Origin of the sequence: Patulibacter sp. NPDC049589 (genome assembly GCF_040675535.1) — a bacterium.
In the GTDB taxonomy this organism is placed as follows: domain Bacteria; phylum Actinomycetota; class Thermoleophilia; order Solirubrobacterales; family Solirubrobacteraceae; genus Patulibacter.
This window is the reverse complement of record NZ_JBFAPC010000035.1, coordinates 1-40,505: the sequence shown is the minus strand read 5'-3', so window position 1 is coordinate 40,505 and position 40,505 is coordinate 1. Positions and strand designations below refer to the sequence as shown.

Genomic DNA, 40,505 nt, shown 5'->3' with positions numbered 1-40,505 from the left:
CTGCGGGGAAGCGCCGTTGTCGGTCACGTTCTGGAACTGGTCGACCGTGCGGCCGGCACCGTCGCGGACGTAGTGCACGGCGTAGTCGCTCTTCGCGCGTGGCACGACCGGTTCACCCGGTTCCAGCCGACGAGCGAGCTGTCCCGCCTGAACGCCGACCCGTCCCCGACGGTGCGGGTCAGCCGGACGATGGGCCTGCTGCTCCGGGCCGTCGGGCACGCCGGCCGGGCCTCGGGCGGTCTCGTCGACGCAACGTTGCTGGACGATCTGCGGGAGGCGGGGTACACCGACCACCACGACGGACGCGGCGTCCCGCTGCGCGACGCGCTCGCGGCCGCGCCGACGCGGGTTCCCGCGACCCCACGGCCCGGGGGGTGCTGGGACGAGGTGCGCTACGACGCCTGGCGCGGGTGGGCCACGCGCCCGCCCGGACTGGGCATCGACGGCGGCGGGCTCGTCAAGGGCCTCGCCGCCGACGTGCTCGCCGCGCGCCTGGTGGACTACGACCGGTTCGTCGTGAACTGCTGCGGCGACCTCCGCATCGGCGGCCGGTCCGGTGACCGCCGGCCGGTCCGCATCGAGAGCCCGTTCGACGGTCGCGAGATCCACCGCTTCGACATCACGGACGACGCGGTCGCCACCAGCGGGATCGGTCGCAGGAGCTGGACGGACGTGGAAGGCCGGCCGGCGCACCACCTGCTCGACCCCGGGACGGGCCGCCCGGCGTTCACCGGTGTCGTGCAGGCCAGCGCGCTGGCTCCGACCGCGCTGGAGGCCGAGTGGCGCAGCAAGGCCGCCCTGCTCAGCGGACCCGAGGGCGGGCCCCGGTGGCTCGCGCACGGGGGACTCCTGGTGCTCGACGACGGCACGCCGGTCGTCGCGACCGCCGACCGCACCCGATCGGAGCCGGCGTGCCGATGAGCGGCGTCCGCGGCCGCCCTTTGCCGTTTCTTGTCGATTCGTTCGACGGCGCTTGGCCGCCCGACCGCGAAGGTGGCGGGCGGGCCACCTCGCGTGCCACGTGCCCCTGGGGGGCGAGGCACCGACGGCTCTCGCACGCGGGGTGCTCGATCCCCCCGCCGCGCCCCATCCCACCTGGACCGGAGTCCCTCCATGCCGCTTGCCGACCTCCTCAACAACGTCAACGGGCTCCCGACCCATGCGTTGATGGTGCACTTCACCGTCGTCGTGGCCACCGGGGGCACGATCGGCGGGCTGGCCTACGCGCTGGTGCCGCCGTTCCGGCGCTGGCTGAGCTGGCCGCTCCTGGTGACCGGCGTGCTGAGCATCGTCCTCGGCCTCGTCACGCCCTCGACGGGTGAGAAGCTCGAGGCGCGGACGGAGCCCAGCGCCCTCCTCGAGAAGCACACCAATCTCGGCGACCAGATGGGCACGATCATGATCGCCTACGGCGTGATCCTGATCCTCGCGATGCTCGCCGTCCGCTACCGCCGCCGTGGCGAGGCGGTGGCCGCCGGCACGGTGGCCACGCCGACCGCGGTGGACCGGATCGGGGGGCTCCCCGGCGAGGCCCCGCGGGCGTTCCCGGGGCAGCCGCAGGTCGCCGCCGCCATGACCCTCCTGGTCCTCGTCTTCGCGGTGATCTCCGGGATCTGGATCTACCGCACCGGCGAGGCCGGCGCCCGCTCGGTCTGGCACGACACGCCGGCCACCGCGGCCCCCGGGCACGGGGACGGCGACGAGGGACGATGACCTCGGACCGCCGGGCGCTCCCGGCAGGCCGTACCTTGTGCGCATGAGCTTCGGCGCGGTCGCAGAGGCCGAGGACCATCTCAGCCACCGCGCCGGGTGGCTGCGCGCGGCGGTGCTGGGGGCCAACGACGGGATCGTCTCGACGTCGAGCCTCGTCCTCGGCGTCGCCGGGTCGGGCGCGTCGAGCAGCGCCGTCGTGACCGCCGGTGTCGCCGGGCTCGTCGGCGGGGCGCTCTCGATGGCCGCCGGCGAGTACGTGTCCGTCAGCTCGCAGCGCGACACCGAGAACGCCGACGTCCGCCTCGAGCAGCACGAGCTCGCGACCGACCCGGAGGGGGAGCTGCAGGAGCTGGTCGCGATCTACGAGGACCGCGGCCTGTCACCGGCGCTCGCCGTCGAGGTCGCCGAGGCCCTCACGGCGCGCGATGCCCTGGCGGCGCACGTCCGCGACGAGCTCGGCCTGGAGGACGAGCGCCGGGCCCGTCCGCTGCAGGCCGCCTGGTCCTCGGCCGCGTCCTTCTCCGTCGGCGCGGCCCTCCCGCTCCTGGCGGCGGCGGCCGGCGGCGGCGCCCGCGCGGCGGCGGTCGTCGTCGTGACGCTGCTGGCGCTCGCCGCGCTGGGCACCGCGGGGGCGCGCCTCGGCGGCGCTCCGGTGCGCCCGGCGACCGTGCGCGTGCTGAGTTGGGGCGTCGCCGCGATGGCGGTCACCTACGGCATCGGCGCCGTCGTCGGGACCGCGGTCTGAGCGGCGCGCCGCGAGCGACGGCCGGTCCGGTGTCCGGGCCCGCGGCGTCGGCGGAACCGGCCGACGCGGAAGCGCGCGACCGTCAGCCGGCGGTGCCGCCGTTCGTGCGCAGCCGGTAGCCGGCGCCGCGGACGGTCTCGATCGACGTGACGCCGAACGGCCGGTCGATCTTCTCCCGCAGGTACCGCACGTAGACCTCGACGACGTTGGAGCGGTGCTCGTAGTCGTAGTCCCACGCGTGCTCGAGCAGCGCGTAGCGGTCGAGGACCCGGCCCGGCCGGCGCATGAACGTCTCCAGCAGCGCGAACTCCTTCGTGGAGAGCGCGATCTCCGTGCCGCCCCGGTGGACGGTGCGGGTGGCGGGATCGAGCTGGAGGTCCCCGACGATCAGCGTCGTGGGGCGCTCGATCGGCCCGCGCCGGACGAGGGCCCGGAGCCGGGCGGACAGCTCGACGAAGGAGAACGGCTTCGTCAGGTAGTCGTCGGCCCCGGTGTCGAGGCCCCGGACGCGGTCGTCGACGGCGTCGCGGGCCGTGAGCATCAGGACCGGCGCCCAGATCCCGTCCTCGCGCAGCGCACGGCAGACCTCGAAGCCGTCGCGTCCGGGAAGCATCACGTCGAGGACGATGGCGTCGTACGCGGTGGAGCCGGCGAGCAGCAGGCCGCGCTCGCCGTCGGCCGCGACATCGACGACCAGGCCGTCGGCGGTCAGTCCCCGCTTGAGCAGGCTCCCCATCTTCACGTCGTCCTCGACGACCAGCACGCGCATCGTCAGCCGATCATGACCGCGGCGGATGAGTCCCGGATGAGAGCGGCCGGTCCGGTAGGCGGATCCAGACGTCGGCGCCGCCCGCAGGACGGTTCGCGGCGCCCGCGGTGCCACCGTGGGCCTCGGCGACGGAGCGGACGATCGCCAGGCCGAGCCCCGTCCCGCCGCGTGCCCGCGCGTCGTCCGCGCGTGCGAACCGCTCGAACGCGCGGGGCAGGAACGGCTCCGCGAATCCGGACCCGTCGTCCAGGACGTGCAGCTCGGCGGTCCCGTCCGCCACGCGCGCGTCGACGGTGACCCGGGTCGCCCCGGCGTCGGCGGCGTTGCGGACGAGGTTGCCCACGACGCGCACGAGGCGGCGCTCGTCGCCGTGGACGACGACGTCCTCCGCCCCGTCCGCGAGTCGCACCTCGACCCGCGGCGGCTCGTCCGCCTCGGCCGGTGTCCCTGGGCGGCCGGCGGCGACGACCGTCTCGCGAACGAGATCGACGAGCTCCGCGACGTGGATCGGCGTGGTCGCGAGCACGGGCCCGTCGTCGGTGCGCGCGAGGACGAGCAGGTCCTCGGCCAGGCGCACGAGCCGGTCGTTCTCCTCGGCCGCGGAGGCGATCGCCGCGCGCAGCTCGTCGACGGTCGCTCCCGTGCGCATCGCCAGCTCGAGCTCGCCCTTGACCAGCGCCAGCGGCGTGCGCATCTCGTGGCTGGCGTCGTCGACGAAGGCGCGCTCCCGCCGCGAGGCCTCGTCGAGCCGCGCGAGCATGTCGTTGAGCGTGGCGGCGAGCCGGGCGACCTCGTCGCCGGCCGGCGGGACCTCGAGGCGCAGCCCGGAGCGCACCGTGCGGATGGTGGCCGCGTCGCGCCGCATCCGCTCCATCGGCCGGAGCGCACCCGTCGCGGCCCCGTACCCGGCGACCGACGCGAGCAGGAGGAGCACGGGGCCCCCGACGAGGAGGAGCTTGGCGAGCCGGTGCTGGGCGGTCTCGACCGGCTCGAGCGATGCGCCGACGACGACGATCAGGCGCTGCCCGTCGGAGGTGACCGGCCGCGCGAGCAGGCGGGTCACGTCGTCGTCGTCCACCGGGCGGATCGCGGGGCGCCGCGCGTACGTGTCTCCCCGGGCGGCGGCGCCGAGCTGCGAGCGGGTCAGGAGCGGCGTGCTCCGCATGGTGGGGGAGGCGTCGACGATCCGGCCGGCGGGGGTGAGGATCTGCGCGACGCTCTCGCCGCGCTCCGTGAGCGGGCTCGTGTCCGACCGCCCGTCGGTCACCTCGCTCGCGATCGCCGCGACGTCCGCGGCGCGGGTCCGCAGCGCGTCGTCGATCCCCGACCGCAGCGTCGCGCCGAGGGCCACGTAGAGCCCGGCGCCGGCGAGGGCGAGCAGGGTCGCCATGACCAGCGCGAACGTGGCGGCGACGCGGAGCCGGATCGGGAGCCGGGCGAAGAAGGCGGCCGGGCGCATGCGCACCCGCACTGTACGGGGCCGACGACCGGCGGCAGGGGGTCACGATCCGCGGGAACGCGTCGCTGCGCGCTGCGATCCACGCCCCGCGGTCGCACGTCTCGATGGTGGGCAACGCCCAGGGGATCGGCGGCGTCGCGGCCCGCGCGGTGACGATGGACGGCAACGGCTTCGTCGGGGGACGACCGGGCGGGGACGCTCCCGACCGGGAGCGCCGGCAGCCAGCACCGGCACCGCGTGGCGGGAGTGCCCGTCCGCGGCGGACGGGGTCTGCTGAGGCGCCGTGCGCCGGTCAGGCCGCGGTGCCGTCCGCCTCGCGCGCGGCCCGCCTCGCGCGCCGCTGGGGCCCCTTGACCTGGACCTCGCGGGCGACGACGTAGGAGCCCACGACCGCGCCGACGGCGACGGTCTGGCCGATCACGGTCTCCCAGTTGCCGAAAATCGAGAACCAGGTGCCCAGCCAGCCGGGGGCGTCCCAGAACGTCGAGGTGCCGATCCAGCCGGCGAGCTGCATCTCGTTGACCTGCTCGCCGACCATGACGAAGAGGACGAGCACCAGCAGCGCGAAGGTGATGATCAGGAGCCGCTTGTACGGCAGCTTGCGGTGCAGCACGAAGGTCACGATCCCGGCGGCCGCGGTGAAGATCAGGCCGAGGGTGACGCCTTCCAGCACGACCGAGGAGCCGTAGCCGACCCGCAGGGACTGGAGGAAGAGGACGATCTCGAAGCCCTCGCGGTAGACGGCGCTGAAGCCGAGCAGCCCGAGCCCCAGGAGGAGCCGCCGGCTGCCGGCGTCGGCGTGCAGCAGGCCCTTCTTCTTCCGGTTGTGGCGCTTGATCCAGCCCGTCCAGTAGGTGTCGTGGAAGAACCAGTTCATGATCACCAGCAGGACCAGGATCGCCGGGATCCCGGTGGCGGCCTGCACGTTGACGCCGGTGCTCCCGAACGCGCCGATGATCCACACCGCGGCGAACCAGGTGATCACGGAGAGCGCGAGCGCGGCGGCACCGCCGATCGCGATCGGACGCCGCTGACCGGCGGCCGGCCCGCGCAGACCGGCGGTGATCGCGGCGAGGACGAGCACGCACTCGAGACCCTCGCGCAGGACGAGGACGGCGCTGTTGACCACGACGGTCGTCCGGCTCAGCGTCCGGCCGGCGTCGGTCGGGTCGACGGTGCCGCCCGCGGCGTTCCACCCGGCGATCACGACGAGCGTGAGCAGGCCGAGCACCGCCACGAGCCACGCGGAGAACCAGCGGGACTCGCTGCGGTTCGCGGGGTGCGCCGCGGGGGCGCCGGAGAGGGAGGAGGCAGACATCGAACGTCCTTAGGAGGCCCTAGGTAGGCCCACCGTACTCCCGGCGGAGATGAGGGCGAGATGAGTGGCGCCCTGCCGCTCGTGCCCCTGCCGCGTCCGTTCAGGTGGGCGAGATCGCGCCGGCCCCGACGAGGACCAGGACGACCGCGCCGAGGGCGACGCGGTAGCGGATGAAGACGCCGAGGCCGTGGTGGGCGACGAACTTCAGCAGCCAGGCGACGGCGGCGTAGCCGACGACGAACGAGACGACGGTCGCCAGGAGCGTCGGTCCCCAGCCGACGCCGTGGGCGATGTCGGAGGCCTTCGACGCGACCTCGAGCAGCGTCGCCCCGAGGAGGGCCGGGATCGCCAGGAAGAACGAGAGCTTCGTGACGGCGACGCGGTCGATGCCCAGGACCAGGCCGGCCGACATCGTGGCGCCGGAGCGGGAGACGCCCGGGATCAGGGCGATGCACTGCGCCAGACCGACGGTGATCGTGTCGCGGAGCGTGATGTCGTCCTCGTGCCGCTCCTGCGTGCCGACGCGGTCGGCCCACCACATGACGCCGGAGAAGAGGATCAGCGCGATGCCCACGAACCAGAGGGATCTCAGGGTCGTCTCGATCTGGTCCTTGAACGCGACGCCGATGACGCCGATCGGGATCGAGCCGGCGAGGATGAACAGCGCGAAGCGGAAGTCGCGGGTGCGGCGCTCCGCCGGCGACGCGACGCCCCGGAGGACGGCGGTCACGAGCCGGATGAGGTCCGTGCGCAGGAAGATGACGGCCGCGAGGACGGCGCCGGCCTGGATGATCGCCGTGAAGGCGGTGAGCCCCGCGTCGTCGAGCTTGAAGCCCATGAGCTTCTCGACGATCGTCAGGTGCCCCGTCGAGGACACGGGCAGGAACTCGGTGAGGCCCTCGACGCCGCCGAGGATCACGGCCTCCCAGAGGTGCATCGTGGTGCTCACGGGCGGGCCCCGCCCGTGCTGACTCGTGTCGGTGGAGCGGCGGGCGCCGTCGTCGGGCGGGTCGTACGCATCGGGCCACCCTGGCGCGTGCGGATGAGGCCGAGATGAGAGCCGCGGCGGGCACGGGGGCCGACGGCCAGGACGACGGCGTGGGCAGCGCGCCGCGCCGGTCGCTCCGGCTCATGGCCGTCTCATCGACGCCCGGCACGGTGGGGCCATGACGACGACCACCACCGCCCGCCCGGGAACGGCGACGGCATCGCGAGGGCGCGCGATGCTGAACAAGGTCCCCGAGGTCACTCTTCGCCGTGATCCTGGCGCTGGTGTTCGCGGCCTGGTTCGCGAGCGAGCGCACGCTCTCGATCCACAGCATCGTGACGTCCAAGCGCGAGGGCTTCTACTGGCTGACGATCCTCTTCACCTTCGCGCTGGGCACCGCCGCCGGCGACCTCGTCGCCGAGAAGGCGGCCCTCGGCTACACCGTGTCGGTCCTGATCTTCGCCGGCGTGATCGCCCTGATCACGGTCGCGCACCTCGTGTTCAAGCTGAACGCCGTCCTCGCGTTCTGGCTCGCGTACATCATGACCCGGCCGCTGGGCGCGTCGATCGGCGACCTCATGTCGCAGACCAAGCACGACGGCGGGCTCGGGCTCGGCACGACCGGGACGAGCTACATCTTCCTGGCCATCATCCTCGTGCTCGTCGTCTTCCTCAGCGTGACCAAGCGCGACGTCATCGAGGTCCGCCGCGGTGAGCTGGACCCCGACGCCGCCTGAGCGCGTGGGGGCGGGCGGGGGTCCCTCGGCCGACCGGGGGACCCGCGACCTGCGAGCCGGAGAGCGCCGCGGCGCTCTCATCTCTGCCTCACGAACGGCACCTAACGTGCTGCGTCGCCGTCGCCTGCACCTCCTTGACGGGCGGCGGCCCCGTCGCCCGTCGACCGCGCTCTCGGCCCGAAGGATCCTGATGCCCGACACCACCCGCACCCGCCTGCCCCGCCTCGAACCCGCGGCGGCGAAGGTCCCCGCGATCATCGCCCTCTTCTGGGCCCTGAAGCTCCTGACGACCGGGATGGGGGAGGCGATCTCCGACTTCATGGGGCAGACGAGCATCCCGGCGGCGGCGCTGATCGGCGTCGGCGGGTTCGTCGTCGCGATGCGGATGCAGCTGAACGCCCGCGAGTACCGGGCCCCCGTCTACTGGTTCGCCGTGATGATGGTCGCCGTCTGCGGGACGATGGTCGCGGACGGCATCAAGGACGGCGCCGGCCTCTCCTACGCCGTCACCACGCCGTTCTTCGCCCTCTGCGTCGCCGGCGTGTTCTGGGCCTGGCACCGCAGCGAGGGCACGCTCTCGATCCACAGCATCACGACCCGGCGTCGTGAGCGGTACTACTGGACCGCCGTGCTGGCGACGTTCGCGCTCGGCACCGCCGCCGGGGACCTGACCGCGATGAACCTGCACCTCGGCTACTTCGGGTCGGCGATCCTCTTCGCCGCGCTGATGGCGGTCCCGGCGCTGCTCTGGTGGCGCGGGCTCCTGAACCCGATCGCCGCGTTCTGGATCGCCTACGTCCTCACCCGCCCGCTCGGTGCCTCGTTCGCGGACGGCTTCAGCAAGTCGAACGACGGGGGCCTGGGCCTCGGCGACGGGCCGATCAGCGCCATCCTGCTGATCGTCTTCGTCGCCCTGGTGGCCTACGCGGCGAAGGCCCGGATCGACATCCAGGCTCCCGGTGAGCACGCCGGGCCGACGCTCCACCATCACCTCGCCGACCTCGAGCTCGAGGGCCATCGGGCGCGAGCCGCGGCGCGCTCGTAGGCGTCGGTCTCCGGAGGACGCGCCCCTTCGCCGCCCGAGAGGATGCGGCGCGCGATCCGCGGCTGGTCGGGCGCGGAGGGCGCGGCGGCCCGCGCGAAGGAGGCGGAGCGCAAGAAGCGGCAGGCCGCGGCGCGCGCCAAGGCCCGTCGCGAGCCGGCGGCGAAGGGCAAGCGGGAGCGAGGCGCAGGTCGCCGAGGTCGCCGCGCAGCGCCGCGAGGCGTCCGAGAAGGCCGCCGCCGCCGAGAAGGCCGAGGCCGACGAGCGGGCGCGCGCCGAGGAGCTCGAGGCGCTGAAGGCCGAGGAGCAGGCGCTGGATCGCAAGGACGAGGCGCTCACGACGGCCGAGCAGGCCGAGGCGCTCGAGGACGCCGCCGGCGAGGCAAGGGCCGCGCGCAGGGTCGACTGACCGGGCCGCGCCCAGCGGCGCGGCGCGACGCGGCGACGCGACGCGCCCTCTGTGTCAGACGCTGACCAGCAGCCCGGTGCCGAACATCAGCACGAGGCCGGCGAGCATCCCGCCGACCGCGACGGGGTGCAGCGACCGGCCGTCGTCGTCGCGGAGCGTGGGGGCGAGCTGCACGATCACCTGGACGATGGCGCCGGCGCCGAAGCCGAAGAGGAACGCGGCGACGCTCGAGTTGAACGCCGCGGCACCGATCCACGCGCCGAGGACCGCCGGGGCGCCGGCGATCACGCCCAGGAGGGCGAGCCGGCGCAGCCGCGGCTGCTCGTTCGCGACCGGCGCGACGACGGCGAGCCCCTCGGTCGTGTTGTGCAGCGCGAACCCGACGACGAGGAAGGCGCCGAGCGCCAGCGCCCCGGTGGCGTAGGCCGCGCCGATCGCGACGCCCTCGCCGAGGTTGTGCAGGCCGATCCCGATGGCGACGAGCATCGCGAGCGTGCCACCGGGCGCGCCGGCCGACGCCGCCCGCCTGCCCCGCCGCTTGACGACCTCCGAGACCCCGGTCAGCAGCAGGAACGACGCGACGGCGCCGATCAGCACGAGCGCCTGCCCGCCGAAGGCCTGGGAGCCCTCGGCGGCCAGCTCGAAGCCCTCGAGCGTGGCGTCGATCGCCAGGAACACCAGCAGGCCGATCGTCAGGGCCATCAGCCCCCGCATCCAGGCGGGCGGGACCCGCCGCAGCCACGGCAGCCAGAGCATGCCGAGCGCGACGGGGATGACGCCGACGTAGATCCCCAGGAGCGCCATCAGCCCGAAGAACGACGTGTCGGTCTCCGGGGTCGGGACGGCGGCGGCGATCTCGTGCGCGACCGTCGCGCCGGTCGACGTCAGGAGGACGACGGAGTACGCCTCGCCCTCCACCCACGGCTGCTGCAGCCGGACGGTCGCGGTGCCCAGCCGGCCGATCGGCGTCTCCGCGCCGGTGAACTGCACGAACGCGTCGTTGACCTGGGCCTGCGCGATGGTCACGGCGTCCGGGCCGTCGTTGCGGACGGTCACCGCGATCGACCCGGGCTTCAGCGTCGTCCTCTCGACGGCGAGCTCCTCCACGGGCGGCCCGGTGCGGTCGGCGAGGCCCGGACCGTCGAGCGCGAGGAACGCGCCGAGCGCGAGCACGATCAGGACCAGCGGGACGACGCCGAGGAGCCAGGCGGGGACGTTGCGCGCGGGATCGCTCCCGGGCGTCGGGGAGGGGGCGGCGGGGGCGCTCATCAGGCGACCTCGAAGAAGCCCTGCCAGCCGAGCTCCGTGAACTCGGACTGGTGGGCGTGGAACATGTACTTGCCGGGATTCGGGAATCGCCACTCCGCGATCCCGCGCTGGCCCTGGCAGAGCATCACGGTGTCGGTCAGCTCCGACGGCGTCCGGCTCGTCCCGGTCGGGAAGTACTCGAAGAGGTTGCCGTGCAGGTGGAAGCTGTTGATCAGGTCGTACTCGAGGATGTTCACCAGGTACAGCCGGACGAGCCGGTCGCGCTCGATCCGGATCGGCCGGTTCATGTACGCGAACGGGATCGTGTTCGCGGCGTAGAGCTCGTTGGCACGGTCGAAGTTCGTGTCGAACCCGTTCATCACCATCACGAGCTCGTCGGCCTCCTCGCGCGGCTCCTTCGGGTCGACGATGAACGTGCCGTAGAGCCCCTTGGCGATGTGCTCCGCGAGCGGCCGGACGTGGCAGTGGTAGAGGTGCAGCCCGGCGGGCAGCGCGTCGAACTCGTAGACCGTCTGGCCGCCCGGCTGGATCTCGCCGGCGCCCTGCCCGGCGACCCCGTCCATCGTCGCGGGGTGGAGGCCGTGGAAGTGGATCGTGTGCGGGTGCGCGGAGGCGTTGACGAACGTGATCCGCAGCCGCTCGCCCTCGGTGCAGCGCAGCGTGGGGCCGGGGATCCGGCCGTTGTAGGACCACGACGCGAAGCGGATCCCCGGCGCGATCTCGATCTCGCGGTCCCCGGCCACCAGCGTCCACTCGCGGAGCACCCGGCCCGACGGCAGCCGGCGGGTCCTGCCGCGGTCGAAGTCCCGCAGGATCTCGTGGGGGTCGAAGCCGTTGCTCCGGTGGTCGACGGTCCGGCCGTCGCGGAAGTTCGCGTGCCCGCCGTGGGCGCTCCCCATGTCGGCCGGGCCGGCGGCCGCGGCCCCCGAGGCGCCGTGCATCGCGTGGTCCATCGCGGCGGCGGCCGGTTCCGCCCCGCCGCGGGTGAGCAGCGCCGCGCCCCCGATCACGGGGACGGCCCCGGCCAGCAGTGAACGACGATTTACACGTGCCATGTGCAGAAGTATGGCATGGCTCAAAATACTTTCAGGTCGATCACGCGCGGAGCCGCAGCTCGACGGCGAGGGCCAGGCCGAACGTCCCGACGGGGAGCGCCGCCCAGGGACCTGCGCCGGCGCGGCGCCCGCGCCGGGCGGTCAGCCGGGGCTCCAGCAGCAGGGCGAGCGATCCCGCCGGCGCTCCCGACCAGGCCCGCGAGCACCCCGGCGGCGGCGAGCAGGACGGCGTCGAGCGCCGAGATCACGCGGGAGCCTCCACGAGCGCCAGGATCACGCGGCGCACGTAGGGACCGCCGCGTCGCGCGTCGAGATCACGAGGGTGACGGGAACGACCGGCGACCCGTGCGCCGCGGTCGCCGGCGTGTCACCGTTGCCCGATGGCCACCGACCCGCCGCTGCCCGCGATCACGATCCGGCAGTACGCGCCGGGGGACGCCGACCGCGTCTGGGCGATCCTGCACGAGGTCTTCGCGGCCGGAGAGACCTACGCCTACCCGGTCGACGTCGGGCGGGAGGACGCACTGGCCGGCTGGACCGACGCGCCCGCTCAGGCGTACGTGGCCGAGCGCGACGGCGCGATCGTCGGGACCTCGCGGGTCATGCCCAACCAGCCCGGGCACGGGTCGCACGTCGCCAACGGCTCGTTCGTCGTGGCCCCGGACGCCGCCGGCGGGGGGATCGGGCGGGCGCTGGGCGCGCACGCGCTCGGCGCGGCGGCCGCGCTCGGCTACCGCGCGATGCAGTTCAACCTCGTGGTCAGCACGAACCACCGGGCGATCGCGCTCTGGGAGTCGCTGGGCTTCCACACCGTCGGCCGGCTCCCGGGCGCATTCGTTCTGCACGGCGAGGAGGTCGACGCCCTCGTCATGTACCAGCGCCTGGACCACCTCGCGGCGGACCCGGCAGGCTGATCGCCGCGGCGCCCACGGCCGGGAGCGCCGGGCCCGGGACGTCCACCGCCGGACTCGCGGGACCAGCCGTCGCCACCGGGAGCCCGGCGTTCACGGTCGCGACCGCGCCCGGCCGGGCCGGCCCCTGCGCGGCCGCCGCGATCGCGTTGACGGCGACGATCACCGCGATGCCGACCGCCTGGTGCACGCGCGGGATCTCGCCGAGGACGATCACGCCGGCGAGGGTCGCCAGGACCGGGTTGACGCTCATGAAGAGCCCGAACCGGTGGGGGTGGATCAGCCGCAGGGCGATGAGGTCGGCGGCGTAGGGGACGACCGAGCTCAGCAGCCCGGCGGTGGCCGCGAGGGCGAGCGCGGTCGGGTCGACGCCGCGGGTCGCGAGGATGACGACCGCGACGGGCAGGTAGGCGAGGGCCGAGAGCGTGGTGGCGGCCGCCGGCGCGCCGAGGCCCGGGATCCGGGCGCCCGCGATCCGGTTCAACAGGATGTAGGCGGCCCAGCAGGCCGCGGCGACGAGCCCGAGCCCGATGCCGAGCCAGTCGCTGGACGCGCCGGGCAGCACGAGCACGTAGACCCCCGCGGCCGCCGCGACGGCCAGGACCCGGTCGCGCGCCGTGAGGGACGTGCCCAGCGCGATCGCGAGTGGACCGAGGAACTCGAGCGTGACGGCCAGCCCGATGCCGATCCGGTCGATCGCGGTGTAGAGGCTGAGGTTCATGACCGCGAACACCGCGGCGAGCGCGGTCACCGGCCACCACTGCTCGCGCGTGAAGGTCCGGAACGACGGACGCGCGGTCGGCAGCAGGACGGCCACCGCGATCAGCTGGCGGACCGCGACGACGCCGGCCGGCCCGATCGCGGGGAACGCGCCCGCCCCGATCGCCGCGCCCGCCTGGTTGCTCGTCCCGCTCGCGAGCATGGTGAGCATCCCGGCGGTGAGGCCGCTGCGGCGCCCGCGCCCGGGGGCCGCCGCGGACGCGAGGCGAAGCGTGCGCTCCGCGACGGTCGACTCCATGGGCCGAGCGTGCTCCTCCGCGCGGATCCCCGCGTGACGGAAGCGGAACGATCTATACGCTGAGCGTATGAGCGTGAAGCTCGAGCACCTGCGCGCCTTCGTCGCGGTCGTCGACGCGGGGTCGTTCACGGACGCCGCGACCGAGCTGCACGTCTCGCAGGCCGCGGTCTCGCGGGGCGTCGCCGCGCTCGAGGTCTCCGTCGGCGGCCGCGTCCTGGAGCGCTCGACGCGCCGGGTGCGACCCACCGCGCTGGGCGACCGCGTCCTGCCCGCGGCGCGTCGGGCGCTCGACGCGGTCCGCGACGTCGAGCGCCTCGCGGCCGCCGATCGCCGCGAGCTGCGGGTCGGCTACGCGTGGTCGGCGCTGGGCCGGCACACGGTCGAGGTGCAGCGGCGCTGGGCCGCGGCCGACCCGTCCCTCCGAATCGTGTTCGTCCAGGAGAACAGCCCCACCGGCGGCCTCGACGAGGGCGTGGTCGACGTCGCCGTCGTGCGTCATCCGGTCGACCCGGCGCGCTTCGACTCGGCGCTGGTCGGGACCGAGCGGCGGTACGCGGTGCTGGCCGCCGACCATCCGCTGACCCGGCGGCGCGGCGTCCGGCTGCGCGACTTCGCCGGCGAGACCGTCGCCGTCGACGACCGGACCGGCACGACCACCCGGGACCTGTGGGACCCGCTCGGCGTCGACGTGCGCTTCCAGTCGATCCGCGGCGTCGACGACCTGCTGACCCTGGTCGCCGGCGGGCAGGCGGTCGGGATCACGCCGGCGGCGACCGTGGCCCAGCACCGGCGGGCCGGCGTCGTCTACCGGCCGGTTCTGGACGCGGAGCCCGTGTCCGTCCGGATCGGCTGGCGGCGCGACCGGCCCGGCGCGCGTCCGGACGCCCTGATCCGCCTGGTCTCCGAGGCCTACGCGAACGCCTGAGCCGGGGGCCGCCGGGGGCCGTCGCCCGTCGCCTCCGCGCGCCGCCGGGGCGTCCGTCGCCGGGGCCACTTCCCGCGGATCGGCCCCTGGACCCTGGTCTATCGTTGGCCGCCGTGCCCGACGACCGGCCATCGATCGGGATCGCGGCCGATTCCGGCGCGACGCCCGGCGCCGACGGCCTTCCCCGGGCCGGCCCGGCCTCGCCCGGCGCCGACGGTCGTCCCGGGGCCGGGCCGGCCCTGCCCGACGCCGGCGGTCCTCCCGGGGCCCGGCCCGTCCCGCCCGGCCGCGACGGTCATCCCGGCTCCCGCCCGATCCCCGCGGGCGTCGTCGGCGCCCTGGTCGGGTTCGTCGGCTCGTCGACGGTCGTCCTGACCGGCCTGCACGCCGTCGGCGCGAGCGACCGGCAGGCGGCGTCCGGGCTCCTGGCGCTCTGCGTCGCGATCGCCGTCACCGGCGCGGGACTGTCGCTCCGGACGCGGCTGCCGATGGCCGTCGCGTGGTCGACGCCGGGCGCCGCGCTGCTGATCTCCGCCGGGCGCCCCGACGGGGGCTTCGCCGCGGCCGTCGGCGCGTTCCTCGTCTGCGGCGCGCTCCTGGCGGTCTCGGGCCTGTGGGGCACGCTCGTCCGGCTCGTGTCCTCGATCCCGATCCCGCTGGCGGGGGCCCTGACGGCGAGCATCGTGCTGCCCGTGTGTTTCGGCCCGGCGCGCGCCATCGCCGACGTCCCGGAGCAGGCGCTGCCCGTCGTCCTGGCCTGGGGCGTGCTGATGCTCGTCGCGCGCCGCCTCGCCGTGCCCGGCGCGCTGCTGGCGCTGGTGATCGTCGTAGCGGTCTCCGGCGACCTGCACCTGGGCCCCGCGAGCGAGCTGTGGCCTCGCCCCGAGCTCACCGCCCCGACGTTCGACGCCGGCGCGCTCATCGGGATCGCGCTGCCCCTCTACGTCGTGACGATGGTCTCCCAGAACGTCGCCGGCGTCGGCGTGCTCGCGAGCTTCGGCTACCGCGCCCCGGTCCGGCCGGCGCTCCTGAGCACGGGCCTCGGCAGCGTGCTGGCCGCGCCCTTCGGCGGGCACGCGATCAGCCTCGCCGCGCTCTCCGCCGCCCTCGTCTCCGGTCCCGACGCCGGCCCGCACGAGCGTCGGTGGGTGGCGGGCGTCGCCAACGGCGCCTCCTACGTCGTGCTGGCCCTCCTCGCCGGCCTCGCCGTCGCGTTCGTGGCCGCGACGCCGCCGGTCCTCGTCCAGGCGGTCGCCGGCCTCGCCCTCGTCGCGGCGCTGGAGCCCGCGCTCGCCACGGCGTTCACGGACCCGGAGCACCGTCCCGCGGCCGTCGCCACGATCGTCGTCGGCGCGTCGGGCGTCACGATCCTGGGGATCGGCGGTGCCTTCTGGGGCCTCGTCGCCGGGCTGATCGTCCACGTGGCCCGGACCCGCCGGGCACCTCGGACGGCGTAGCCGGCGGGCGCCCGGCCGGTGGGCGCGGCCGGGCGACGGCGCGCTCGACCGGCGGGAAGCCCGGTGAGGACGCGCGTACGACGCTCCTCCAGTCGGCGTTTGAACGCCCGTCCGACCGAGCACCGTCGCTGCGACGTCGGCCGGCCGGTCAGGCGACCGATCGGATCTCTTCATGCGCAACATCGCCGCCTGGTGCTACCGGCGCCGACGGGCCGTCATCGCGATCTGGGTCGCGGCGCTCGTCGCCCTGACCGTGATCCACGCGGGCGCCGGGAGCGACTTCCGCGACTCGTTCAAGCTCAGCGGCACCGACAGCGCCGACGCGCTCGCGCTGCTGCAGAAGAGCGCCCCGAAGGCGTCGGGCGACACCGACCGCATCGTCTTCAGGACGACCGACGGCAGCGTCAACACGGCGGCGACGAAGCGGCGCGTGAGCGCGATGCTCGCGAAGATCGAGAAGCTGCCGCACGTCGACGGCGTGCAGTCGCCGTACACCGGCACCGGGAAGGCCCAGGTCTCGAAGGACCGCACGATCGCCTACGCGACCGTCACCTTCGACGACCAGGCCAACGAGCTGCCGAAGGACGCCATCACGAAGGTCGTCGACACCGCGCACGACGCCGCGGGCAAGACCCTCCAGGTCGAGCTCGGCGGCCAGGCGATCCAGGCCGCCAACCAGCAGGGCCCGGGCGGGACCGGCATCGGCATCCTCGCGGCGCTCGTCGTGCTGCTCATCGTCTTCGGCTCGCTGCTGGCCGCGGTGCTGCCGATCCTCGTGGCCGGCGTCTCGCTCGGCACCGGCGTCGCGATCATCGGCCTGCTCTCCAACGCGATCCAGATGGCGTCGTTCAGCCAGGAACTCGCGCTCCTGATCGGGCTGGGGGTCGGCGTCGACTACGCGCTGTTCATCGTCACGCGCTTCCGCCAGGAGCTGATGCGCGGCAAGACCGTCGAGGAGTCCGCCGTCCGCGCGCTCGACACCTCGGGGCGCGCCGTCGTCTTCGCCGGCATCACGGTCTGCATCGCGCTGCTCGGCATGTTCACCCTCGGCGTGAGCTTCCTCTACGGCGTCGCGATCGCCACCTGCGTCGTGGTCGCGTGCACCGTGGTCGCGGCCCTGACGCTGCTGCCCGCGCTGCTGGGCTTCTTCGGGACGAAGCTGCTGACCAAGAAGCAGCGCCGCGCGCTGGAGGCCGGCGAGCTCACCACCGGCGACGAGTCGGCCGGCTGGTTCCGCTGGGGCACCGTGCTCGGCCGGCGCCCGGCCCTGACCGCGGTGGCGGCGATCGTCGTGATGCTCGCGGTCGCCTCCCCGTTCCTCGACATCCGCCTCGGCTCCTCCGACCAGGGCAACGACCCGTCCGACACGACGACCCGCAAGGCGTACGACTTGCTCGCCACGGGCTTCGGCCCCGGCTTCAACGGCCCGCTCCAGCTCGTCGCCGCGACCCCGGACGCCACGGCGAAGAAGGACTTCACGTCGGTCCTCGCGGCGGTCAAGAAGGACCGCGACGTCATCGCGATCCAGGGGCCGATCCCGGTGGGCAAGGGCGTCCTGACCGCGCAGGTCGTCCCGCGCGGCTCGCCTCAGGACGAGTCGACGTCGAAGCTCGTCGACCGCCTGCGCGACACGACGATCCCGGCGAAGACCGGCGACACGAAGGTCCTGGTCGGCGGCCCGACGGCGATCTTCGCGGACTTCTCGTCGGTGCTCTCGTCCAAGCTCGGGCTCTTCATCGGCGTCGTCGTGGCGTTGAGCTTCCTGCTCCTGATGGCGGTCTTCCGCAGCCTCCTGATCCCCGCGATGGCGGCGCTGATGAACCTCCTCTCCGTCGGCGCGGCCTTCGGCGTGGTCGTCGCGGTCTTCCAGTGGGGCTGGGGCGCGGGGCTCATCGGCGTGGACCGGACCGGGCCGATCGAGGCGTTCCTCCCGGTCATGGTCTTCGCGATCCTCTTCGGGCTCTCGATGGACTACGAGGTCTTCCTCATGAGCCGCATCTACGAGGAGTGGCACAAGCGGGGGGACAACCGCCAGGCGGTGATCCACGGCCTGGCGGCGACCGGCCGCACGATCACCGCGGCGGCCGCGATCATGGTGCTCGTCTTCGCGGCCTTCGTCCTCGGCGGCGAGCGGGTGATCAAGCTCTTCGGCATCGGCCTGGCGAGCGCCGTCCTGCTGGACGCGCTCGTGGTCCGGTCGGTGATCATCCCCGGGCTGCTCCTGATGTTCGGCAAAGCCAACTGGTTCCTCCCCGCGTGGCTGGACCGGTTCCTGCCGAGCCTCAACGTGGAGGGCGCACCGGAGGCCGGCCCGGAGGACGCGGACGGCGACGTGGCGGTCGCGCCCTCGGCGTAGGGGCGCGGTTCCGGGTCGGGGCGGGCCGGGGGAGGTCCCGCCTCGGCGGGCCGAGGTTCGCCCCTCGATAGCGTCGCCGCATGCCCGCCGTCACCGTGCCGTCCTTCGGCGATCCCGACGTCCTGACCGTCGCGGAGCGCCCGATCCGCGAGCCCGGACCGGGGGAGGTCCGGATCGCCGTCGCCGCGGCCGCCGTCAACCCGACCGACCTCGGCCTGCGCGCCGGAGCGGGGTCGAGCACCGGCGAGGTGACCGAGCCGCTGGTCCCGGGCATGGACGCCGCCGGCACGGTCGAGGCCATCGGCCCGGACGTGACCCGGCTGCGCGTGGGCGACCGGGTGATCGCGGCGGTCTCGCCGCGGCGTCCCGACGGCGGGGCGCAGCAGACGCCGCTCGTCGTCCCGGCCGCGTCGGTCGTCGCCGTCCCCGAGGGCGCGACGCTGCAGCAGGCCGCGACGCTGCCGATGAACGGACTGACCGCGATCGAGGCGCTCGACCTGCTCGACCTGCCGCGCGGCGCGACCCTGCTGATCACAGGCGGCGCGGGCTGGCTCGCCACGCTCGCCATCCCGCTGGCCCGCGAGCGCGGGCTGCGCGTGATCGCCGACGCCCGCCCCGACGAGCACGACCTCGTCCGGGCCCACGGCGCCGACGAGGTCGTCGACCGCGGCGACGGGCTCGCCGAGCGCGTCCGCGCGCTCGTCCCGGACGGCGTCGACGGGGTGCTCGACACCGCCCTGGTCGGCCCGCCGCTGTTCCCGGCGATCCGCGACGGCGGCGGCTGGGCGGTCGTCCGCGGGCAGGACGACGAGACCGAGCGCGGGATCGTCCGGCACGCCGTCTGGGTGCGGACCCGCCTGGAGGACACCGCGGCGCTCGAGCACCTGCGCGACCTGGCCGCGGCCGGGACGCTGCCGCTGATCGTCGACGAGACGTTCCCGCCGGAGCGCGCCGCCGACGCGCACCGCCGGCAGGCGGCCGGCGGCGTCCGCGGGCGGCTCGTCATCGTGTTCGGCGGAGACGACGCGTGACCCCGGACGTCGGGTGCCCCGACGGTGGGGCCGGCGCGTGAGCCGGGACGCCGGGCTCGTCGCGGTCAGGGCCGACGCGTGAGCCGGGTCCTCGTCACGGGCTCCGCCGACGGCCTCGGGCACGCGGCCGCCACGACGCTGCTGCAGGACGGCCACGAGGTCGTCGTCCACGTCCGCGGCGCGCAGCGCCTGCCGGCGGTGCAGGATCTGGTGGACCGGGGCGCGACCGCGCTCGTCGCCGATCTCTCGGACGCCGACCAGACGCGCGACCTCGCGGAGCAGGTCCGCCGCCTGGGCCGGATGGACGTGGTGATCCACAACGCCGGGGTCTCCACCGGGCCGGCGATCCTGCCCGTCAACGTCGTCGCGCCCTACCTGCTGACGGCGCTGATCGAGCGCCCGGACCGGCTGGTCTACCTGAGCAGCGGCATGCACCGTGGCGGTCGCGCGCGCCTCGACGGGTTGGACTGGGCCGGCCGCCGGGCGACCGGCTCGTACTCGGACTCGAAGCTGCTCGTGACCGCGCTCGCCCTGGCGGTCGCGCGCCGGTGGCCGGACGTCGCCGTCAACGCCGTCGACCCGGGCTGGGTGCCGACGAAGATGGGCGGCCCCGGCGCCCCCGACGACCTCCGGCTGGGGCACCGGACCCAGGAGTGGCTCGCCACGAGCGACGAGCCCGAGGCCCGTACCACGGGTGGCTACTGGTTCCACCAGGCCCGCCAGGATCCGGATCCGGCGACGCGCGACGAACGGTTCCAGGACGCGCTGCTGGACGACCTGGCGCGGGTCACCGGGACGACGCTCGGCGGTCCGTGACCGCGGGCCGCGTCCGTGCGGCCCGGCCACGTCGCGGCCGGCGTGCGGCCGTCCTCCCGCCCGCGGCGGCCCGGTGCCCTCTGTCAGCATGCCCGCCATGAGCGCGTCACCCGAGCCGCTGGCGGACTTCCGCACCAGGACCCTCGTGCTCGCGGCCGGGCGGCGCGCCACGCTGCTGGACCTCGGGCCGTCCGGGCCCCCGAGCGGCGTCGCGATCCTCTACGTCCACGGGTTCTCGGACTACTTCTTCCAGGAGCACGTGGCGCGGCACTTCGCCGACGCCGGCACCGCCTTCTACGCGGTCGACCTCCGCGCCTACGGGCGCTCGCTGCAGGACGGCGAGCTCCCGGCCTACGTGACGGACCTGGCCGAGCACCACGAGGAGCTCGACCGCGCCGTCGAGACGATCCTCGCCGACGGCCACGAGCGCGTCGTCCTGCTCGCCCACTCCACGGGCGGCCTGATCGTGCCGCTCTGGCTCGCCGACCGGCAGGGGACCCGGGTGGCCGACGCGGTCCGGGCCGTGGTGCTGAACAGCCCGTGGTTCGACCTCCCCGGGTCCGACGCCTTCCGCCGCAAGGTCGACCTCGCCACCGCCACCGTCGGCCGCCTGCGCCCGAAGACGATCCTCAATCAGGGGCTCGGGACCTACGGCGACAGCGTCCACCTGAGCCGCAACGGCGACTGGGAGTTCGACCTGCGGTGGAAGCCGCTCATGGGCTTCCCGGTCCGGGCCGGCTGGCTGCGCGCCGTCCGCCGCGGCCACCGCCGCCTGCAGCGGGGCCTCGGCCTCCCGGTCCCGATCCTCGTGCTGCGGTCCGCCCGCAGCGTGCTGGGGCTGCGGCAGTTCGGCCCCGAGGCGATGACGGCCGACACGGTCCTCGACGTCGAGCACATGACGCGCTGGGCGCCGGCCCTCGGCCCCGACGTCACGGTCCGCGCGATCGACGACGGGATGCACGACCTGCTCCTCTCGGCGGCCCCGGTCCGCGAGCGCGTCCTGATCGAGATCGACGACTGGCTGCGGCCGGTGCTCGCGGGCGAGCCGTCGGCCGGCGCCGGGAACGTCGACGCCGCGACGTAGTCCGGACGTTCCCCCCGGCCGTGGGGCAGGTGGTCGGTGTCCCGGTGTCGCCGACGAGCGCGGCCACCGCCGCTCCTTGAGACCTTCGTGAAGATGGGCTGTCCGGGGCCGGCGGCCACACCTAGGCTCGGGCGACCCGTGTCCTCGTTCGCCAGCGCCCTCCGCACCCGCAACCCTCGCGTCCTCGGCGGCGGTGTCGTCCTGCTCGTGGTGCTCGTCCTGCTCGCCGTCGTCGTGGCGGGCCGCGGCGAGGGCGACGACGAGCTCCGGATCGTCCGCGGCGCCCCCGCGACGGGGTTCCCGCTCCGGGGCGACGGGGCGCGGGACACGGGGCTGATCCGCAGCGCGGCGAAGGCCTGGGTGCGCTCGGCCCGACGCGGCGACGACGACTGGGTCGGCCACGGCCGGGTCGACGTCACGGCGCTCTGGGCGGGCCGCGTGTCCCCCGACACCGACGCGGTCGTCCTCGCGTCGGACCGCGAGGCGGCGGTGCTGCGCCGCCTCCGCGGCCGCGAGTACTGGCAGATATCCGAGGCCGTGGTCGACGAGGCGGAGGACCCGGTCCTCGTCGCCTCGGGCGGTGAGGTGCTGGTCCGGGAGGGCACGGACGCGAGCTTCCGGGCGTCCGTCGCCGCAGGCCGGAACGACGCGCAGGTGCGCTTGGACGCCGGGCTTTGGCACCGCGACAGCGGCTCGCTCCCCGATGGGACGCTGACGCTGCCGGACGGCCTGCGGTCGCGGTTCTCGTCAGCGTCGGCCGACCGCCCCGCGGTCGGGGTCTTCTTCGGCGGGGTGCCCGGCGGCAGCGGTGCGGTCCCGGCGCTCCGCGAGCTCTCGCCGGCGCTGCTCCGGCGCCTCGACTCGGGCCCGGACGCCGTGCCGTCGCCGGGGGCGCAGCGGCTCGTCGCGGCGGCGAGCCTGGCGGGAACGACGGCGGGCGACGACGCGCGGCCGCAGCGGCCGTCCGCGCTCCCGCGGCTGGACCTCCTCGCGGTCCGCTCCCTGCCCCCGCTGGGCCCGGTCGTCGTGGTCTCCGCGACGCCTTCCCTCGTCGCGGGGCGCTCCGAGAACCGTCGTCCCGCGCTGGTCGCCGCCGCCGGCGGCTCCACGGTGGCCGCGCGGCGGTACGGCGCCACCGCGATCGCGCTCGGCGGGGCCGACAACCCGCAGCGCGCGGACGACGGCCCGGCGCTGGGAGCGGCCTACGTGCAGCGGGCGACGCGGACCGACGACCCGGACACGACCACCGACGACGAGTCGGACCCGCGCGTCGACGGCCCGTACCTCCTGGTGGCGGCGGACGATCGGGTCGCCGGCGTCGAGGTGCGAGCGGGACGCCGGTCGTCGGCGCTCACGCCGCCGGTCGGCCTGATCCCCGCCCCGTGGGCGCGGGCCCCGGAGGCTCGTGAGCGCGGCACCACCGACGTCGCGGTCCTCGGGCGCACGGCGCGGGGCGCGCTGGTCGTGCCCGAGTGGCCGGGAGCCGATGTCGCCTCGGTGCTCTTCCGCGACTGAGCCGGGTTGGCATCCCCGGGCTCCTGATCGCCGCCCGGATCGTCCAGGGCCTCGGCGCCGCGGCCCTGGCGCCGTCGAGCCTCAGCCTGATCACCTCGACCCACACGGATCCCGTCCGGCGGGCGAGCGCGCTCACCGTCTGGGCGTTGGTCGCCGCCGCGTCCAGCGCGCTCGGGATGGTCCTGGGCGGGGTCCTCACCGAGCTCGACTGGCGCCTGGTCATGTTCATCAACGTCGCCGTCGGCGTCCTGCTGTTCGTCGGCGGGCTGCGGGGAAGCGGGGGTCGGACTGCAGGCCGCGACCCGTCAGACCTGCGCCTGCCCGCCGTCCGCGAAGAGCTCCGCGCCGTTGACGAAGCTCGCGTCCGGCGACGCCAGGAAGAGCGCCGCGCCGGCGATCTCGGACGGCTCGCCGACCCGGCCGAGCGGGACCTCGGCGGCCATCGCGTCGAGGAGGCCCTGCTGCTGGTCGTCGGGCACGAGGCCGACCAGGCCCGGCGTGCGGGTGGGTCCGGGGGCCAGGGCGTTGACGCGGATGCCGCGGTCCTTGAGGTCCAGTGCCCAGCTGCGGGCGAAGTTGCGGATCGCGGCCTTCGACGCGGCGTAGACGCTGAACGCGGCGCCGCCGGTGACCGACGTCGTCGAGCTCAGCAGGACGACCGAGGCGCCGTCGACCAGCAGCGGCAGCGCGCCCTGCACGGTCAGGAGCGTGCCCAGGACGTTCGAGTCGAACGTGTCGCGGTACTGCTGCTCGGTGATCTCGCCGAGCGGCGCGAACGAGCCGCCGCCGGCGTTGGCGACGAGCACGTCGATCCGGCCGGCCGCCTCGCCGACGACGGCGTAGAGCGCCTCGACGTCCGCGGCGCTCCCCGCGTCGGCGCGAACGCCGGTCGCGTCGCCGTCGATCTGGGCGACCGCCGCGTCGAGGACCTCCTGCCGGCGGCCGGTCACGAAGAGCTTGGCCCCCTCGGCGGCGTAGCGCTGGGCGATCGCCAGCCCGATCCCGCTCGTGCCGCCGGTGACCACGGCGACCTTCCCTGCCAGAACCTGCGTCATGGGGTGCTCCCTCATTCGATTGCGGAACGATCGGTCCGGAACCCGACGAGCGGAGCATAGCGGAACGGTCAGTCCCGAACTCGGGTACGCTGTCCCCATGGCGCGCCCCAGGGCTTTCGACGAACCCGACGTGACGCGGCAGGCCCGCGACGCCTTCCACGACCACGGCTACGCGGCGACGTCGGTCGAGCACCTGACGGCCGCGACCGGCCTGAGCCGCAGCAGCCTCTACGGCGCGTTCGGCGACAAGCACGGCCTGTTCCTGCGCTCCTTCACCCAGTACTGCGACGAGAACGCGGCGTCGATCGAGCGGGAGCTGGCCGGCGACGACCGCGGTGCGCGCGGGCGGCTCGAGGCGCACCTGCGGGGGAAGGTCGCCGACCCCGAGGCGTCGCGGCGCGGGTGCCTGCTGGCGAAGGCGACCGCCGAGCTGGCCGGCGAGGACGCGGACGTCGCCCGGACGGCCACCGACTTCTACGCGGTCTACGAGCGGGCGCTGGCCGACTGCGTCCGTGGCGCCCAGGCCGCGGGCGACCTCCGCACCGACCTCGACCCCGCCGCCGCGGGCGCGCTCCTGCTCTCGGTGCTGCGCGGGATCGAGACGCTCGGCCGGGCGGGACGGCCGCAGGCGGCGCTGCAGGCGGCGGCCGACACCGCGATGGCGGCGCTGGCGACGGCGCCCGGAGTCGGCCGGGGGCGTCGGGCGGAGGGGTAGGGCCCGGGCGCGAGAGGGACGCACATCCGGGTCTCGAACCGTTCCCGGGCCCGCTAGCCGCGGTGGCGCGGCGGGGGTCGGCAAGGCCGTCAACCAGGCCGTCGTCGTCTCGTTCTGCGCGGTCAATGTCTACAACTACCTCCTGAATTCGTCGACCCGGTCAGGAACATCCTGGTCGAGGCCGGCCAGTTGGGCTCGTTCGCGGGCCGGTCGTTCTTGGAGCTGCGTGGCACGCTGCGTTACTCCGCCGAGGTCATGCGGCAGGTCGCCTTGCTGATCACCGGCAGTGCGCTGGTGTTGTGGGCGATGCAGTTCACGTTCGGTCTGACGTGCGGCAACGAGTCGGTGTACGTGCTGCGCGGCTACGGCGCCTCGTCGTACGCGGGTGTGTTCTCGGCGTTGTCCCCGATCGTGTTCCAGATCGGCGAGCTCTCCCGGGGTGCGTGGGAGTCGGTCCACTGGGCGTTCACGGATGCCCCGTCGATCTTCTTCTCGTACTTCAAGACGCTCGTGATGTGGGTCGCGATCGTGATCGCGGCCATGTACTACGGCTTCAACGCCAAGGGCGGACCAGTCGGAGTCGGTGAGGCCACCGCCCGATCGATGGTCGTCGCCCTGGTGCTGACGATGGTCCTGAACGAAGGATTCACGTTCTTCTTCTGGGGCGCCGACGCCAAGCTCCCCGTCGGAGGCTGAGCAACGCACCGAGGGCCGGTAGATCGCCGGTCCTCACCACGTCCAACGGGCCGTCCTTCGGGGCGGCCCGTTGTGCGTGCGGGACGCGGGTCCGCTGAACGTGTGGCGGAGCCTCCTGCCAAACCCGGGACGCAATCCGCTCATATCCAGGTTTAGTAGCATAAACCTGGATATGGCCGATCGGGATCCCGGGAACGCGTTTCGCGTCGAGCGGTACCTCTGGACCCCCGAGCTCGACGGCCCGGGCCCGAAGCGCGCACGGGTGCCCGCCCGGATCGAGGCGTACGTCCCTGCACCGATCCGGCGACTCGAGCTCTCGGTCTCCAGCGCGGCGCTCCGGTCCATGTCCGACGCCGAGCAGTCCGTGACGGCGCTGCAGCACCACACGGCCAGCCTGGGCGTCGAGAGCCTCTCGGCACAACTGCTGCGGTCCGAGGCGATCGCGTCGTCGCAGATGGAGGGCGTCGCCGTGCCCTCCAACCGCACGCTCGCGAAGGTCACCGCCGGCGGCCGGCACCACGAGAACGCGAACGCGGCGCTGGAGGCGATCGCCGCCGTCACCGACGCGCACGAGTGGGCGGCGGGGACCGAGCCGTTCACGGTCGCGATCGTCGAGCGCCTCCACGCCGCGGTCGCGCGGGGCGACCGGGCCCTCGCGGCCCACGCCGGCGCCCTCCGCACGAAGCAGAACTGGATCGGCCCCGACCCGCACACGCCGGTGGGCGCGGACTTCATGCCCCCGCCGCCCGACGACGTCCCCGCGCTGATGGACGACCTCTGCGCCTTCCTCAACCGCCCGGACGTCCCGCCCCTGGTCCAGGCCGCGGCCGCCCACGCGCAGTTCGAGACCATCCACCCGTTCGCCGACGGCAACGGACGCGTCGGGCGGATCCTCCTCGGCATGGTCCTCAGCCGCAGCGGCCTGGCCACCGACGTCGTCCCCCCGATCTCCCTCGTGCTGTCCCGCGACCGCGAGGCCTACGTCTCGGGCCTGACCGCCTGGCGCTTCGACGGGCCGGCCGGTGCCGACCGCTGGGTGCGGGTGATCTGCGACGCCCTGGAGGAGGTCGCCACCGCCTCCCGCGGGCTCGCGGACGAGATCGACGCCCTCCAACGCGACTGGCGGGCGGCCTCCCGTCACCGCCGCTCCGACGCGACGGCCGAGAAGCTCATCGCCGTCCTCCCGCAGCTCGGCGTCGTCGGCCTCGGCGAGGGCGTGGCCCGCACCGGCCGCAGCCAGGAACAGGTCCGCCAAGCGCTCAACCAGATGGAGGAGGACGGCATCCTGCGCCAGGTGACCGTCGGCAAGCGCAACCGCCAGTGGGAGAGCGTCGGTCTGTTCGCCCTGCTGGACGAGTTCGAGCGGACGCTGTCCGGAGGGACGGTGGGGGCGGGGGAGACGCGGTAGAGCCGCCCGCGCTCAGAGCACCCGGTTCACCGCGTCCGGGTGCGCCGCCGCCGTCACCTTGTCGGCCCGCAGCAGCGCCTGCGCGCAGCGGCGGACGTGCATCGACAGGTCGGCGGCCCCGAGGTCGTCCAGGTCGGCCGGCAGGTCCATCGCGTCGCGCACCGCCTTGGTGTGCTCCGTCAGCCAACGGATGAGGTAGCGGTCGAGCTGGGCGTTGATCTGGCCTTCGGTCGCCTCGCCCGCGATGGTCTCGCGGGGGCGCCCGCCGTCCCAGGCCGCGGGCACGCCGTCCTCGCCGACGGGCCGGCTCTCGTCGCTGCGGACGGGGCGGTAGTCCGGCACCGGGTACTCGCGCGACGCCGGGTCGGCGGTCGAGCCCTCGTCGTACCAGTTGTCGTCCCCGCGGGGCTCGGGACCGTCGCCGGGACGGAAGACGCCCTTGACCGGCGCGGGGGCCTTCGGTCCGCGGGTCTCGCCGAAGGTCTCGCGGATCTGCGCCGGCGTCATGTCGCCCTGCGCGACCTGACCGGCCAGGTCGATCGCCTGCTTGCTGGTGATCGCGCCCTTGTCGGTCTGCCGGCGCAGCAGGTCGGCGATCGTCAGCGACAGGTCGCCCTCGGCGACGCGCTGCTGCACCTCGTCGGGCAGCTCGAGCAGCTTGAGGTGGCGGCGGACCCACGCGGGGGAGAGACCGATCGAGCGGGCGACCTCGGCGGCGCTCGCCCCCTCGCGGCGCTTCATGAGCAGGCGCAGGCCGCGGGCGGCCTGCATCGGCTCGAGCTGCACGCGCTGGACGTTCTCCAGCAGCTGGATCTCGAACGCCTCGTCCTCGTCGAGGTCCACGATCTCGTCGACCGGCGTCGTCTCCCAGCCCAACGCGACCAGCGCCGCGTGGCGTCGATGGCCGGCCACGAGGAGGAACTCCCCGTCGCTCTCCGGCTTGCGGCGGACGAGCGGCGGCGTCAGCAGCCCGCGCTGCCGGATCGACAGCGCCAGGTCGTGGATCTCGGGCAGGTCGGGCCGGATGTTGCGATCCGTCGAGATCCGCTCGACCCGCACGACCTGCCGGACCCGGTCCTTCGTCGCGGTGTCGAACTGCGGCTCGGCCGCCAGCTCGGCGGCCAGCCGCTCGCGCTCCTTCTCGGCGCGCTCGGCGTTCAGCTGAGCGACCGCCTCCTCGCCCTTCTGGAAGTCGTCAACCGACATGCAGCACCGTCCTCGTCATCGAGGGGGCACCTTAGAGCGGGGGAGCGGTGGGGTGCGCCCGGGTCGGCTGGGAACGGGACAGCGCGTCAGGGCCCCCTACTCGCCGATCTTCTTCGAGTACGTCGTGATGAGGGTGCCCAGCGATGCGCACGTTCCGCCGACCGGACGCTGCCGGAGCACGACCCAGTTGCGATCCCACAGCTGCGAACGACCCTGGCCGGTGGCGTCCTTCTGCCTCATCAGGTAGTAGCCCGCTTCCTGGAGAGCATCCTGGGAGACCTGCAGATTCTCCATGCCTACGACGTCAGGGACCCGCGAAGTACAGGCCGCCTTCTTCGCCTTCTTGGGCTGCGCAGCAGCGGCCTTCTGCGTCGTGGTCGCCTCGACCTCTTCTTCGGCCGCAGCGACCTTCTTGGTCTGCGGTTCGGCGGCTGTCGTGGCTGCTGGAGCCTCGACGGTCACCCGCTCGACGACGGTCGTCGACGTGGCCTGCTCGGACGAGCCGCAGCCGGTCAAGGCGGCGAGGCCGCAGACGACAGCAGTCAAGGGCAGGAGGACAGGGGATGGGTTTCGCACAGTGATTGCTTCCTAGGTGTGTGGGACGGAACCGATGGATCGGAGGGACGTCAGAGAGTGCCCCGGGGACTGACGTCGTCCGTTGACCCCGACCGCCTGAGCAGCCGTACATCGACCGGACGAATGGCGCGTCCGCGACTGACGTCTCGGGCACTCCACCCGTGGTGTGCCACGGTCCCGGTGCCTCACCGAAGCCCGGGCGTCTGCGGTCGCGCCGCCACCTCGGCCGTCCGCGGGCCCCAGTTTCCAGCGGTTTCTCGCGGGTAGTACGCCTGCTGAATTCTTGGTGGATCACCACTCCGCGGATAGGGTCGGCCGATGGCGTCCCAGGTCCAACCACCAGCGGCCGGGAGACGCGGCACCCAGCGCGGTTGCTGCCGACGGTCGGCATCAAGGGTCAAGAGGAGCAGGAGCGCCGGGCGACGTCGGCACTGCTCGCTGTGATGCGCGCGGTGCCGGAGTTCGGTCATGCGCTGATCAAGGAGCTCGGCGCTCCGAAGTCGAAGGTCATCGACACCTTCGCTGAGGTGCGGTTCACGGACAGCGAGGGGAAGACGCAGATCCCTGACGGCGCGATCGTCTGCGAGTACGGGAAGCGTTCGTGGACCTGTCTCGTCGAGGTGAAGACGGGTAAGGCTCCGCTTCGCGATGAACAGGTGGCCTCCTACCTGGACATTGCCCGGGACCACGGTTTCGATGCGGTCCTGACGATCTCGAACCAGATCACGGCGTCGTCGGCCGAGACGCCCGTCACCGTCGACAAGCGCAAGCTTCGCAAGGTCGACCTTTGGCATCTCTCATGGTGGAGAGTCATCACCGAGGCGGTGGTTCAGAGCCGGCACCGCGGAGTCTCCGACCCGGATCAAGCCTGGATCCTCGACGAGCTCATCGCGTACTTCGACCACGATGCTTCCGGCGCGGGCGGCTTCGGCGACATGGGTGACAAGTGGGTAGGTGTCCGCAAGGCGGCGCACGACGGGACTCTCCGGGCGTCGGATGACGCCAAGGTGATCGCGGAGCGTTGGGAGGAGTTCACCCAGTACGTGTGCATGGGTCTGTCTCAGGACCTCGGGCAGAAGGTCACGTCGCCGCGGCCGCGCAAGCAGCTCACGACGCAGCGACTCGAAGAGCTCGTCCTCGCACTGGTCGAGACGGGTCGCTTGGAAGCTCCGATCCGAGTACCGAATGCCGTTGGCGACATCACCCTCCGCGCGGACCTCCGGACGAGGCAGTCCGGGACCAGCGTCACGTTCGACGCTCCGAAAGAGGGGCGGGCGAAGCCGCGTATCAACTGGCTCCTGCGGCAGCTTCGAGAGAGCCCCGATGATCTTCGTGTGGAGGTCCACTATCCGAACGTGCGTCAGACCACGGTCGACCTGCTCGGCAACGTGCGCGATGCGCCGGAGCGGCTGCTCTACGAGGCTGATCCGAAGCGGGAACCGCGAGCGTTCACCCTCACGATGCTGCGCCCGATGGGCCAGAAGCGGGGCAAGGACCCGGGATCGTTCGTGCGCGACACCCGCGGCCACGCCTTCGATTTCTACCGCGACCTCGTTCAGAACCTGAAGGGCTGGCAGCCCCGGGCGCCGCGCTCGACTGGCACGGGGATCGACGAGGACGACGACGCTAACGAGTCGAGCGTCTCCAACGACTGAGGACGCGCAGCCTGGCCGACGCCGGTCACTTGGAACGACATCGCACAGGGCTCTCCGGGACCTGACGGAGCAGCGAGGTGCGGTGCGCGTGCGGTCCCCTCACGAACTCGAATGATCGACGCGACGGAAAGTCGGCCTCGCGCATCCGGGCGGCGTCGGCGGAGCGCCGCCAGCTCCGTCGCGACCGCCCGTCGCTTACCCGCTCAGGCCGCCGTCGGGCGAACGCGTGCGGGATCGTGCTCGGCGTCGGTGAGGAGCCAGAGGGCCAGGGCGGTGCCGGCGGCCTCGGCGATCGGGGTGCCGGGGTCCCCGGTGGTCCCACGGTCCTTCAGGGCCTCCGAGAGCTCGCGGGCCAGGAGCGTCGGCAGCGCAGTGACCGCGCCCTCCGGGTCGTCCTGCCAGCGCTGCTTCACGAGGTCGGCGTGGCGGGCGATCTCGTCGTCGGTGACGCCCTGGTGGGCGAGGTCCCGATGCGCGGCGGTCAAGCGCTGGACGACGTCGGCGCACGCGTCGCGGACGCGGTACCGGGAGCGCTCGAGGTCGTCCTGACGCTCGTCGCCGAAGGCGCCGCGGTGCAGATCGAACAGCTGCCCGGCGAGCGCGACCTCGACGACGAGCTCGACCGACTCGTGGACGTGGCGCCAGCGCGCGTCGAGCGACGGCGCGTCCGCGGTGTCGGCGGTGCCGATCGTCTGCTGCGCCGCGGTGGTGAACGCCGAGACCGCAGCGCCCCGGCGAGGAGCCTTGACGGTCGAGCGGGGGCGGGCCGTGGCGCGGCGCCGCTCGAGGGTGTTAGAGGTGGGGGACATGGAGTGGGGGATCGGAAACCGGGCAGGGGGACCGGCGGTCGGGACGGGTCGTCGACCCATGCCCGAAGGCCGGTGCTCGATGGTGACCACGAGCCTCGCAGCTCGTCGGGTCGTTGAAAGATTCAACCATCCCGCCAGGACGCCCCGGGCGCCATCCCCCAACCGGCGGAACGGGCGGGTGATTGGCAGAGGCCGACTCCCTGGAACCCCAGACATCGACCCCCGGGATTCGTCGTCCGCCGCAGCCGCGTCGGGGCGATCGCGGCCCACGGGCCCAAACCCGCAAACCCCGTCTGCGCCTCGGTTCGAGGACGCCGACGGCGCTGGTTCCGGGGGTCGAACCACGGCCGTGACGCGCGAATCGTCGCTGCGGCAGCACCCCATTTCGACGTGACGGGGCCGGCACGGTGCGGCCCGCAGCTCCCCGATCACGCCATCCCGTGTCCCGTCGACCATGCCGCACGGTGAAGCGCTCAGGCTCGTTCGCCGCGACGCTTAGCCCGGATCCACCGTTCTGTCGGGACGGTTGGAGAGGATGACCTCCCAAGCGGGGCTTGAAAGCGGCTGGTTGCAGCAGCCGCGGCACCGCTCGGGAGGTCGCCCACATGGTGCACGACCACGCGGTCGTTTCGTTTGATGATGAGCGGGTCGTCGCCAACGCCGGCGTGATGCTCCCCGCGGTCCTCGCCGACAGGCTCGGGCTCGTCGACTTGGTCGACCGGTGGCTGTCGCTCGGCGATGTCGCGGGTGCGGCGAACGTCGGCCGGAAGGTCTCATCCGTTGTGCACGCGATGACCTTGGGTGCGGACTCGATCGATGACTGCGCGATCCTCAAGGCCGGGCAGACCGAGGCGGTCCTCGGGTTCGCGGCGTTGGCACCGCCGACGCTCGGCACGTTCCTGCGGGCGTTCACGTTCGGGCACGTCCGGCAGCTCGACCGGGTCTTCGCGGAAGTGCTCCGACGGGCGTGGACCTGCGGTGCGGGCCCCGGTGATGGCCGGCTGGTGGTGGATGTCGATTCGTTCGTCGGCCAGACCCACGACTACGCCAAGGAGGGCACGTCGTACGGGTACTCCAAGGTCCGCGGCTACCACCCGCTGCTGGCGACCAGGGCGGACACCGGCGAGGTGCTCCACATCAGGTTTCGGAAGGGCTCTGCGAACACCGCCCGCGGCGTGCTGCGGTTCGTCGACGAGCTCCTCCCGCGCCTGCAGCGCGCCGGTGCGAACGGCGAGAAGCTGCTGCGCGCGGACTCCGGGTTTTGGAACACCAAGCTGATGGGAAAGCTCGAAGCGGCGGGCTGGCTGTACTCGATCGGCGCGCGGATGCAGAAGCCGATCCGCGCGGCGGTCGAGGCGATCGATGACGACGCCTGGTCGGTCATTGAGGACTATCCGAAGACCGGGGTGGCGGAGATTGCGGAGACGACGTTCAACGGCGGCCGGCTGATCGTTCGCCGCGTGCGGCTGCGCGGGAAGCAGGACGAGATGTTTCCGGAGTGGCGACACTTTCCGTTCTTCACCAACCGCACCGACAAGGTCGATGTGGTCGAGGCCGAGCATCGCCAGCACGCGGTCGTCGAGCTCTCGATCCGCGACCTCAAAGACCAAGGGCTGGCGCACTTCCCGTCCGGCCGGTTCAACGCCAACGGCGCGTGGACCGTCCTTGCGGCGCTCGCGCACAACTTGCTGCGGTGGACGCAGACCTTGGGGCTGCCGGGCAGCACGATCCGGACCGCTAGGACGATCCGTGACCGCTTGCTCTCGGTGCCCGGCCGGCTGACCCGCCACGGCCGGCAGGTCCGGCTCTCGATGCCGGCGCGGTGGCCGTGGGAGGCGCAGTTCATGGCCGTGCTCGGCCGGCTTCGCGCGCTTGCGCCGCCCGGCTGACCCCGGCGCGGGACCTCATCCATCGACCGGTAGTACCCGCCGCGGTCGCCCCTGCCCGCGAACACCCTCGATGCCGCGTTCCTCGTTCTCAGGACGACCGCGAACCGCGTCACCGGCCCGATCGAGGACCGCTTCGCGGCCCTCGATCGACACGGCGGTGCGAGCAGCTACTCGCTCGCCGTCTCTACTCCGCCTGGCCCTTCGGATCGGTTGACCACGACGGTGTGGACGTTGACGAACTCGTGGAGTCCGAGGCTCGATAGCTCGCGACCGTAGCCTGAGGACTTGATGCCGCCGAACGGGAGCCGGGGGTCCGAGCTCGTCATGCCGTTGATCGCGGTGTGACCGGCTGCGACTCGGCGAGCGATGGACTTCCCGCGCTCGAGGTCGGACGTCCATACGTTGGAGCCGAGACCGAACTCGGTGGCGTTGGCGAGGGCGACGGCCGAGTCGGCGTCGGCGGCCCGGACGACCGGCAGGACGGGACCGAACACCTCTTCGCGGAGGACCGCCATCTCCGGGGTGACGTGGTCCAGCACGGTCGGCTCGTAGTAGAACCCGGGACGGTCCGGGATCCGTCCGCCGCGCACGAGCCGCGCGCCGGCGTCGACGGACCGCTGGACCTGGTCGGCGACGAGATCGCGCAGATCCCGTCGTGCCATCGGGCCCACCGTCGTCGTCGTCTCGGAGGGGTCTCCGAGACGCAACTCGTCGACGCGGGCAAGCATCTTCTCCATGAACCGCTCCGCGACGGCGTCTTCGACGATCAGCCGCTTGGTCGCGATGCACGACTGCCCGGCGTTCTGGAACCTGCTGCGAACCGCCCAGGCGGCGGCAGCGTCGAGGTCGGCGTCGGCGAGCACCACGAACGGGTCGCTGCCGCCGAGCTCGAGGACCGACTTCTTCAGCTCGCGTCCGGCGATCGCGGCGACCGCTCGCCCGGCGCCGGTGGAGCCGGTCAGCGTCACGGCCTGCACGCGCGGGTCGCTGATGATCCGGTCGCTGACCCCCGGCGTGCGGTCGAAGCCGGCGAGGACGACCGAGAAGACGCCCTCGGGGACGCCAGCTGCGCGCGCGACGCCGGCCAGGGCGAGCGCTGCACCCGCGGTCGAGGGCGCGTGCTTGAGGACGACGGCGTTGCCGGCCATGAGCGCCGGCGCGAGCGCTCGCACGACCTGCCAGTACGGGAAGTTCCACGGCATGATCGCGAACAACACCCCCAGCGGGGCGTACGAGACGTAGGACTCGACCGCACCGGTGTCGATCGCCGTGGGCTCGAGCATCCTCGGGCCGTCCCGGGCGAAGACCTCGAACGTCCACGCGCACTTCTCGACCTCCGCGAGGCTCTCGCGGATCGGCTTGCCCATCTCGCTGGTCGCCAGGACGGCCAGAGCTTCCGAACGCGCACGCAGGTCCCGCGCGAACGCGCGGAGGACCTCCGCTCTGTCGGACACCGGGCGTGAGCCCCAGTCCGCGGACACCGACTGCGCTCGACCGAGGAGGGCGTCGATCTCGCGGTCGGTGGTCTCGTCGTAGCCGGCAAGCGTCTCGCCGGTCGCAGGGTTGATCGTCTCGATGCTCATCGCGTTCCCTCGCACTGCTCGTGGTGGACGGGCCATGACCGGCGTACGGCCGCGTCGGCGGACCCGGAGGGCTCCACGCGCGTTGGGCCGTTCCGAATCAGGCGCCGAGGTCTCGATAGGCCAGATGGATAGTGCAAACGGTTCTCGTGGTCTCTAGGCTGTGCCGGCCAGCAGGAACGCGCTGAGTCATTGGCGTAGTTCCGACGCGCCACGTCCGGCCGTCGTCCTATGATGAAACGATTCTAGCAACAGCCGCCGCTCGTTCGACCGGCGGCTCGTCAGGAGGCCATATGAGCATGTACGCAATCGTCAACCCGGCGACCGGAGCGCAGCTCGAGGAGTACCCGACGATCTCCGACCAGGATCTGCGCGGTGCGGTGCAGCGTGCGGACGCCGCCCACGTCGGCTGGTCCCGTCGCACCTCGCTCGGCGAGCGGGCGCAGATCATCGGCCGCGTCGGTCGGTTGCACGTCGAGCGGCGACAGGAGCTGGCGGAGACCATCGTCGCCGAGATGGGGAAGCCGATCGAGCAGGCGCTCGGCGAGGTGGACTTCACGGCGGGGATCTACGAGTACTACGCTGCGCACGCGGAGGAGCTGATGGCGGACCAGCCCCTCGACGTGCCCGCAGGAACGGGCGGCAGCGCGATCGTCCGACGCCAGTCGCTCGGAGTGCTGCTGGGCATCATGCCGTGGAACTTCCCCTACTACCAGGTGGGCCGGTTCGCGGCGCCGAACCTGCTGGTGGGCAACACGATCCTCCTCAAGCACGCACCCCAGTGCCCGGAGTCCTCGGCGGCGATCGAGCGGATGTTCCGCGACGCGGGGGTGCCCGCCGACGCCTACGTCAACCTCTACGCGACCCACGAGCAGATCGAGTCGGTGATCGCGGATCCCCGTGTGCGCGGCATCTCGCTGACCGGATCGGAGCGCGCCGGCGCTGCCGTGGCCGAGATCGCCGGCCGGCACCTGAAGAAGGTCGTCCTCGAGCTCGGCGGATCCAACGCCTTCGTCCTGCTGTCGGCCGACGACCTCGGCTCCGTCGTCGAGGCGGCGGTGGCCGCGCGCATGTTCAACACCGGCCAGACCTGCAACGGCGCCAAGCGCTTCATCGTCCTGGACGAGCTCTACGAGCCGTTCCTCGAGGCCTTCGGGGCTGCGCTGGCCGCACTCGTGCCGGCCGATCCCACCGAGCCGGGCGGCGGGTTCCTCGGCCCGCTGTCGTCGGCGGCGGCGACCGACCGCCTCAGCGCGCAACTCGGGGACGCAGTGGCGCAGGGCGCTTCGGTGGTCGCGGGAGGCGGGACGCCGGACGGGAACTTCTTCCCGGCGACGCTCCTCGCCGGCATCGGCCCCGGCAACGACGCGTACTCCGAGGAGTTCTTCGGCCCCGTCGCCCAGGCCTACCGCGTCGCGTCCGAGGAGGAGGCGATCACGCTGGCCAACGACAGCCCCTTCGGGCTCGGGGCGTACGTCTTCTCGTCGGACCGGGAGCAGGCCGTCCGGGTCGCCGAGGCGCTCGACGTCGGCATGGTGTTCATCAACTGCGTCAGCGGCGACGGACCGAACATGCCGTTCGGCGGGACCAAGCGCTCAGGCTTCGGGCGAGAGCTCGGACAGTACGGGCTCGACGAGTTCGTCAATCACAAGCTCGTCCGGATCGGCGGCGTGGATGCCTAGCGCCGCAGGGGCCACACGTCGACCACGGGTCCGTCCTCCGCCCGGCCCGGATGGGGCCTCTCTGTCCGGCTGGCCAATTGGATAGACACGTTTCTATCCCGGGCCATAGACGACTCCCACGGAAGGCGACTAGATTCGTTTCTAGTCGTCCGGGCCGTACCGCGGGTCGCGTGCGCTGAGTTCTCGGCCATCGGCGCCCCGGGGATCGGCCAGGACATCAACCGATCGAAAGGAACGGTCCCATGGGGGCGCCGACACCAGTGGTCAGCTCGTTCGCAGGTCAGGTCACGAGCGACCTGTTCACGCAGGACATCTTCTACGCGATGGCAACGGTGTGTCTGCTGTTCGTCGTCGTCGCGGTCGGGTTGATCGACGCGGGCCTCGTGCGTCGCAAGAACCTCCTCGACACCTGGATCCAGAAGCTCGTGGGGGCGCTCCTCGCCGGCCTGGGTATGGCGGCGATCGGCTACGCGTTCTGGCAGTCGCAGTACTACCAGGCCTTCGGAACGCCGCACCCGATCAGGCAGGCGCTGCACGACTGGTCGCTGTTCGGCCCGGCGATGACGCACTTCTCGCAGGACCTGGATCCGAAGGCCTACCCGGAGGCGGACGTCTTCCAGATCTTCGCGGTCTTCTTCGTCGCCTACGCGATGGTCGGGGCGGCGCTGCTGCACTCGGCCGGGCTCGAGCGGGTCAAGGCCCTGCCGATGTACATCATGAGCCTGATCCTCGGGGCCATCGTCATCCCGGTCGCCCTTTACTACACCTGGGGATCGACGAGCCCGCTGACCAATCGCGGCGTCCACGACTACATCGGGAGCTACTCGTTGTACATCGTCGTCGGGGTCTGGGCGCTGCTGCTGGCCTGGCGGGCGGGGCCGCGGCTCGGGGCCTTCGCCGCCGACGCCCGCACGATGGGGCCGATCCCGCACAACCTCAGCTGGACGGCCCTGGGCGTCGGCGTGCTGCTGTTCGCGGCCCCGTTCGCGTTCCTCGGATGCGGCTACTTCGTCTCGAAGGAGGGCTACTTCGGCATCTCGCTCACGACGAGCGGCTTCGGGATCGCCCTGGTCAACGTCTTCGTGTCCTACATCGGGGGCGGCATCGGCGGCGCGCTGATCGCCTACCGGACCAGGAACCCGATCATGGCGCTCATCGGCGTGCCGGCGGGCTACATCGGTGCGGGCGCCAGCCTGGACATCGCCCAGCCGTGGGAGATCGTGATCATCGCCTTCGTTGCAAGCTTCGTGGTCTACGGCGTCTATCGACTGCTCTTCGTGTTGCGGATCGATGACAAGAAGATCGTCCCCCTGGCCCTCGGCGGCGGCATCTACTCGGTGCTGGTGGCAGGGATCGTCGGGTCTGGCAAGCACACCGGTGGGTACTTCGGCCTGACCGGCGAGTACGCGCCCCAGCACGCCTCGATCAGCATCGGCTGGCAGCTGGCGGGCCTCGGTGTGACCCTGGCCATCGCGCTGATCTCCGGTCTGGTCGTGATCCTCGGGCTGGAGAAGACGATCGGCCTGCGCGTGAAGGAGGAGACGGAGATCGTCGGCCTCGACGAGCACTACTGGCACGCGCCGCCCACGCCGTACGAGGATGCGCCGGCGAGCAGCACCCCGGTGAGTGGCGCCCCCGGAGTCGTGCTGGCGGACAAGGCCTGAAACGTCCGCTTGCGGCGCTGCATCGGGTCCGTGTAGCCTACGAACTAGATACGTTTCTACATATGCTGAACGTGAAGAGAGAAATGCCCCCAAGTCACCCGAGCCTCAACGTCCTCGTCGTCGGCGAGTCGTGGGTCAAGCACACGGTCCACATGAAGGGCTTCGACCAGTTCCACTCGACGGAGTACGAGGAAGGGGGCGGCGTCTTCCTGGCCGCCCTGGCCGACGCCGGTCATGCGGTCACCTACGTCCGGGCGCACGAGATCACGACGCGCTTCCCGACGGACGCCGAGGACCTGGGCCGCTACGACGTCGTGGTCATCAGCGACGTCGGAGCCAACTCGTTCCTTCTCACGGACGACGTGTTCCTCCGCTCGGAGCCGAGCGTGAACCGGCTCAGGCTGCTCGTCGACTACGTCTCGGGCGGGGGCGGGCTGCTGATGATCGGCGGGTACCTGTCCTTCGCCGGGATCGACGGCCGTGCCCGGTACGGCGCGAGCCCGCTGGCGGACGTGCTGCCGGTCCGCATGCTCGACCACGACGACCGGGTCGAGATCCCCGAGGGTGCGTCGCCCTGCGTCGTCGCGTCAGACCACGGTGCGATCGCGGGCACCCACGGTGAATGGCCGATCCTGCTCGGCTACAACCGGCTCGTCGCCAAGGGCGACGCGAGCGTGATCGTCCAGGTCGGCGAGGACCCGCTGATCACGGTCGGCGAGTTCGGGCTCGGCCGCTCGGTGGCGTTCGCCTCCGACTGCGCGCCGCACTGGGCGCCCCCCGCGTTCGTCAGCTGGTCCCAGTACCCGCAACTCTGGGCGTCGATCGTCCGCTGGGCGGCCGGCGGCCGCGGTGCAGCTGCGGGCACCGAGGGCGCGGCGGGCGAACCCGCCGCTGCCCGATGACCTCCGTCCTGAACATGGCTTACCGACACACATCCTCTAGGAGCGCGCGATGACGAGCTACAACAACTTCCACAACATCATCATCAACACCGACAACTACAAGCACTGTCACTACCAGCTCTACCCCAAGGGCACCCAGTACGTCTCCAGCTACATCGAGGCGCGCGACGGGGACATGCCGGTGACGATGTTCGTCGGCCTGCAGGCGTTCATCCGCGAGTACCTGATGCACCCGATCACCCTCGAGGACATCGACGAGGCGGAGTTCACCGAGCGCGAGCAGGGCATGCACTTCGACCGGGACCTCTGGCTCGGCGTCCTGAACGACCACGGTGGATTCCTGCCCGTGGAGATCGAGGCGGTCCCCGAGGGGATGGTCCTGCCGATCAAGAACGTCCTCGTCCAGGTCATCAACACCGACCCCAAGTACTGGTGGGCGACGAGCTTCTTCGAGACCGCCCTGCTGCGGGCCATCTGGTACCCCACCACGATCGGCACCATCAGCTGGATGGCCAAGCAGCAGGTCATCGAGGCCTTCGCACGCACCTCGGACAACCCGCAGCTGGTGCGCCACATCCTCCACGACTACGGCGCCCGTGGCGTCAGCTCGATGGAGTCCGCCGCGCTGGGCGGCCTCGCCCATCTGGTCAACTTCTCCCAGAGCGACACGGTGCCGGGCATCCTCGCCGCCAAGAAGTACTACAACGCCGTGGCGCCCTCGAACTCGGGGCCCAACTCCGAGCACGCCGGCTTCACCGCATGGGGCCGTGACTACGAGGCCGACGCGATGGCGAACATGCTCGACCTCTACGCCGACAACGGCGTCGCGTTGCTGCTGACCGACAGCTACGACCACGAGAACGCGGTCAAGAACATCATCGGCGTCCAGCTCAAGGAGCAGATCAAGAACTTCCCGGGCCTCGTGGGGATCCGCCCGGACTCCGGCGACGTCATCCAGGTCACCGCGGACACGACCGAGTGGCTGATGGAGTCCTTCGGCTACAGCGTCAACTCGAAGGGCTTCAAGATCCTGCCGGACTACATCCGCGTCGTGCAGGGCGACGGTGTCAACCGGTTCTCGCTCCCCGAGGTGTTCATCGAGCTCGAGCGCCGGGGCCTGGCCGCGGACAACACCGTGTTCGGTATGGGCGGCGGTCTGCTCCAGCACAGCAACCGCGACACGATGGGCTTCGCGATGAAGGCCAGCGCGGTGTGCGTCGACGGCGAGTGGCGCGACGTCGCGAAGGCACCGTCCGGCGACACCATGAAGCACTCCAAGCCCGGTCGGCTCGCCCTGCAGCACGTCGACGGCGACTACCGGACCGTGCGACGCGACTCAATCCCGGGGGAGGAGAACGTGCTCCGGCCGGTGTTCCGCAACGGTCAGCTGCTGAAGAAGTGGGACTTCTCCGAGTTGATCGCCCGCAGCGAGCAGCCGGTGCCCGAGCACTACTACAGCTCGGCGATCGAGGGTCTGCGCGCAACGCGGTCCGACGATCCCGTCTCGGCGTAGACATGGGGGCGACGATCGCGCGGACGACGTCCTCGGACAGCCAGACGCAGATCACCCTCGGGTTCGAGAGGCGCATGATGATGGCGTCTGGGAGGGCGAACCTGGCGCTCGCCTCCCGGATCGCGGGCCGGCTGAACATAGAGCTTGCCCCCGTCACGCTGAAGACGTTCCAGAACGGTGAGGTCTACTGCCGTTTCGAGGAGTCGATCCGTGGATCCGACGTCTTCATCATCCAGCCGACGTGTGGCAATCCGGAGACGGGCATCGGTGCCAACGACGCGCTGATGGAGCTGCTGGTGATGATCGATGCCGCGGTCGGTGCCAGTGCGCACCGCGTGATCGCCGTGACGCCGTGGTACGGGTATTCGCGGCAGGACAAGAAGAGCGCCCCGCGGGAGCCGATCTCGTCGCGCCTGGTCGCCCGGATGCTCGAGTCCGCCGGTGCGGACCGCGTGCTGACGATGGACCTGCACGCCGGTCAGGTCCAGGGCTTCTTCCAGATCCCCGTCGACCACATGACGGCGATGATGATGCTGAC

Annotated in this window: 34 protein-coding genes and 2 pseudogenes; 24 read left to right on the top strand and 12 right to left on the bottom strand. The window is 72.8% G+C overall.

Annotated features, from left to right (window positions below):
- Nucleotides 1-72 precede the first annotated feature (72 nt).
- From AB0L40_RS09135 to AB0L40_RS09125, 3 genes are all read left to right on the top strand, one after another.
- Nucleotides 73-921 carry an FAD:protein FMN transferase gene (locus tag AB0L40_RS09135; RefSeq protein WP_364352455.1) on the top strand — a complete coding sequence of 283 codons (849 nt, stop codon included), beginning with the start codon at nucleotides 73-75 and terminating at the stop codon, nucleotides 919-921.
- 192 nt (nucleotides 922-1,113) lie between these two features.
- Nucleotides 1,114-1,713: a DUF2231 domain-containing protein gene (locus tag AB0L40_RS09130; RefSeq protein WP_364352452.1), complete on the top strand. Its 600-nt coding sequence runs from the start codon at nucleotides 1,114-1,116 to the stop codon at nucleotides 1,711-1,713.
- A gap of 43 nt (nucleotides 1,714-1,756) precedes the next feature.
- Nucleotides 1,757-2,458: a VIT family protein gene (locus AB0L40_RS09125; RefSeq protein WP_364352449.1), complete on the top strand. Its 702-nt coding sequence runs from the start codon at nucleotides 1,757-1,759 to the stop codon at nucleotides 2,456-2,458.
- A gap of 82 nt (nucleotides 2,459-2,540) precedes the next feature.
- Here the strand turns inward: AB0L40_RS09125 and AB0L40_RS09120 are convergent, their stop codons facing one another.
- The 4 genes from AB0L40_RS09120 to AB0L40_RS09105 all read right to left on the bottom strand — a co-directional run bounded on the left by AB0L40_RS09120 (nucleotide 2,541) and on the right by AB0L40_RS09105 (nucleotide 6,941).
- Nucleotides 2,541-3,227: a response regulator transcription factor gene (locus AB0L40_RS09120; RefSeq protein WP_364352446.1), complete on the bottom strand. Its 687-nt coding sequence runs from the start codon at nucleotides 3,225-3,227 to the stop codon at nucleotides 2,541-2,543.
- 10 nt (nucleotides 3,228-3,237) lie between these two features.
- Nucleotides 3,238-4,686 carry an ATP-binding protein gene (locus AB0L40_RS09115; RefSeq protein WP_364352443.1) on the bottom strand — a complete coding sequence of 483 codons (1,449 nt, stop codon included), beginning with the start codon at nucleotides 4,684-4,686 and terminating at the stop codon, nucleotides 3,238-3,240.
- Between the two features lie 292 nt (nucleotides 4,687-4,978).
- Nucleotides 4,979-6,004 carry an FTR1 family protein gene (locus AB0L40_RS09110; RefSeq protein ID WP_364352440.1) on the bottom strand — a complete coding sequence of 342 codons (1,026 nt, stop codon included), beginning with the start codon at nucleotides 6,002-6,004 and terminating at the stop codon, nucleotides 4,979-4,981.
- A gap of 100 nt (nucleotides 6,005-6,104) precedes the next feature.
- The gene (locus tag AB0L40_RS09105) at nucleotides 6,105-6,941 is read right to left on the bottom strand and encodes an undecaprenyl-diphosphate phosphatase (protein WP_364352461.1); all 837 of its coding nucleotides are present in this window, start codon (nucleotides 6,939-6,941) and stop codon (nucleotides 6,105-6,107) included.
- A 311-nt stretch (nucleotides 6,942-7,252) separates the two neighbouring features.
- On the opposite strand from AB0L40_RS09105, the pseudogene AB0L40_RS09100 reads away from it, so the two are divergent.
- Together AB0L40_RS09100 and AB0L40_RS09095 are read left to right on the top strand one after the other, a co-directional pair.
- Nucleotides 7,253-7,729 (top strand): annotated as a pseudogene (locus AB0L40_RS09100) (hypothetical protein); the annotation flags it as partial.
- A gap of 190 nt (nucleotides 7,730-7,919) precedes the next feature.
- Complete coding sequence (locus tag AB0L40_RS09095; protein WP_364352437.1) at nucleotides 7,920-8,774, top strand: hypothetical protein; 855 nt, start codon at nucleotides 7,920-7,922, stop codon at nucleotides 8,772-8,774.
- A gap of 460 nt (nucleotides 8,775-9,234) precedes the next feature.
- Here the strand turns inward: AB0L40_RS09095 and AB0L40_RS09090 are convergent, their stop codons facing one another.
- Together AB0L40_RS09090 and AB0L40_RS09085 are read right to left on the bottom strand one after the other, a co-directional pair.
- Nucleotides 9,235-10,449 (bottom strand): ZIP family metal transporter, encoded by a 1,215-nt coding sequence (locus AB0L40_RS09090; protein WP_364352434.1) that lies wholly within the window; start codon nucleotides 10,447-10,449, stop codon nucleotides 9,235-9,237.
- The gene (locus AB0L40_RS09085; protein ID WP_364352431.1) at nucleotides 10,449-11,504 is read right to left on the bottom strand and encodes a multicopper oxidase domain-containing protein; all 1,056 of its coding nucleotides are present in this window, start codon (nucleotides 11,502-11,504) and stop codon (nucleotides 10,449-10,451) included. The genes AB0L40_RS09090 and AB0L40_RS09085 overlap by 1 nt, the downstream gene beginning before the upstream one ends.
- A gap of 380 nt (nucleotides 11,505-11,884) precedes the next feature.
- Between AB0L40_RS09085 and AB0L40_RS09080 the strand changes: the two genes are divergently transcribed.
- On the top strand, nucleotides 11,885-12,418 hold the full coding sequence (locus AB0L40_RS09080; RefSeq protein ID WP_364352428.1) for a GNAT family N-acetyltransferase: 534 nt from the start codon (nucleotides 11,885-11,887) through the stop codon (nucleotides 12,416-12,418).
- On the opposite strand, the gene AB0L40_RS09075 is transcribed toward AB0L40_RS09080, so the two are convergent.
- Nucleotides 12,372-13,433: an EamA family transporter gene (locus AB0L40_RS09075; RefSeq protein WP_364352425.1), complete on the bottom strand. Its 1,062-nt coding sequence runs from the start codon at nucleotides 13,431-13,433 to the stop codon at nucleotides 12,372-12,374. The two genes, AB0L40_RS09080 and AB0L40_RS09075, sit on opposite strands and share 47 nt — an antisense overlap.
- 67 nt (nucleotides 13,434-13,500) lie before the next feature.
- Here AB0L40_RS09075 and AB0L40_RS09070 point away from each other — a divergent pair, with 67 nt between their 5' ends.
- From AB0L40_RS09070 to AB0L40_RS09035, 8 genes and pseudogenes are all read left to right on the top strand, one after another.
- Nucleotides 13,501-14,358, top strand: a complete 858-nt coding sequence (locus AB0L40_RS09070; protein ID WP_364352422.1) for a LysR family transcriptional regulator — start codon at nucleotides 13,501-13,503, stop codon at nucleotides 14,356-14,358.
- A 113-nt stretch (nucleotides 14,359-14,471) separates the two neighbouring features.
- Nucleotides 14,472-15,815 (top strand): benzoate/H(+) symporter BenE family transporter, encoded by a 1,344-nt coding sequence (locus AB0L40_RS09065; protein ID WP_364352419.1) that lies wholly within the window; start codon nucleotides 14,472-14,474, stop codon nucleotides 15,813-15,815.
- A gap of 172 nt (nucleotides 15,816-15,987) precedes the next feature.
- On the top strand, nucleotides 15,988-18,171 hold the full coding sequence (locus tag AB0L40_RS09060; RefSeq protein WP_364352416.1) for an MMPL family transporter: 2,184 nt from the start codon (nucleotides 15,988-15,990) through the stop codon (nucleotides 18,169-18,171).
- An 80-nt stretch (nucleotides 18,172-18,251) separates the two neighbouring features.
- Nucleotides 18,252-19,202 (top strand): NADP-dependent oxidoreductase, encoded by a 951-nt coding sequence (locus tag AB0L40_RS09055; RefSeq protein WP_364352413.1) that lies wholly within the window; start codon nucleotides 18,252-18,254, stop codon nucleotides 19,200-19,202.
- Nucleotides 19,203-19,280: 78 nt separating this feature from the next.
- Nucleotides 19,281-20,018 (top strand): SDR family NAD(P)-dependent oxidoreductase, encoded by a 738-nt coding sequence (locus tag AB0L40_RS09050; protein WP_364352410.1) that lies wholly within the window; start codon nucleotides 19,281-19,283, stop codon nucleotides 20,016-20,018.
- A 97-nt stretch (nucleotides 20,019-20,115) separates the two neighbouring features.
- Nucleotides 20,116-21,102 (top strand): alpha/beta hydrolase, encoded by a 987-nt coding sequence (locus tag AB0L40_RS09045; RefSeq protein ID WP_364352407.1) that lies wholly within the window; start codon nucleotides 20,116-20,118, stop codon nucleotides 21,100-21,102.
- A 138-nt stretch (nucleotides 21,103-21,240) separates the two neighbouring features.
- Nucleotides 21,241-22,617 carry a hypothetical protein gene (locus AB0L40_RS09040; protein WP_364352404.1) on the top strand — a complete coding sequence of 459 codons (1,377 nt, stop codon included), beginning with the start codon at nucleotides 21,241-21,243 and terminating at the stop codon, nucleotides 22,615-22,617.
- Nucleotides 22,575-22,865: pseudogene (locus AB0L40_RS09035) on the top strand (MFS transporter); the annotation flags it as partial. The gene AB0L40_RS09040 and the pseudogene AB0L40_RS09035, both read left to right, overlap by 43 nt.
- Before the next feature lie 57 nt (nucleotides 22,866-22,922).
- On the opposite strand, the gene AB0L40_RS09030 reads toward AB0L40_RS09035, so the two are convergent.
- Nucleotides 22,923-23,672, bottom strand: a complete 750-nt coding sequence (locus AB0L40_RS09030) for an SDR family oxidoreductase (protein WP_364352401.1) — start codon at nucleotides 23,670-23,672, stop codon at nucleotides 22,923-22,925.
- A 97-nt stretch (nucleotides 23,673-23,769) separates the two neighbouring features.
- On the opposite strand from AB0L40_RS09030, the gene AB0L40_RS09025 reads away from it, so the two are divergent.
- From AB0L40_RS09025 to AB0L40_RS09015, 3 genes are all read left to right on the top strand, one after another.
- Nucleotides 23,770-24,387 carry a TetR/AcrR family transcriptional regulator gene (locus tag AB0L40_RS09025; protein ID WP_364352398.1) on the top strand — a complete coding sequence of 206 codons (618 nt, stop codon included), beginning with the start codon at nucleotides 23,770-23,772 and terminating at the stop codon, nucleotides 24,385-24,387.
- A 189-nt stretch (nucleotides 24,388-24,576) separates the two neighbouring features.
- A complete protein-coding gene (locus AB0L40_RS09020; protein WP_364352395.1) occupies nucleotides 24,577-25,083 on the top strand; it encodes an ABC transporter permease in 507 nt (168 codons plus the stop codon).
- 172 nt (nucleotides 25,084-25,255) lie between these two features.
- Entirely contained in the window at nucleotides 25,256-26,491 is a 1,236-nt protein-coding gene (locus AB0L40_RS09015) for a Fic family protein (RefSeq protein ID WP_364352391.1), read from the top strand.
- A 12-nt stretch (nucleotides 26,492-26,503) separates the two neighbouring features.
- Here the strand turns inward: AB0L40_RS09015 and AB0L40_RS09010 are convergent, their stop codons facing one another.
- Nucleotides 26,504-27,697, bottom strand: a complete 1,194-nt coding sequence (locus AB0L40_RS09010; RefSeq protein ID WP_364352388.1) for a ParB/RepB/Spo0J family partition protein — start codon at nucleotides 27,695-27,697, stop codon at nucleotides 26,504-26,506.
- A gap of 96 nt (nucleotides 27,698-27,793) precedes the next feature.
- Entirely contained in the window at nucleotides 27,794-28,243 is a 450-nt protein-coding gene (locus AB0L40_RS09005; protein WP_364352385.1) for a hypothetical protein, read from the bottom strand.
- A 401-nt stretch (nucleotides 28,244-28,644) separates the two neighbouring features.
- Between AB0L40_RS09005 and AB0L40_RS09000 the strand changes: the two genes are divergently transcribed.
- Nucleotides 28,645-29,928 (top strand): stress response protein, encoded by a 1,284-nt coding sequence (locus tag AB0L40_RS09000; RefSeq protein ID WP_364352382.1) that lies wholly within the window; start codon nucleotides 28,645-28,647, stop codon nucleotides 29,926-29,928.
- Between the two features lie 203 nt (nucleotides 29,929-30,131).
- Here the strand turns inward: AB0L40_RS09000 and AB0L40_RS08995 are convergent, their stop codons facing one another.
- Entirely contained in the window at nucleotides 30,132-30,737 is a 606-nt protein-coding gene (locus AB0L40_RS08995; RefSeq protein ID WP_364352379.1) for a hypothetical protein, read from the bottom strand.
- A gap of 605 nt (nucleotides 30,738-31,342) precedes the next feature.
- On the opposite strand from AB0L40_RS08995, the gene AB0L40_RS08990 reads away from it, so the two are divergent.
- Nucleotides 31,343-32,626, top strand: coding sequence for an IS1380 family transposase (locus AB0L40_RS08990; RefSeq protein WP_364352376.1), 1,284 nt, complete (start codon nucleotides 31,343-31,345; stop codon nucleotides 32,624-32,626).
- A gap of 167 nt (nucleotides 32,627-32,793) precedes the next feature.
- Here AB0L40_RS08990 and AB0L40_RS08985 read toward each other — a convergent pair whose 3' ends face one another.
- Nucleotides 32,794-34,209, bottom strand: a complete 1,416-nt coding sequence (locus AB0L40_RS08985; RefSeq protein ID WP_364352373.1) for an NAD-dependent succinate-semialdehyde dehydrogenase — start codon at nucleotides 34,207-34,209, stop codon at nucleotides 32,794-32,796.
- Nucleotides 34,210-34,499: 290 nt separating this feature from the next.
- On the opposite strand from AB0L40_RS08985, the gene AB0L40_RS08980 reads away from it, so the two are divergent.
- From AB0L40_RS08980 to prs, 5 genes are all read left to right on the top strand, one after another.
- A complete protein-coding gene (locus tag AB0L40_RS08980; protein WP_364352370.1) occupies nucleotides 34,500-35,888 on the top strand; it encodes an NAD-dependent succinate-semialdehyde dehydrogenase in 1,389 nt (462 codons plus the stop codon).
- Nucleotides 35,889-36,130: 242 nt separating this feature from the next.
- Nucleotides 36,131-37,552, top strand: a complete 1,422-nt coding sequence (locus tag AB0L40_RS08975; protein WP_364352367.1) for an ammonium transporter — start codon at nucleotides 36,131-36,133, stop codon at nucleotides 37,550-37,552.
- Between the two features lie 83 nt (nucleotides 37,553-37,635).
- The gene (locus AB0L40_RS08970; RefSeq protein ID WP_364352364.1) at nucleotides 37,636-38,454 is read left to right on the top strand and encodes a glutamine amidotransferase; all 819 of its coding nucleotides are present in this window, start codon (nucleotides 37,636-37,638) and stop codon (nucleotides 38,452-38,454) included.
- A gap of 49 nt (nucleotides 38,455-38,503) precedes the next feature.
- Nucleotides 38,504-39,967, top strand: a complete 1,464-nt coding sequence (locus AB0L40_RS08965; protein ID WP_364352361.1) for a nicotinate phosphoribosyltransferase — start codon at nucleotides 38,504-38,506, stop codon at nucleotides 39,965-39,967.
- Between the two features lie 77 nt (nucleotides 39,968-40,044).
- A partial coding sequence (prs, locus tag AB0L40_RS08960; protein ID WP_364352458.1) for a ribose-phosphate diphosphokinase occupies nucleotides 40,045-40,505 on the top strand: 461 nt, incomplete at its 3' end.

Excerpts from the sequence above, each read along its gene's own strand:
- AB0L40_RS09130 (WP_364352452.1), top strand. The coding sequence starts at position 1,114 with ATGCCGCTTGCCGACCTCCTCAACAACGTCAACGGGCTCCCGACCCAT.
- AB0L40_RS09125 (WP_364352449.1), top strand. The coding sequence starts at position 1,757 with ATGAGCTTCGGCGCGGTCGCAGAGGCCGAGGACCATCTCAGCCACCGC.
- AB0L40_RS09120 (WP_364352446.1), bottom strand. The coding sequence starts at position 3,227 with ATGCGCGTGCTGGTCGTCGAGGACGACGTGAAGATGGGGAGCCTGCTC.
- AB0L40_RS09115 (WP_364352443.1), bottom strand. The coding sequence starts at position 4,686 with ATGCGCCCGGCCGCCTTCTTCGCCCGGCTCCCGATCCGGCTCCGCGTC.
- AB0L40_RS09110 (WP_364352440.1), bottom strand. The coding sequence starts at position 6,004 with ATGTCTGCCTCCTCCCTCTCCGGCGCCCCCGCGGCGCACCCCGCGAAC.
- AB0L40_RS09105 (WP_364352461.1), bottom strand. The coding sequence starts at position 6,941 with ATGCACCTCTGGGAGGCCGTGATCCTCGGCGGCGTCGAGGGCCTCACC.
- AB0L40_RS09095 (WP_364352437.1), top strand. The coding sequence starts at position 7,920 with ATGCCCGACACCACCCGCACCCGCCTGCCCCGCCTCGAACCCGCGGCG.
- AB0L40_RS09090 (WP_364352434.1), bottom strand. The coding sequence starts at position 10,449 with ATGAGCGCCCCCGCCGCCCCCTCCCCGACGCCCGGGAGCGATCCCGCG.
- AB0L40_RS09085 (WP_364352431.1), bottom strand. The coding sequence starts at position 11,504 with ATGGCACGTGTAAATCGTCGTTCACTGCTGGCCGGGGCCGTCCCCGTG.
- AB0L40_RS09080 (WP_364352428.1), top strand. The coding sequence starts at position 11,885 with ATGGCCACCGACCCGCCGCTGCCCGCGATCACGATCCGGCAGTACGCG.
- AB0L40_RS09075 (WP_364352425.1), bottom strand. The coding sequence starts at position 13,433 with ATGGAGTCGACCGTCGCGGAGCGCACGCTTCGCCTCGCGTCCGCGGCG.
- AB0L40_RS09070 (WP_364352422.1), top strand. The coding sequence starts at position 13,501 with ATGAGCGTGAAGCTCGAGCACCTGCGCGCCTTCGTCGCGGTCGTCGAC.
- AB0L40_RS09060 (WP_364352416.1), top strand. The coding sequence starts at position 15,988 with ATGCGCAACATCGCCGCCTGGTGCTACCGGCGCCGACGGGCCGTCATC.
- AB0L40_RS09055 (WP_364352413.1), top strand. The coding sequence starts at position 18,252 with ATGCCCGCCGTCACCGTGCCGTCCTTCGGCGATCCCGACGTCCTGACC.
- AB0L40_RS09045 (WP_364352407.1), top strand. The coding sequence starts at position 20,116 with ATGAGCGCGTCACCCGAGCCGCTGGCGGACTTCCGCACCAGGACCCTC.
- AB0L40_RS09030 (WP_364352401.1), bottom strand. The coding sequence starts at position 23,672 with ATGACGCAGGTTCTGGCAGGGAAGGTCGCCGTGGTCACCGGCGGCACG.
- AB0L40_RS09025 (WP_364352398.1), top strand. The coding sequence starts at position 23,770 with ATGGCGCGCCCCAGGGCTTTCGACGAACCCGACGTGACGCGGCAGGCC.
- AB0L40_RS09015 (WP_364352391.1), top strand. The coding sequence starts at position 25,256 with ATGGCCGATCGGGATCCCGGGAACGCGTTTCGCGTCGAGCGGTACCTC.
- AB0L40_RS09010 (WP_364352388.1), bottom strand. The coding sequence starts at position 27,697 with ATGTCGGTTGACGACTTCCAGAAGGGCGAGGAGGCGGTCGCTCAGCTG.
- AB0L40_RS08995 (WP_364352379.1), bottom strand. The coding sequence starts at position 30,737 with ATGTCCCCCACCTCTAACACCCTCGAGCGGCGCCGCGCCACGGCCCGC.
- AB0L40_RS08990 (WP_364352376.1), top strand. The coding sequence starts at position 31,343 with ATGGTGCACGACCACGCGGTCGTTTCGTTTGATGATGAGCGGGTCGTC.
- AB0L40_RS08985 (WP_364352373.1), bottom strand. The coding sequence starts at position 34,209 with ATGAGCATCGAGACGATCAACCCTGCGACCGGCGAGACGCTTGCCGGC.
- AB0L40_RS08980 (WP_364352370.1), top strand. The coding sequence starts at position 34,500 with ATGAGCATGTACGCAATCGTCAACCCGGCGACCGGAGCGCAGCTCGAG.
- AB0L40_RS08975 (WP_364352367.1), top strand. The coding sequence starts at position 36,131 with ATGGGGGCGCCGACACCAGTGGTCAGCTCGTTCGCAGGTCAGGTCACG.
- AB0L40_RS08970 (WP_364352364.1), top strand. The coding sequence starts at position 37,636 with ATGCCCCCAAGTCACCCGAGCCTCAACGTCCTCGTCGTCGGCGAGTCG.
- AB0L40_RS08965 (WP_364352361.1), top strand. The coding sequence starts at position 38,504 with ATGACGAGCTACAACAACTTCCACAACATCATCATCAACACCGACAAC.